44 protein-coding genes, 2 tRNA genes and 2 pseudogenes (1 of these 48 running past the window's edge) are annotated in these 57,671 nt (G+C 71.5%); 19 read left to right on the top strand and 29 right to left on the bottom strand.

From position 1 onward, the window contains the following. Positions 1-858, bottom strand: the 5' portion of a protein-coding gene (locus M4J07_RS10470) for an acetylxylan esterase (RefSeq protein WP_255970144.1). The gene continues 141 nt to the left of window position 1, outside the view; 858 of the gene's 999 nt are visible here — the first part of the coding sequence; the start codon lies at positions 856-858; the stop codon falls past the left edge of the window. A gap of 184 nt (positions 859-1,042) precedes the next feature. Between M4J07_RS10470 and M4J07_RS10465 the strand changes: the two genes are divergently transcribed. From M4J07_RS10465 to M4J07_RS10440, 6 genes are all read left to right on the top strand, one after another. Next, positions 1,043-2,029 carry an ABC transporter permease gene (locus M4J07_RS10465; protein ID WP_255970141.1) on the top strand — a complete coding sequence of 329 codons (987 nt, stop codon included), beginning with the start codon at positions 1,043-1,045 and terminating at the stop codon, positions 2,027-2,029. 59 nt (positions 2,030-2,088) lie between these two features. Beyond that, positions 2,089-2,961, top strand: a complete 873-nt coding sequence (locus M4J07_RS10460) for a carbohydrate ABC transporter permease (protein WP_255970181.1) — start codon at positions 2,089-2,091, stop codon at positions 2,959-2,961. Between the two features lie 63 nt (positions 2,962-3,024). Then, entirely contained in the window at positions 3,025-4,680 is a 1,656-nt protein-coding gene (locus M4J07_RS10455) for an ABC transporter substrate-binding protein (protein WP_255970139.1), read from the top strand. 29 nt (positions 4,681-4,709) lie between these two features. Further along, on the top strand, positions 4,710-6,200 hold the full coding sequence (locus tag M4J07_RS10450) for a GH39 family glycosyl hydrolase (RefSeq protein ID WP_255970178.1): 1,491 nt from the start codon (positions 4,710-4,712) through the stop codon (positions 6,198-6,200). Continuing rightward, complete coding sequence (locus M4J07_RS10445; protein ID WP_255970137.1) at positions 6,197-6,883, top strand: hypothetical protein; 687 nt, start codon at positions 6,197-6,199, stop codon at positions 6,881-6,883. The genes M4J07_RS10450 and M4J07_RS10445 overlap by 4 nt, the downstream gene beginning before the upstream one ends. Next, entirely contained in the window at positions 6,880-8,922 is a 2,043-nt protein-coding gene (locus tag M4J07_RS10440) for a beta-galactosidase (RefSeq protein WP_255970135.1), read from the top strand. The genes M4J07_RS10445 and M4J07_RS10440 overlap by 4 nt, the downstream gene beginning before the upstream one ends. Before the next feature lie 12 nt (positions 8,923-8,934). Here the strand turns inward: M4J07_RS10440 and M4J07_RS10435 are convergent, their stop codons facing one another. Both M4J07_RS10435 and M4J07_RS10430 read right to left on the bottom strand, forming a co-directional pair. Beyond that, on the bottom strand, positions 8,935-9,384 hold the full coding sequence (locus M4J07_RS10435; RefSeq protein ID WP_255970175.1) for a GNAT family N-acetyltransferase: 450 nt from the start codon (positions 9,382-9,384) through the stop codon (positions 8,935-8,937). Between the two features lie 180 nt (positions 9,385-9,564). Then, a pseudogene (locus M4J07_RS10430) lies at positions 9,565-10,011 on the bottom strand (nuclear transport factor 2 family protein); the annotation flags it as partial. A gap of 135 nt (positions 10,012-10,146) precedes the next feature. On the opposite strand from M4J07_RS10430, the gene M4J07_RS10425 reads away from it, so the two are divergent. Further along, on the top strand, positions 10,147-11,037 hold the full coding sequence (locus M4J07_RS10425; protein ID WP_255970133.1) for a LysR family transcriptional regulator: 891 nt from the start codon (positions 10,147-10,149) through the stop codon (positions 11,035-11,037). 16 nt (positions 11,038-11,053) lie between these two features. On the opposite strand, the gene M4J07_RS10420 is transcribed toward M4J07_RS10425, so the two are convergent. Together M4J07_RS10420 and M4J07_RS10415 are read right to left on the bottom strand one after the other, a co-directional pair. After that, a complete protein-coding gene (locus tag M4J07_RS10420; RefSeq protein ID WP_255970130.1) occupies positions 11,054-13,021 on the bottom strand; it encodes an alpha-glucuronidase in 1,968 nt (655 codons plus the stop codon). Continuing rightward, a complete protein-coding gene (locus M4J07_RS10415) occupies positions 13,018-16,134 on the bottom strand; it encodes a glycoside hydrolase family 2 TIM barrel-domain containing protein (RefSeq protein WP_255970127.1) in 3,117 nt (1,038 codons plus the stop codon). Before M4J07_RS10415 ends, M4J07_RS10420 begins: the two co-directional genes overlap by 4 nt. Before the next feature lie 265 nt (positions 16,135-16,399). On the opposite strand from M4J07_RS10415, the gene M4J07_RS10410 reads away from it, so the two are divergent. Beyond that, positions 16,400-17,455, top strand: a complete 1,056-nt coding sequence (locus M4J07_RS10410) for a lipoate--protein ligase family protein (RefSeq protein WP_255970124.1) — start codon at positions 16,400-16,402, stop codon at positions 17,453-17,455. Between the two features lie 180 nt (positions 17,456-17,635). Here the strand turns inward: M4J07_RS10410 and M4J07_RS10405 are convergent, their stop codons facing one another. From M4J07_RS10405 to M4J07_RS10375, 7 genes are all read right to left on the bottom strand, one after another. After that, positions 17,636-18,319: a GntR family transcriptional regulator gene (locus M4J07_RS10405; protein WP_255970121.1), complete on the bottom strand. Its 684-nt coding sequence runs from the start codon at positions 18,317-18,319 to the stop codon at positions 17,636-17,638. A 68-nt stretch (positions 18,320-18,387) separates the two neighbouring features. Further along, a complete protein-coding gene (locus M4J07_RS10400; protein WP_255970118.1) occupies positions 18,388-19,389 on the bottom strand; it encodes a proline racemase family protein in 1,002 nt (333 codons plus the stop codon). Between the two features lie 89 nt (positions 19,390-19,478). After that, on the bottom strand, positions 19,479-20,384 hold the full coding sequence (locus M4J07_RS10395) for a dihydrodipicolinate synthase family protein (RefSeq protein WP_255970115.1): 906 nt from the start codon (positions 20,382-20,384) through the stop codon (positions 19,479-19,481). Beyond that, the gene (locus M4J07_RS10390; protein ID WP_255970111.1) at positions 20,381-21,850 is read right to left on the bottom strand and encodes an FAD/NAD(P)-dependent oxidoreductase; all 1,470 of its coding nucleotides are present in this window, start codon (positions 21,848-21,850) and stop codon (positions 20,381-20,383) included. The genes M4J07_RS10395 and M4J07_RS10390 overlap by 4 nt, the downstream gene beginning before the upstream one ends. Further along, on the bottom strand, positions 21,834-22,148 hold the full coding sequence (locus M4J07_RS10385; RefSeq protein WP_255970108.1) for a (2Fe-2S)-binding protein: 315 nt from the start codon (positions 22,146-22,148) through the stop codon (positions 21,834-21,836). The genes M4J07_RS10390 and M4J07_RS10385 overlap by 17 nt, the downstream gene beginning before the upstream one ends. After that, positions 22,145-23,320, bottom strand: a complete 1,176-nt coding sequence (locus M4J07_RS10380; protein ID WP_255970105.1) for an NAD(P)/FAD-dependent oxidoreductase — start codon at positions 23,318-23,320, stop codon at positions 22,145-22,147. The genes M4J07_RS10385 and M4J07_RS10380 overlap by 4 nt, the downstream gene beginning before the upstream one ends. Before the next feature lie 76 nt (positions 23,321-23,396). After that, complete coding sequence (locus M4J07_RS10375; RefSeq protein WP_255970102.1) at positions 23,397-24,278, bottom strand: hypothetical protein; 882 nt, start codon at positions 24,276-24,278, stop codon at positions 23,397-23,399. A gap of 449 nt (positions 24,279-24,727) precedes the next feature. Between M4J07_RS10375 and M4J07_RS10370 the strand changes: the two genes are divergently transcribed. The 3 genes from M4J07_RS10370 (at position 24,728) to M4J07_RS10360 (ending at position 27,736) form a co-directional block, all read left to right on the top strand. Further along, complete coding sequence (locus tag M4J07_RS10370) at positions 24,728-25,186, top strand: hypothetical protein (RefSeq protein WP_255970099.1); 459 nt, start codon at positions 24,728-24,730, stop codon at positions 25,184-25,186. Between the two features lie 66 nt (positions 25,187-25,252). Beyond that, positions 25,253-26,587: a beta-xylosidase gene (locus tag M4J07_RS10365; RefSeq protein ID WP_255970096.1), complete on the top strand. Its 1,335-nt coding sequence runs from the start codon at positions 25,253-25,255 to the stop codon at positions 26,585-26,587. 147 nt (positions 26,588-26,734) lie between these two features. Continuing rightward, positions 26,735-27,736 (top strand): COG1470 family protein, encoded by a 1,002-nt coding sequence (locus tag M4J07_RS10360; protein ID WP_255970093.1) that lies wholly within the window; start codon positions 26,735-26,737, stop codon positions 27,734-27,736. Here the strand turns inward: M4J07_RS10360 and M4J07_RS10355 are convergent. Further along, positions 27,717-28,568: a YwqG family protein gene (locus M4J07_RS10355; RefSeq protein ID WP_255970090.1), complete on the bottom strand. Its 852-nt coding sequence runs from the start codon at positions 28,566-28,568 to the stop codon at positions 27,717-27,719. The genes M4J07_RS10360 and M4J07_RS10355 overlap by 20 nt on opposite strands. A gap of 204 nt (positions 28,569-28,772) precedes the next feature. On the opposite strand from M4J07_RS10355, the gene M4J07_RS10350 reads away from it, so the two are divergent. Both M4J07_RS10350 and M4J07_RS10345 read left to right on the top strand, forming a co-directional pair. Continuing rightward, on the top strand, positions 28,773-30,233 hold the full coding sequence (locus M4J07_RS10350) for a glycoside hydrolase family 30 protein (RefSeq protein WP_255970087.1): 1,461 nt from the start codon (positions 28,773-28,775) through the stop codon (positions 30,231-30,233). A gap of 110 nt (positions 30,234-30,343) precedes the next feature. Continuing rightward, positions 30,344-31,210: an SIS domain-containing protein gene (locus M4J07_RS10345; protein ID WP_255970084.1), complete on the top strand. Its 867-nt coding sequence runs from the start codon at positions 30,344-30,346 to the stop codon at positions 31,208-31,210. An 81-nt stretch (positions 31,211-31,291) separates the two neighbouring features. Here M4J07_RS10345 and M4J07_RS10340 read toward each other — a convergent pair. The 3 genes from M4J07_RS10340 to oxc all read right to left on the bottom strand — a co-directional run bounded on the left by M4J07_RS10340 (position 31,292) and on the right by oxc (position 33,439). Further along, positions 31,292-31,379, bottom strand: a tRNA-Leu gene (locus M4J07_RS10340). Positions 31,380-31,537: 158 nt separating this feature from the next. After that, positions 31,538-31,622: transfer RNA gene (locus M4J07_RS10335), tRNA-Leu, on the bottom strand. Between the two features lie 98 nt (positions 31,623-31,720). Continuing rightward, positions 31,721-33,439, bottom strand: coding sequence for an oxalyl-CoA decarboxylase (gene oxc / locus M4J07_RS10330; RefSeq protein ID WP_255970081.1), 1,719 nt, complete (start codon positions 33,437-33,439; stop codon positions 31,721-31,723). Positions 33,440-33,706: 267 nt separating this feature from the next. Here oxc and M4J07_RS10325 point away from each other — a divergent pair, with 267 nt between their 5' ends. Beyond that, positions 33,707-35,254, top strand: coding sequence for a FadD7 family fatty acid--CoA ligase (locus tag M4J07_RS10325; protein ID WP_255970078.1), 1,548 nt, complete (start codon positions 33,707-33,709; stop codon positions 35,252-35,254). 2 nt (positions 35,255-35,256) lie between these two features. On the opposite strand, the gene M4J07_RS10320 is transcribed toward M4J07_RS10325, so the two are convergent. The 7 genes from M4J07_RS10320 to M4J07_RS10290 all read right to left on the bottom strand — a co-directional run bounded on the left by M4J07_RS10320 (position 35,257) and on the right by M4J07_RS10290 (position 43,398). After that, positions 35,257-36,192: a LysR family transcriptional regulator gene (locus M4J07_RS10320; RefSeq protein WP_255970075.1), complete on the bottom strand. Its 936-nt coding sequence runs from the start codon at positions 36,190-36,192 to the stop codon at positions 35,257-35,259. Between the two features lie 73 nt (positions 36,193-36,265). Further along, a complete protein-coding gene (locus M4J07_RS10315) occupies positions 36,266-37,237 on the bottom strand; it encodes a 2-dehydropantoate 2-reductase (protein WP_255970072.1) in 972 nt (323 codons plus the stop codon). A gap of 122 nt (positions 37,238-37,359) precedes the next feature. After that, positions 37,360-37,620, bottom strand: a complete 261-nt coding sequence (locus tag M4J07_RS10310; RefSeq protein ID WP_255970069.1) for a formate dehydrogenase subunit delta — start codon at positions 37,618-37,620, stop codon at positions 37,360-37,362. A 1-nt stretch (position 37,621) separates the two neighbouring features. Further along, on the bottom strand, positions 37,622-40,396 hold the full coding sequence (fdhF, locus tag M4J07_RS10305) for a formate dehydrogenase subunit alpha (RefSeq protein WP_255970066.1): 2,775 nt from the start codon (positions 40,394-40,396) through the stop codon (positions 37,622-37,624). Continuing rightward, on the bottom strand, positions 40,393-41,991 hold the full coding sequence (locus M4J07_RS10300) for a formate dehydrogenase beta subunit (protein ID WP_255970063.1): 1,599 nt from the start codon (positions 41,989-41,991) through the stop codon (positions 40,393-40,395). Before M4J07_RS10300 ends, fdhF begins: the two co-directional genes overlap by 4 nt. A 2-nt stretch (positions 41,992-41,993) precedes the next feature. After that, positions 41,994-42,467, bottom strand: a complete 474-nt coding sequence (locus M4J07_RS10295) for an NAD(P)H-dependent oxidoreductase subunit E (protein ID WP_255970060.1) — start codon at positions 42,465-42,467, stop codon at positions 41,994-41,996. A 145-nt stretch (positions 42,468-42,612) separates the two neighbouring features. Next, positions 42,613-43,398 (bottom strand): acyl-CoA dehydrogenase family protein, encoded by a 786-nt coding sequence (locus tag M4J07_RS10290; protein WP_255970057.1) that lies wholly within the window; start codon positions 43,396-43,398, stop codon positions 42,613-42,615. Between the two features lie 235 nt (positions 43,399-43,633). Between M4J07_RS10290 and M4J07_RS10280 the strand changes: the two genes are divergently transcribed. After that, positions 43,634-44,329 carry a GntR family transcriptional regulator gene (locus M4J07_RS10280; RefSeq protein WP_305127514.1) on the top strand — a complete coding sequence of 232 codons (696 nt, stop codon included), beginning with the start codon at positions 43,634-43,636 and terminating at the stop codon, positions 44,327-44,329. Between the two features lie 230 nt (positions 44,330-44,559). Here the strand turns inward: M4J07_RS10280 and M4J07_RS10275 are convergent, their stop codons facing one another. The 3 genes from M4J07_RS10275 to sucC form a co-directional block, all read right to left on the bottom strand. Beyond that, complete coding sequence (locus M4J07_RS10275; RefSeq protein WP_255970054.1) at positions 44,560-46,101, bottom strand: aldehyde dehydrogenase family protein; 1,542 nt, start codon at positions 46,099-46,101, stop codon at positions 44,560-44,562. A 134-nt stretch (positions 46,102-46,235) separates the two neighbouring features. Next, the gene (gene sucD / locus M4J07_RS10270) at positions 46,236-47,120 is read right to left on the bottom strand and encodes a succinate--CoA ligase subunit alpha (RefSeq protein ID WP_255970051.1); all 885 of its coding nucleotides are present in this window, start codon (positions 47,118-47,120) and stop codon (positions 46,236-46,238) included. A gap of 11 nt (positions 47,121-47,131) precedes the next feature. Next, positions 47,132-48,265, bottom strand: a complete 1,134-nt coding sequence (gene sucC, locus M4J07_RS10265) for an ADP-forming succinate--CoA ligase subunit beta (protein ID WP_255970048.1) — start codon at positions 48,263-48,265, stop codon at positions 47,132-47,134. Positions 48,266-48,463: 198 nt separating this feature from the next. On the opposite strand from sucC, the gene frc reads away from it, so the two are divergent. The 4 genes from frc (at position 48,464) to M4J07_RS10245 (ending at position 54,733) form a co-directional block, all read left to right on the top strand. Then, positions 48,464-49,693: a formyl-CoA transferase gene (frc, locus tag M4J07_RS10260; RefSeq protein WP_255970045.1), complete on the top strand. Its 1,230-nt coding sequence runs from the start codon at positions 48,464-48,466 to the stop codon at positions 49,691-49,693. 3 nt (positions 49,694-49,696) lie between these two features. Continuing rightward, positions 49,697-51,850, top strand: a complete 2,154-nt coding sequence (locus M4J07_RS10255; RefSeq protein ID WP_255970042.1) for an acetate--CoA ligase family protein — start codon at positions 49,697-49,699, stop codon at positions 51,848-51,850. A gap of 122 nt (positions 51,851-51,972) precedes the next feature. Beyond that, the gene (locus tag M4J07_RS10250; RefSeq protein ID WP_255970039.1) at positions 51,973-53,358 is read left to right on the top strand and encodes an OFA family MFS transporter; all 1,386 of its coding nucleotides are present in this window, start codon (positions 51,973-51,975) and stop codon (positions 53,356-53,358) included. Position 53,359: 1 nt separating this feature from the next. Next, a complete protein-coding gene (locus M4J07_RS10245) occupies positions 53,360-54,733 on the top strand; it encodes an OFA family MFS transporter (protein WP_255970036.1) in 1,374 nt (457 codons plus the stop codon). A 101-nt stretch (positions 54,734-54,834) separates the two neighbouring features. Here M4J07_RS10245 and M4J07_RS10240 read toward each other — a convergent pair whose 3' ends face one another. The 3 genes and pseudogenes from M4J07_RS10240 to M4J07_RS10230 all read right to left on the bottom strand — a co-directional run. Beyond that, the gene (locus tag M4J07_RS10240) at positions 54,835-56,004 is read right to left on the bottom strand and encodes a sugar phosphate isomerase/epimerase family protein (protein ID WP_255970033.1); all 1,170 of its coding nucleotides are present in this window, start codon (positions 56,002-56,004) and stop codon (positions 54,835-54,837) included. A gap of 120 nt (positions 56,005-56,124) precedes the next feature. Beyond that, entirely contained in the window at positions 56,125-57,519 is a 1,395-nt protein-coding gene (locus M4J07_RS10235) for a nucleotide pyrophosphatase/phosphodiesterase family protein (RefSeq protein WP_255970030.1), read from the bottom strand. Further along, positions 57,516-57,671: pseudogene (locus M4J07_RS10230) on the bottom strand (metabolite traffic protein EboE); the annotation flags it as partial. The pseudogene M4J07_RS10230 and the gene M4J07_RS10235, both read right to left, overlap by 4 nt.

The raw sequence follows: 57,671 nt of genomic DNA, 5'->3' as shown, positions 1-57,671 counted from the left end.
GTGGTACGCGGCGTACGCGCCGCTCGGCGGGCACACCGTGTCGCGCAGGCCGACGCCCAGGTGCAGCGGCGCGCGGGCCCGGCGGGCGAACGAGATGCCCTCGACGTACGAGAGCGTCCGGTAGGCGGCGTCCTCCGCGCCCCGGTGCACGGCGAGGTAGGCGGCGATCTCTCCGTAGGGCCCGTCGTCCGTGAGGTCGAGGGCGCGCCGGATGCCGCACAGCAGCGGCGCCGTGATCAGCGCGGCCGCGAGATCCGGGACGAGTCCGGCGACCGCGAGGGCCACTCCCCCGCCCTGGCTGTTGCCGACGGCGGCGACCCGCGCCGGATCGGTGCCCGGCAGGGCGCGCAGCGCGGCGACCGCGCCCACCGCGTCGGTGATCAGGCGCCGGTAGTGGAAGTCGTGCGGGTCGAGCAGCCCGCGCACGGCGGGCCCGGGGCCGCCGGCGGCGTGCGCGTGCGGATCGGGGGTCGCGCCGCCGTTGCCGTACTGGTCGCCCTGCCCGCGATTGTCCATGAGCAGATGCGCGTATCCGGCGTTCACCCAGGTGAGGCGCTCGTGCGGCATACCGCGGCCACGCCCGTACCCGGCGAACTCCACCACGCCCGGCAGGAGTTCGGGGGTGTCCGCGGGCCGGGTGTACCAGGCGTGGACGGGGTCGCCGCCGAAGCCGCGGAAGGTGACGTCCCAGCTCTCGACGAGGGTCAGGCCGGTCTCGATCCGCTCGGCGCCGATCAGTGGTTCGGGGTGCGCCGCGGACTTCAGCGTGGTCTGCCAGAAGGCGTCGAAGTCGGCGGGTTCGTCCGGCTCGGGGCGGTGGCGCTCCAGCTGGTCGAGCGGGAGGTCGAAGGCGGGCACGGGCACCTCACAGCGCGTCGGGGGTGCAACTCCCGTGGCGGCAGCCCCCATTGACAGGGGTCGGGAGCGGCTTTAGGTTGCGGCGACGTTACCGGAAGATTCCTGAAAGTTCTCGGTCCGCCTTTCCCTGCCCTTGAGCGCCACAGCGCGCTCCCGAGCATGCCCGTGTGACGAAAGGCCCTGCATGAGTACGTCCACCACGACGGGCAGCCCGCCCCGAACCGAACCCGCCCAGGACCCGCCACCGCCGCACAGCACCCCGTCGGGCAAGCGCACCTGGCGCCAAGCAGTGCGCCGCGACTGGCAGTTGTACTCCCTGGCGGTCCTGCCGATCCTGTTCTTCCTCGTGTTCCGCTATCTGCCGATGATCGGCAACGTCATCGCCTTCCGCCGCTTCGAGCCGGGCGGCTCGATCCTCGGCGAGGAGTGGGTGGGCCTTCGCTACGTGGACATGTTCCTCAGCGACCCCGCCTTCTGGCAGGTCTTCCGGAACACGCTCTGGATGGGTCTGCTGACCCTGCTGTTCTGCTTCCCCGTGCCGATCGTCCTGGCGCTGCTGCTCAACGAGGTCCGCCGCACCGCGTTGAAACGTTTCGTTCAGTCGGTCTCGTATCTGCCGCACTTCCTGTCGATCGTGATCGTCGCCGGCATCACGATGCAGATGCTGGCCACGGACGGCCCGGTCAACCACGCCCTGACGACGTTCGGGCACGACCCGATCCGGTTCATCCAGGAGCCCGAGTGGTTCCGGACGATCTACGTCGGTTCCGAGGTCTGGCAGACGGCCGGCTGGGGCACGATCCTCTATCTCGCCGCGCTGAGCACCATCGACGACGACCTGTACGAGGCCGCCCGCATCGACGGCGCGAACCGCTGGCAGCAGACCTGGCACGTGACGCTGCCCGGCATCCGCCCGACCATGATGACGCTGCTGATCCTGAACACCGGCACATTCATGGCGGTCGGCTTCGAGAAGATCATGCTGCTCTACAACCCGCTGACGTACCCGACGGCCGACGTCATCTCGACGTATCTGTACCGCACGGGCATCGAGTCGAACTCCTTCAGCTACGCCGCGGCGATCGGCCTGTTCGAGGCGGTCATCGGCCTCGTACTGATCACGTCGGCGAACCAGATGTCGCGCAAGACGGTGGGGACGAGCCTGTGGTGAACGCACGCGTACCGGCGAACCGTGCCTCGGTGAAACGTGCCGCGGTGAGCCGTGCCTCGGTGAACCGGCCGACCCGCGGCTACCGCGTCTTCCAGGGCGTCAACGGCATCGTCCTGACCCTGGTCGTGGCCGTCACCCTGTACCCCTTCCTCAACATCATCGCCCGCTCCTTCAGCGGTGAGCGGCAGATCAGGGCGGGCGAGGTCACGCTGTGGCCGAAGGACTTCAACCTCACCACGTACCGGATCGTCTTCGGCGACGGCACGTTCTGGCGCTCGTACGGGAACACCGTGCTCTACACGGTCGTCTCCACCGTCGTCGCCATGACGCTGACGACGGTCTACGCGTACGTCCTGTCGAAGAAGGACCTGCGCGGGCGCGGGGCGCTCATCGGGATCGCCGTGTTCACGATGTTCTTCTCCGGCGGCCTGATCCCCAACTACGTACTGATCACCAGCCTCGGCCTGAAGAACTCGATCTGGGCGATCGCCCTGCCGAACGCGATCAGCGTCTTCAACCTCCTCGTGATGAAGGCGTTCTTCGAGAACATGCCGGGCGAGCTGGAGGAGGCCGCCCAGATCGACGGGCTGAGCACGTACGGGATCCTGTGGCGGATCGTGCTGCCGCTGTCGAAGGCCGTCATCGCGACGATGCTGCTCTTCTACACGGTGTCGTTCTGGAACTCGTGGTTCTCGGCGTTCCTCTACATGGACCGGACCGAGCTGATGCCGGCCACGGTCTATCTGCGCAACCTCATCGCGGGCGCCACGACCGGCGGCAACGCGGGGGCCGGGACCGATCAGCTGTCGCAGGCCGCCGCGAACATCCAGTCGGTGACCATCGTGCTCACGGCGCTGCCGATCCTCGCCGTCTACCCGTTCGTGCAGCGGTACTTCGTCTCGGGCGTGATGCTCGGCGCGGTCAAGGGCTGACCCCACTCGCCCGTCTTTCCCACCTCACCACCCCCACCGGCCTTACTCAGCAAGGGAGTTCACGTGACGAACCATGGTCAGCTGTCGAGAAGGTCGCTCCTGGCCGCGGCGGGATTCGCGGGTCTCTCGGCCCTCACCGGCTGCGGCAGCGGTGACGACGGCGGCGACTCCAAGGACCTGTCGAAGAAGCAGGACGGAGCGATGAAGAACTACCGCGCCGGTGAGCAGTTCAAGGCCACCAAGGCGCTGTCGATCTCCCTGCTGCACAACAACAACCCGGTGTATCCGACGAAGAAGGACTGGCTCTTCTGGCAGGAGCTCACCAAGCGCACCGGTGTCACGCTGAAGCCCGTCGACGTGCCCCTGAGCGACTACGAGAAGAAGCGCAGCCTGCTGATCGGTTCGGGTGACGCGCCGTTCCTGATCCCGAAGACGTACCACCCCTCCGAGGTCGCGTTCGTGTCGTCGGGCGCGATCCTGCCGGTCAGCGAGTACGTGCACCTGATGCCGAACTTCCGCGACAAGGTCAAGAAGTGGAATCTGGAGCCGGAGCTGGACTCCATCCGCCAGTCCGACGGCAAGTACTACCTGCTGCCGGGGCTGCACGAGAAGCCCAAGTCCGGCTACTCGATGGCCTTCCGCACCGACGTCCTGGAGAAGATCGGCGCCTCCCTGCCGACCACCTGGGACGAGGTGTACGACACCTTGAAGACGCTCAAGGACGAGTACCCCGACCGCTATCCGCTCACGGACCGCTGGAGCACGAACACGGTCTACCCCGCGGCCGCACTGGTCAGCTACCTCGGCCAGGCCCACGGCATCCACGCCGGCTGGACCTACGAGAACGTCACCTTCGACCGGAAGGCGAGGAAGTTCGTCTACACCGGCACGACCGACCAGTTCCGCCAGGTCGTCGAGTACCTGCGGAAGCTGGTCGCCGAGAAGCTCCTGGACCCGGAGAGCTTCACGCAGACCGATGACGACGCGGTGAAGAAGCTCCTCGGCGAGAAGTCGTTCGCGATCAGCGCGAATCCGCAGGAGCTCGTGCAGAACTACCGCTTCAACCTGGAGAAGCAGGTCAAGGGCGCGAAGATCGAGATGATCCCGGTGCCGGTGGGCCCCGCCGGTCCGGTGGTCCTGGACGGTATCCGCCTGGAGAACGGGGTGATGGTCTCCAGCAAGGCGCTCAAGAGCGACAACTTCGTCGCGATGATGCAGTTCCTGGACTGGCTCTGGTACTCGGACGAGGGACAGGCCTTCTGCAAGTGGGGCGTCGAGGGCGTCACGTACACCAAGTCCGGCGACTCGTACGCGCTGAAGTCCGGCATCTCCCTGATGGGTTCCGACCCCAAGGCGCCGAAGGACCTGCAGAAGGACTTCGGCTTCTTCAACGGCGTGTTCACCTACGGCGGCAGCTGGGAGCTGGTGTCGTCGTCGTTCAGCCCGGACGAGAAGAAGTTCCAGGACGCCATGGCCGAGCGGAAGCAGCTGCCGATCGCTCCGCCGCACCCGCTGGAGTCGGCGGAGCAGGAGCAGGTGACGCTCTGGGAGACGCCTCTCAAGGACCACATGAACCAGAACATGCTGAAGTTCGTGCTCGGCAAGCGTCCGATGTCCCAGTGGGAGGCGTACGTCGCCGAGGCGAAGGCGAAGAACAGCGACCGCCTCGCCGATCTGCACACCAAGGCCTACGAGCGCTACCGGAAGGACAACGGGTGACCTCCCCCTCCTCCTCCACCTCTGCCGCCGTGATCCACGTCCCGGCCGAGCCGGTCGGCCGCCTCGGCGACGCCTGGCGCGCGTGTGTGGGCACGGGCCGCTTCGACCTGGCCCTGCGCCGCGACTACCAGGACTCCCTCGCCCTGATCCAGCGTGACATCGGGTTCCGGCACATCCGCGGGCACGGCCTGCTCAGCGACAACGTGGGCGTGTACCGGCCGTACGAGTGGCAGGGCGAGCGACGCGTGCACCACGCGTTCACGTACGTCGACCAGATCGTGGACGCCTACCTGGAGATCGGCATCCGCCCGTTCCTCGAACTCGGCTTCATGCCACGGGAGTTGGCGTCGGGCGAGCAGACCGTCTTCTGGTGGGGCGGCAACGTGACGCCGCCGTCCTCGCACCGGGAGTGGGCGGACCTGGTGCGGGCGACCGTGGCGCACCTGGTCGACCGGTACGGCCTGGACGAGGTGCGGACCTGGCCGATCGAGGTGTGGAACGAGCCGGACCTGCCGATCTTCTGGCAGGACGCGGACCAGGCGGCCTACCACCGGCTGTACGAGACGACGGCACTCGCCGTGAAGGACGTCGACGCGTCGCTCCAGGTGGGCGGGCCCGGGGTCTCGCCGGGTGCGGACGACGGATGGCTGGCACGGTTCGCCGAGTTCGTGGCGGAGCGGGACCTGCCGGTCGACTTCGTGTCCCGGCACGCGTACACCTCGGGCCCCGCCCAGCGCGTGCCGTTCGGCTCCTATCAGACGCTCGCGCCGGCCGAGCGGCTCCTGGAGCAGTTCGCGGCGCCACGACAGGAGCTGAAGGGCACGGGCCTCGGCGAACTCCCGCTGCACATCACGGAGTTCAACTCGTCGTACTGCCCGGACAACCCCATCCACGACACGGCGTACAACGCGGCCTACCTGGCGCCGGTCGTGGCCGCGGGCGGCGATCTCGTGGACTCCTTCTCGTACTGGACGTTCAGCGACATGTTCGAGGAGGCCGGGGTGCCGACGGCGCTGTTCCACGGCGGCTTCGGGCTGCTGACGCACCGCCAGGTCAAGAAGCCCACCTACCACCTGTACGCGTTCATGGCCCGCCTCGGCGACGAGGTGCTCGCGCGCGGCGACGACCACCTCGTCACGCGGCACCCCGACGGCCGGATCGCGGTCCTGGCGTGGGCGGCGGCCGGCGCGGACGGCCACACGGTGCGCCTGTCGGTGCCGGCCGACGGGGACGAGGTCTTCGTGCACCGCTCGCACGTGGACGAGGACCGCGGCAACGCGTACACGGCATGGCGTCGGATGGGCAGCCCGCGCTCGCCCCGTCCGCGTCAGCTGGACCTGCTGCACGAGGCCGCCGAACCCGGCCGCTCCCACCTCCGGCTCCCCGTAAGGGAGTCGCGGGCGACCCTCGACATCACCCTGCGGCCCGACGAGGTGACGCTGGTGGAGGTCGAGCCGGTCGTGGAGGAGTCGCCGCCCTGGTGGGACGAGGGGCGCCTGCTCGGCGGCGGACCCTGGTGAGCACCGGCACCGCCGCGGCGCACTTCGGCGCGGGCCCGCTGTCGCGGGCCTGCGCCCTGGTCCACACCCTCCTGACGGTCGAGGTGCTGCTCCTCCTGACGGTGGCTCCCGGCGGTCTCGGCCTGCTCCTGCTCGGTGGCGCCCCGGGCACGCTGCCGCTGGCAGCACTGTGCCTGGTGCCGCTCGGCCCCGCCCTCGCCGCCTCGCTGTACGCGTTGCACCACCGCAGTCACGACCTGACGGAGCTGCGTCCGGCCCGCGCGTACCTGCGCGGTCTGCGCCTCAACTCGGCGGCTGCGCTGCGCCTTTGGGTCCCGCTGCTGGCCTGGCTGACGGTCATCGCCTACACCCTCACCCACTTCGCGGCCACGGGACTGCCCGGCTGGTGGGCGGGGCTGCTCGCACTGACCGGGGTGGGCGCCGTGCTGTGGGGTGCCAATTCCCTGGTGCTGCTCGCCCTCTTCCGCTTCCGCACGGCGGACACGGCGCGCCTCGCCGCCTACTTCATGCTCCGCCGGGGCGGGGCGACGGTCGGGGCGCTGAGCGCCCTGGTCGTCGCGGGCGCCGTGACGCTCTGGTTCACGGAGGTCCTCGCCCTGCTGCTCGCCCCGCCGCTGCTGCTCTCCCTGCTGCGCACCAGCCGCCCGATGATCACCGAGACCACGGAGGAGTTCACCGCATGAGCGGCGCACCCGGCACCCCGAAGATCCCGTACGGCGGGGACTACAACCCGGAGCAGTGGCCCGCGGAGGTGGCGGACGCGGACCACCGGCTGTTCACGAAGGCCGGGATCGACACGCTCACGGTGGGCGTGTTCGCGTGGTCGCTGCTCCAACCCGCCGAGGACGTCCACGACTTCGGGGTCCTGGACCGGATCCTGGACCGTGCGGCGGCGGAGGGCCGCCGGGTCGTCCTCGCCACGGCCACGGCCGCGCTCCCGCCGTGGCTGGCCCGGGCGTACCCGGACGTCAACCGGACGGACTTCGAGGGCCGCCGGCACGGGTACGGGCAGCGTCACAACTTCTGCCCGAGCTCCGCCGCGTACCGGCGCCTGTCCACCGAGCTGGCGGGGCGCCTCGCGGAGCGCTACGCGGCGCACCCGGCGCTGCTCGCCTGGCACATCAACAACGAGTACGGCGGCGCCTGTTACTGCGGGATGTGCGCCGACGCGTTCCGGGACTGGCTGCGCGACAAGTACGGCACGCTCGACGTCCTCAACGACGCCTGGTGGACGACCTTCTGGTCGCACCGCTACACGGACTGGGCCGAGATCGAGCCGCCGAGCGCGCTCACCGAGCACTGGCGCGGGCCCGACCACACCGCGTTCCAGGGGATCACGCTCGACTACCACCGGTTCATGACGGACGCGCTCCTCGGCTGCTTCCTCGCCGAGAAGGAGGCGATCCGCGCCCACAGCGCCGGCACACCGGTGACCACCAACTTCATGGGCATGTTCCGGCCACTGGACTACCACCGCTGGGCGCCGCACCTCGACTTCGCGTCGTGGGACAGCTATCCGCCGCTGGACGCGCCGCCGACCGTGCCCGCGCTCGCCCACGACCTGATGCGCGGCCTCAAGGACGGCGCGCCGTTCTGGCTGATGGAGCAGACGCCGTCGACGACGGCGTGCCGCGACGTGAACCCGCTGCGCAGGCCGGGCGAGCTGCGGCTGGCGAGCTGGCAGGCGGTGGCGCACGGCGCGGACGCCGTCCTGTACTTCCAGATGCGGGCGTCGCGGGGCGCGTGCGAGAAGTACCACGGGGCGGTCATCGGCCACGCGGGCCGCGACGACACCCGCGTCTTTCGCGAAGTGGCCGCCCTGGGCGCGGAGTTGGCGGAGCTGGGAGCAGCGACGCTCGGCGCCCGCACCCCGGCCAGGACCGCGCTGCTCTTCGACTGGGACAGCTGGTGGGCGCTGGAGATCTCGGACGGCCCGTCGCGGCTCGTGAAGTACCAGGACGTCGTGCACGCCTACTACCGGGCCGCGCGGGCGGCGGGCGCGGACGTCGACGTCGTCCCGGTGACCGCGGACCTGTCGGCGTACGACGTGGTGCTCGCGCCGGTGCTGCATCTGGTGAAGGGTGACCTCGCGGAGCGCCTGGAGGCGGTGGCGGAGCGGGGCGGCACCGTCGTGACGACGTTCCTGTCGGGGCGTGGCGACGAGCACGACCGGGCGTTCCTCACGGACGTCCCCGGCCCGCTCGGCCCGCTGACCGGCGTCCGCGTCGACGAGTGGGACTCCCGCCCGGCGGACGTCACCAACCCGGTCCGGCTCGGCGACGGGGAGTCGGGCAGGGAAGCCGCGGGCCGCCTCGTCTTCGAGATCGTCACGCCCATGGGCGTCGCGGAACCGGTCGGCACCTACACGTCCGACTTCTACGCGGGCTCCCCCGCCGTCACCCGTAACCGGTTCGGCCGGCGCGGCGGCGAGGGCTGGTACGTGGCGACCCATCTGGACGACGCGGGCACCGAGTGGGTGGTGCGCCGCGTCCTGGACCGGCACGGCCTGGTCGGACCGTACGCGGAGCACGCCGGCGTCGAGACAGCGCACCGGATCGCCCCGGACGGCCGGACCCTCCTCTTCCTCCTCAACCACACCGCGGAAGCGGTGGAGTTGACGGCGCACGCCACCGGCACGGACCTGCTCACCGGCAAGCGGACCGACCGCGGCGACCCGCTCGCGCTCGATCCGCTGGGGGTGGCGGTACTGCGCCTGGAGTGAGACGCGGCCCCCTCACAGCGCCCGGTGCATCACGTGCAGTCCCACGTATCCGTGCACCGGGTGCCGGAAGCCCTCGGGGAGGGTGCCCAGCACCTGGAGGCCGAGCGAGCGCCACAGGGCGACGGCCCTCGTGTTGGTCTCCACGACGGCGTTGAACTGCATGGCCCGGAAGCCGTCGGCCCGCGCCTGGGCGAGGACGTGCTCACCGAGCGCCCGTCCCACGCCCTGCCCGGAGTGCGCCGGGTCCACCATGAAGCTGGCACTGGCGATGTGCGACGCACCGCCGCGGTGGTTGCGGACGCTGTTGGCGGTGCCGAGGATCTCGCCGCCGGTGCCCACGGCGACGAAGGTGTGTCCCGGGGGCTGGGGGAACCACATGACCCGGGCCTGCTCCTCGGTGGTCCCGCGATCCCAGGAGAAGGTCTCCCCGGCGCGCACGATGCCCTCCATGAACGCCCACATCGCGGGCCAGTCCTCCTCGGTCGCCGCACGGACGCGCGGCGAACCGGTGGTGGCGCCGCCGGTATCGCTGGAGTCGCTGGAGTCGCTGGCGTCTCTGGCATCGCTGGTGTCACCGGCATCGCCGGCGAAGATCGCGACGGGGTCGCCGGTGTACCAGGCGTTGTCGATCCGCATCCGCCGGATCAGCCAGCGGTCTCCGTCGCGGACCAGCTCCACCGCGTAGGGGTTCTTCAGCAGGGCGAAGGTCCCGCGGTCGGCGGTGAGCAGGTGCTGGGCCTCCACCAGCGCGGTCAGGTGCGCGGTGTCGCCGTCGACGGAGATGCGCGGGTTGGTGACCTGATGGGTGGTGTCCACCCGGCCGGTGAACAGGCCGAGGATGGTGGTGACGATCGTGTCCCGGCCGACCATCAGGGGCGGCCGCCCGCCCCACTTCGCCGCCGCCGGAGCGAAGTCCAGCTCGGCGTCGACGGTGAACGAGGAGGCGAACAGATCCGGGTCCTTGAGGTCCTGCCCCAGGCCGAACCGGTACAGCGCGTCGAGGATCTCCGCCCGGTCCCGTAGTTCCGCGACGACTTTGTCGACGGCGGGGGCCGGGGCGGACACGGCGTGGTCATCAGTGACGTACATAAGGACTCCCGTGCAGGTCAGATGCGTTGTCGAGCTGTATCGACCTTCGCCGGACGAGACGGCCGATCAACACCGGTCTGTGCGATGATCGTGAAGTCCGGGTTCACGATGCGCGGTTCATGATGCGGGGGCGCGATGCTGGAGCGGCACGAACTGGACGCCTTCCTGACACTGGCGGAGGAGCTGCACTTCGGCCGGACCGCCGAGCGTCTGCACCTCTCCACCACCCGGGTCAGCCAGACCATCGCCAGGCTGGAGCGCCGGGTCGGCGTGCCGCTGTTCAACCGCACCAGCCGCCGCGTGGAGCTGACGGTGGTCGGCCGGCGGCTGGCGGAGGAGGTCCGGCCGGCCTGGTCCCTGATCGCTGCCGCGTTCAACCGGGCGGTCGACGCGGGCCGCGGCTTCACCGGCACGCTGGACGTCGCCTTCGTCGGTGCCGCGGGCGGTCAACTGCTCTCCGGGGCAGCCGAGTTGTTCCGCGGCCGGGAACCCGCCTGCGAGGTCAGGATCCGCGAGGCCCAGATGGCCGACGTGTTTCCCTGGCTCCGGGAGGGCGAGGTCGACATCGCGCTGGCCGAGGTCCCCGTGGACGAACCCGACGTCGTCTCGGGTCCCGTACTGGTGCGTGAGGCGCGCATGCTGGCCGTCCCGTCGGACCATCCCTTCGCCCGGCGCACGTCCCTGTCCCTGGAGGACCTGGCCCGGGTGCGGGTCTTCGAGCTGCCCGCCACGGTGCCGGAGTCCCTGCGCCTCCACCGCACGCCGCGCACCACGCCGTCCGGCCGACCGATCGAGCGCGGCCCCGCGACCGCGACGTTCAACGAGATGCTCACCCTCATCGGCGCGGGCCAGGGCACCTTCGTCGTCGGGGCGCAGGTCCGGCGCTACTACGCGCGCCCCGACGTCGCCTACGTCCCCATCGACGACGCACCGCCGCTGGAGTGGGCCCTCCTGTGGCGGGCGGACGCGGCGACCGCCCGCGTCCGCGCCTTCGGCGAGGCCGCCCTGCACCTGCTCGGGAGCTGACCGGGCGCCCTGCCCCTCAGTGGATGCGGCGCCCGTGCGCGTCCGGCACCCCGGAGGCGCGCAGGAAGTAGCTGTTGATCTGGTCGCGCCACTCGCGCGCGCAGCGTTCCTGCTCCGCGTACCGCTCGCTGACGCGTTCGTGCACGTCGGGACGGACCAGTCCGGCGAGCGACGCCCACACCTCGCGGGCCTCCACCACCTCCGCCACGCCCTCGAAGTGGGTGTCGTAGATGTGCTGGATCACGGTCGTGCCGCTGTGCAGCACGTGCCCGTACGGCACGTGGTGGAAGAAGAGCAGCAGGTCGTCGGGGCAGGTGTCGGCGTTCTCGTACGTCTCCCGCCACGGCTTGGCGTACTGCGCCGCGTAGCCGGTGCCGGTGGCCGCGCTGCGGTCGACGCCGATGCCCTCGCGGTCCGCGAAGTGGTACGTCCCCCAGGGGCTGTACTCGTAGCCGTCGACGCTCGGCCCGTAGTGGTGTCCCGGCTGCACCATGAAGCCGACGCCGAGGGGCGCGGTGTACTTCTCGTACGTCGCCCAGGACCCGGCCAGGACCGCGCGCAGTCCGGCGCGGAGCCGCTCGGGCTCGGCGGAGCGGTGCGGGGTGAACGTCAACTCCAGCCAGTCGCCGAGGAGTTGATCGGGGTCCGCGTCGGGGTCCCAGGCCAGGCGGCCGAACGCGTACAGGTTGAACTGGGCGAGCGGGTGGCCGGTCCAGTACGGGTCGTCGCCGGCGTTCGACACGGCGACGAGGCTGTCCGCGATGCCGCCGACGGACGGCCCTTCGGCGCCCTCCGGCCGGAAGCGCAGCACCTGCGACCACATGGGGGCGAGCGCGCACACGTGCCGCTGCTGCCCGGTGTACTCCTGGGTGACCTGCAGTTCGACGGCGACCCGGGTGTGCGGCAGGGCGCCGATGACCGGGGAGACGGGCTCGCGGACCTGGAAGTCCATCGGCCCGTGCTTGACCTGGAGGACCGCGTTGTCCCCGAACTGCCCGTCGAGCGGGGCGAAGTGGTCGTACGCGGCGCGGGCCCGGTCCGTGGTGCGGTCGCGCCAGTCCTGGGTGTGGTCGTAGACGAAGGCCCGCCAGTGGACGGTGCCTCCGTGCGGGGCGAGGGCGTCGGCGAGCAGATCGGCGCCGTCGGCGTGGCTGCGGCCGTACGCGAACGGTCCCGGCTGCCCTTCGGAGTCGGCCTTGACGACGAAGCCGCCGAAGTCGGGGACGTGCGCGTACACGTGGTCGGCTGCGGCCCGCCACCACTGCCGGACGTCCTCGTCGAGCGGGTCGGCGGTGTCGAGGCCACCGAGGAGGACGGGTGCGGCGAAGCTGACGGAGAGGTGGGTGCGAATGCCATAGACCCGCAACTCGTCGGCGATGGCCGCGACTTCGGGGATGCGGTCGGTGAGGAGGCGGGACTCGGCCGGGTGGACGTTCACGTTGTTCACGCTGAGCGCGTTGATGCCGCAGGCCGCGAGGAGCCGCCCGTAGGCGCGTATCCGGGCGAGGTCGCCGCGGGCCTTTCCGTCCTGCCAGAAGAGGGAGCCGCCCGCGTAGCCGCGCTCTACCTGGCCCATGACGGGGTGGACGTCGATGTTGTCCCAGTGGTTCAGCATGCGCTCGGCGACGGCGGGGCGGTGGGTGCGCGCGGGCGCCTCGACGAAGGCGTCCTCGCCGAGCCGGACCACCTCGAAGAAGCCGTACAGCAGGCCGGCGGGGGCGGCGGCCGTGACGGTGGTCCGCCCGGCCGTCCGCTCCAGGGTGAAGCCCTCGGGCCCTTCGTCGCCGGTGCCGTCGAGGCACAGCACCAGGTCGGCGGGCCCGTCCGCCGCGCCGCCGAACCGCGCGCGGGCGTCGGCGACCTCGGCCCGCACGGTGTCGACGAGCGGTCCCTCGCCCCGCACCTGGACGCGTCGGGAGCCGACCGCGCGGAACGCCTCGGCGGGGAGCCAGGCCGGGTCGGTCCCGGCCGATGGGCCGCTCACGACTCCGCCACGTCGAGCGCGCTGATACCGAACGCGCCCTGGACGTCACCGGGTTGGGCGCTGGTCATGGTCAGGCGCAGGCGGCTGCCGCGTACGGCGTCGAAGGTGAGGACGGTCGGCTCGCCGGACGCGGCGGCCCAGTCGATGTCGACGTCCGGCACGGGGACGTACCGTGCGCCGTCCCAGACCGCGACGTCCACGGAGCGCGGCAGGGAGTGTTTGGTGTCGACGGTGAAGGAGGCCTCGACGCGGCCGAAGGACCGCTCGTCCGCCCACTCCACGGAGACCCAGTCGGTGGGCCGCGCGCCGTTGAAGGCGGGCAGCAGGGCGGTGGCGGACTTCTGGAAGGCGTTCGACCACTGGGTGGCCGCGTCGCCGTCGAGCATCGCGGCGGGCAGGGTGGTCGGCGCGCCCGAGTAACTGGCGTCGGCCGACGGGTACTTCGGGGTTCCGGGGCCGGGGTCGGGCGCGAAGGGCTCGGTGGGCGTGACGGGTGCGCCCGCCGGTCCGGTCACCCGCACGGACGCCTTGCCCGGCTTCAGGCCGGCGGAGCGGGCGGTGACGGTGAGCGTGCCGGGCTTCGTGCCCGCGCGGACGATCGCGAGGGCAAGTCCGTGGAAGGTGGTGCGGGTGGCGGCCTGGTAGCGCTCGGCGCTCTCCTGCTGCCCGTTGTCCACGCCGGCCAACCGGCCGCCGGTCACGTCGAATTCGAGGAGGTGCGCGGCGTCGGGCACGACGACGCCCTCGGCGTCGACGACCTCGGCGGTCACGAACACCAGGGACCTCCCGTCCGCGCCGGTCGACCTGCGGTCGGCGGTCAGCCGCACCGCGTGGGGCCGGCCCGCCGTGCGCAGCACGTCCGTCGCCACGATCTTGCCGCCGCGCCGGGCCACGGCCTTCAGCTCACCGGCGGCGAACGGCACCTTCCACGTCAGGTGCAGCTTGCCGGCGCTGCCGTTCGGTGAGGTGTAGCTGCCCGGGTAGGGGCCGCCGGTGACGGTCCTGTCGTCGTGCGTGGCCTCCGTGGTCTCCAGGTAGGTCCGCCCGTCGACGGTCTTCTTCTCGTCGAAGGACCGCACGCCCAGGGAGCGGCCGTCGAGGAACAGCTCGACGTCGGCGACGTTCGCGTACGCCCACACCTCGACCTCCGCCCCGTCCTCGTGCGTCGTCCAGTCCATGGGCAGCAGGTGCACCATCGGCTCGTCCGACCACTGGCTGCGGAAGAGGTGGTACATGTCCTTCGGGAACCCGGCCGTGTCGACCGCGCCGAAGAACGACGCCTTCACCGGGAACACGTCGTAGGGCGTCGGCTCGCCGATGTAGTCGATGCCGGACCAGAGGAACTCGCCGGTGAAGAAGCGCCGGTCGCGGTCCTTCTTCAGGCCGTACTCTCCGCTCATCGTCCAGGAGGCGAGATTGTTGTCGTAGCTGGACGTGGCCCGCCTGCCGGGCGTGTGGTTCTCGCCGGTGTTGAGGTGTCCGGGCTCCTGGTAGGTGCCGCGGGTCGACGTCTCGGACGACGACTCGGACTCGAAGAGGAACAGGTGCGGATAGCGGGCGTGCAGGGCGTCGACGGAGGCGGCGGTGTTGTAGTTGAGGCCGAGGCCGTCGAGGCCCGCGAGGATCTGGTCGGCGGGCGAGCCGGCGGCGGGCAGCGAGCGGTACTTGTCGGAGCCGATGACGACGGGCCGGGTCGGGTCGAGCGCCCTGACGTCACCGATGAGGCGCTGCGCCATGGCGATGCCCTCGGTGCGGGTGGAGTCGGGGATCTCGTTGCCGATCGACCACATGAGGACGGCGGGCGAGTTGCGGGCGGCGCGCACCATCTCGGCGATGTCCGCGTCGGAGTGGGCGTCGAAGAAGCGCCCGTAGTCGTAGCGGTTCTTGCCGGTGCGCCAGCAGTCGAAGGCCTCCACCAGCATGACGATGCCGAGGTCCTCGCACGCCTCGATCACCTCGGGCGCGGGCGGGTTGTGGGAGGTGCGCAGGGCGTTCACGCCCATGCTCTTCATGATGGTCAGCTGGCGGCGCACGGCGTCGGGCTGGACGGCGGCGCCGAGCGCGCCGAGGTCGTGATGCAGGTCGACGCCCTTGAGCTTGGCGTAGCGGCCGTTGAGGGTGAATCCGGTGTCCGGGTCGAAGGCGGCGTGCCGGATGCCGAAGCGGGTGCGGTACGTGTCGACGGTGCGGCCGTCCACGCGCAGGTCGGTGACGAGCGTGTAGCGATGCCCCGGCGTCTCGACGGACCACAACTGCGGTTTCCGGACGGTCAGTTGGTCGTGGGCGGTCTTCGACTCGGCACCGACCCCCGTGAGGACGGACTCGGTGCGGGCGACACGGCGCCCCTTGGGGTCGCGGACGGTGGAGACGACGGTGACGTCCCGCGCGGCCCCCGACGCGTTCACGACGGCGGTGCGGACGTCGACCGTGGCGTACCCCCGGTCGACGGTGGCCGCGAGGTCGGGCGTGGTCACGAAGGTGCCCCAGCGCTCGACGTGCACCGGTTCGGTGACGACTAGGCGGACGTTGCGGTAGATGCCGCTGCCCGAGTACCAGCGGCTGCTGGGCAGCCGGTTGCGGACCTCGACCGCGAGGACGTCGGCGGTACGGCCGTCGCTGTGCACCAGGTCGGTGACGTCGAGGGCGAAGCCCGTGTAGCCGTAGGGGTGGTTGCCGACGAGCTCGCCGTTGAGGTAGACGTTCGCGTCCATGTACACGCCGTCGAACTCGACGGAGATCCGCTTGCCCGCGTATGCGCTCGGCACCGTGAACGTGGTGCGGTACCAGCCGAGTCCGCCCGGCAGGAAGCCGGTGCCGCTGGTGGTGTTGTGCTCGGGGGTGGGGGTCTGCTCGATGCTCCAGTCGTGCGGCACGGCGACCCGGCGCCAGTCCCCGTCGTCGTACCCGGGCTGCTCGGCGTCGGTGTAGGCGCCGGTCGGGTCGGTGATGCCGTCGGGGCTGACCAGGGCGAAGCGCCAGCCGTCGGTGAGGGGGACGGTGTGCCGGCCGGTGCTCCCGGCGCGGTCGGCGGCGCGGGCCGCGGGGGCGGCGAGCGCTCCGGCCACGGGGGCGGCCGCGCCCGCGGCCAGCACGGATCTACGGGTGACGGACATGGACGGTCCCCTCGGAGCGGCGCGGCAGTGTCAACACGTTCCACCAGAAGGCAACTTGACGGAACAGGAGGATTCTTCCGGTCCGCCACCAGCATTCGTCAAGGCCCTTACCGAACTCGGCTCGTGGGGCGCCCGGTCTCCCTGAGGCGTTCCGTCGTCGCGTGGGTGATCAGGGCGTGCCGGGACGCCACGGGCACCCGGAATGTCCGGCTTCCGGTTAGCGTTGTCGGAAGATACGGACAACAGCGGTGGAAGGCGGCACACGGTGCACGGCGAGTACAAGATTCCCGGCGGCAAGCTGGTCGTCGTCGATGTGGACGTGGTGGACGGGGTCCTGCGGGACGTGCGGGTCGCGGGCGACTTCTTCCTCGAACCGGACGACGCGCTCCCGGCGATCAACGCCGCGCTCGAAGGCGCCCCGGCCGACGCGGACACGGCCGCCCTGACCGCCCGGATCGACGCCGCGCTGCCGGCCGGCACCACCATGCTAGGCCTCACCACCGAGGGCGTCGCCACGGCGGTGCGCCGCGCGCTCGCCCAGGCCACGGACTGGCGCGACTACGACTGGCAGCTCATCCACGACGCGCCCCAGTCCCCCGTGCTGCACATGGCGCTCGACGAGGTGATGACGGAGCAGGTCGCACTCGGGCACCGGCCGCCGACGCTGCGCGTGTGGGAGTGGGACCGGCCCGCGGTGATCATCGGCAGCTTCCAGTCGCTGCGCAACGAGGTCGACCCCGAGGGCGTCGAGCGGCACGGCGTCACCGTCGTGCGCCGGATCTCGGGCGGCGGCGCGATGTTCGCGGAGCCGAGGTCCACGATCACGTACTCCCTCGCGGTCCCCGAGTCGCTGGTCTCCGGACTCTCCTTCCAGGACTCGTACGCCTATCTCGACGACTGGGTGCTCGGCGCCCTCGGCGACATGGGGATCAAGGCGTGGTACCAGCCGCTGAACGACATCGCCACGGACGTCGGCAAGGTCGCGGGCGCCGCGCAGAAGCGGGTCGCGGCCGGGCAGGGCGCGGTGCTGCACCACGTGACGATGTCGTACGACATCGATGCCGACAAGATGGTGGAGGTGCTCCGCATCGGTCGCGAGAAGCTCTCCGACAAGGGCACCAAGAGCGCCAAGAAGCGCGTGGACCCGCTGCGCCGGCAGACCGGTCTGCCCCGCGAGGAGGTCATCGCCCGCATGATCGAATCGTTCCGGGGCCGGTACGGGCTGAGCGAGGACAAGGTGACCGAGGCGGAGATGGCTGCCGCCGAGGAGCTGGTGCGTACGAAGTTCGGCACCGATGCGTGGACGGCTCGGGTGCCGTGACCCGTCCGGTGCGCCTGGCCGTGTGAGGGTGGCGCGGGGGCGTCTGCTCGGTCTCTGTGGCGGCGCGGCTGCCGGTAGTGGTGGGTTGCTCGCGCAGTTCCCCGCGCCCCTTTCGGGGCGCTGATGCCGTCTGCCTCGTCGGGGCCGTGAGTCGTGGGTTGCTCGCGCGGTTCCTCGCGCCTACGGGTGGTCGGGGGACGCCCAGAGGCCCCTCACGTGGGAGAGGTGGCGGGTCATGACTGTGTGGGTGGCCTGCGCGTCGCGGGACAGCAGGGCGTCGAGCAGTTCCAGGTGCTCCTCCGCGGACGCGGTGAGGCGGCCCGCGCGGACCAGGGCGTCCAGGCCGTAGAGGCGGGCGCGTTTGCGCAGGTCGCCGACGACCGCGACGAGGTGGTCGTTCCCGGCGAGGGCGAGCAGTCCCAGGTGGAAGCGGATGTCCGCCTCGACGTACGCGATGAGGTCGCCGGCCGCCGCCGCGTCGACGATCTCCCGGGCGACGGGGCGCAGCGCCGCCAGGTCCGCCGGGTCCGCGGTGGTCGCGAGGCCGACGGTGGTGGGGATCTCGATGAGGGCGCGGACGTGCGTGTACTCGTCGAGCTGTTGCGCGGAGACCGCGGTGACCCGGAACCCCTTGTTGGGCACGGCGTCGACCAGACCCTCCTTGGCGAGGTCGAGCATCGCCTCGCGCACCGGGGTGGCCGAGACCCCGAACCGGCCGGCGAGACCGGGCGCGGAGTAGACCTCGCCCTCGCGCAACTCCCCCGCGATCAGCGCGGCCCGCAGCGCGTCGGCGACCCGCTCGCGGTGGCTGCGCTTCTCGGCGCCGACACGGGGCAGGGCGGGAGCGGGACGGTGGGCGGTCATCGGGACTCCCGTGTTTGTCTCATCGGTTCTCGGTGGTTCTCAGCCGTTCTCAGCGGATCTCGGCGGTCTCAGAGGACGAATCCCGTGGGGAACGGGTCGGTGGGGTCGAGCAGGTACTGGGCGGTGCCGGTGATCCAGGCGCGGCCGGTGAAGCTGGGCAGCACGGCGGGGGTCCCGGCGACGTCGGTGGTGCCGAGGAGGCGTCCGGTGAACCGGGTTCCGATGAAGGACTCGTTCACGAACTCGGTGTGCAGCGGGAGTTCGCCGCGCACGTGCAGTTGCGCCATCCGCGCGCTGGTGCCCGTGCCGCAGGGCGAGCGGTCGAACCAGCCGGGGTGGATGGCCATGGCGTGCCGCGAGTGCCGGGCGTCGGATCCCGGCGCGTACAGGTGGACGTGGTGGCAGCCCCGGATCGACGGGTCCTCCGGGTGGACCGGCTCCGCCTCGGCGTTGACGGCGTCCATGAGGGCCAGCCCGGCCTGGAGGATGTCGTCCTTGCGGGCCCGGTCGAAGGGCAGCTCGAACTGGTCGAGCGGCAGGATCGCGTAGAAGTTGCCGCCGTAGGCCAGGTCGTACGTGACCGTGCGGCCGTCGGCGAGGATGGCCTTGCGGTCGAGGGCGACGGAGAACGACGGCACGTTCCGCAGCGTGACGTGGCGTGCGGCGCCCTTCGTGACGGCGACCTCGGCGACGACGAGTCCGGCCGGGGTGTCGAGGCGGATCGTGGTGACCGGCTCGACGACCTCGACCATGCCGGTCTCCACGAGGACGGTGGCGACGCCGATGGTGCCGTGCCCGCACATCGGCAGGTAGCCGGAGACCTCGATGAAGACGACGCCCCAGTCGCAGTCGGGGCGGGTCGGCGGCTGCAGGATCGCACCGCTCATGGCGGCGTGCCCGCGCGGCTCGTTCATCAGCAACTGCTTGATGTCGTCCCGGTGTTCCCGGAGGTGGAGGCGCCGTTCGTTCATCGTCGCGCCGGGCAGGGTGCCGACGCCGCCGGTGACGACGCGGGTCGGCATGCCCTCGGTGTGCGAGTCGACGGCGTGCAGGACGAGGGTGCTGCGCATGGCCGGGCCTTCCTTGGGTGACGGGCGTCGTCGGTGGCGTACGGCGTCGCTGGCGGGCGACGGGGTGGCGGGCTGCGGGGCGGCGGAGGTCAGGCGAGGCCTTCGGCGACGGCCTTCTGGGTCGCGGCGCGGACGGCCGCCGCCTGCTCGGGCAGGAGCGGGACGCGCGGCGGACGGCAGGGGCCGCCGTACCGTCCGACGGCGTCCATGGACTCCTTGATGGCCTGGACGAACTCGACCTTCGAGTCCCAGCGGTAGAGCGCGTGCAAGGTGCGGTAGAGCGGCATCGCGGTGGTCAGGTCGCCCCGGGCGGCCGCGCGGTACAGGGCCGCACCGGCCTTCGGCAGGGCGTTGGGGAATCCGGCGATCCAGCCCTTCGCCCCGGCCGCGGCGAGTTCGAGCACGACGTCGTCGGCGCCCGCCAACAGGTCGAGTTCCGGCGCGAGTTCGGCGATGCGGTAGGCGCGGCGGACGTCGCCGGAGAACTCCTTGACGCCCCGGATGAACCCTTCGCCGTGCAGCTTCGCGAGGAGCTCGGGGACCAGGTCGACCTTGGTGTCGATCGGGTTGTTGTACGCCACGACCGGCAGCCCGGCCCGGGCGACCTCCTCGTAGTGGGCGAGGACCGAACGCTCGTCGGCACGATAGGAGTTGGGCGGCAGCAGCATCACCGCGCGGCAGCCGGCGTCCTTGGCCCGCTCGGCCCAGCGCCGGGACTCCGCGGAGCCGTACGCGGCGACGCCCGGCATCACCCGGTCCCCGCCGACCGCGGCCACGGCGGTCTCGACGACCGCGGTCCGCTCGTCCGGGGTGAGCACCTGGTACTCGCCGAGCGAGCCGTTGGGCACGACGCCGTCGCAGCCGCTCTCGACGAGCCAGGCGCAGTGCTCGGCGTACCGGTCGAGGTCGACGGTCAGGTCGGCGCGGAACGGCAGCGCGGTGGCGACCAGGACGCCGTGCCAGGGGTGGCGGGGGCCGGACTCGGGGTGCGTCATGCGTTCTCCTCCTCGGGTCGTACGGGCTGCGGGTCTTCCGTGGGGTCTTCCGTGGCTCCGGCAAGGACGCCGAGCGGTAAGGGCCGGGCGAACGGCCGCCGTGACACGGGGAGTTCGCACCCCAGGAGTCCGGCCACCGCCGGTCCGCACATACGACCCTGGCACCAGCCCATGCCTGCGCGGGTGAGCAGCTTCACGGTGCGCAGGTCACCGGCGCCGAGTTCGCCGACGGCCGCACGGACGTCGGCCGCGGGCACCTCCTCGCAGCGGCACACGACGGTGTCGTCGGTGACCTGGTCGGTCCAGTGCGCGGGCGGCCGGTACACGGCGTCGACGGCGGAGGCGAAGCGCCGGAGCCGGGACCGTGCCGCGGCGGCGGACCGCCACGAACTCCGGTCGGGCGTACGGGAATCGAGGCGGGCCGCGGCGGACAGTCCGGCGATCCGCCCCTCGGCGAGGGCGAGGTCGGCGCCGCCGATGCCGGTCGTCTCGCCGGCCGCCCAGACGCCGGGCACATCGGTACGCTGCTCGTCGTCGACCCGGACCCGGCGTCCGTCGACCGCGCAGCCGAGGGTCTCGGCGAGGTCGGTGTGCGGCAGCATGCCGTGGCCGACGGCGAGGGTGTCGCACGGGACGCGGTGCCCGGTGCCGGTCCTGACCCGCCCGTCGGGGTCGAGTGCGGCGACGGTGACGGCGTCGAGGCGGTCGGTGCCGTGGGCGGCGACGACGGTGTGCCGGCTCCTGACGGGTACGCGGTGGCGCAGCAGCTCGGCGGCGTACCGGGCGCCTTCCGCGAGTTTGCCGGGGTGCGCGGCGAGAGCGGGGGCGCTGCGCGCGACGTCCCGGGCCCCCGCCGCCTCCACGAGCGCGGCGACGCGTGCCCCGGCCGCCGCGAGTCCGGCGGCGACGGGCATCAGGAGCGGTCCGGTGCCGGCGACGACGGCGGTGCGGCCCGGCAGCACGAGGCCACCCTTGAGCATGGCCTGGGCGCCACCCGCCGTGACCACGCCGGGCAGGGTCCAACCGGGGAACGGCAGCACCGTCTCGTAGCCGCCGGTGGCGATGACCAGCCCGTCGGCGCGCACGGTGGCGGGCTCTTCTTGCGCGGGACCGCGCAGGGCGTGCACGACGAAGGTCCCGTCCGGGTCCAGGTCCGGGTCCGTGTCCTTCTCCCTTTCCACGGTCCACACATGATGGTCGGGCAGGTGAGTGATGCGGCCTGCCGCGACGTGCCGTGCGAGGCCGTCGCGCAGCCGTTCCCAGGTGCTCCACCGGTGGTGCAGTGCCCGCGCCCGGCGCGCCCCGAGCCCTTCGGCGGGCTGCCGGTGGAACTGGCCGCCCGCCTGCGGTGCCGCGTCGACGAGGGTGACGGTCAGGCCCTGCCGCGCGGCAGCGAGGGCGGCGGCGAGTCCGGCGGGGCCCGCGCCGACGACGGCGAGCCGGGGCCGCTCACCGTGCGCCGTCATGCCCGGTGCCTTCCTGGGTGGTGATCACGTCGCCGGGTTCGGCACGGACGAGGCAGGCGCGCTGGTTCGGGCGGCCGTTGACGGTGACCAGGCAGTCGAAGCAGACGCCGATGCCGCAGAGGACGCCGCGCGCCGTGCCGCCGTGCCGGGTGGTGCGCCAGGAGGTGATGCCCGCCGCCCAGAGCGCGGCGGCGACCGTGCGGCCGGGCAGCACGTCGAGGCCACGGCCATCGAAGGTGACGGTGAAGGCGGGCTCGGGCCGGGCCCGCGTCAGCCGCAGGGGCGTTCGGTCTCTCACGCGGTGTCCTCCTGGCGGCGCTCGAAGCGGTCGGGGCGGAACGGTGCGAGGTCGAGGTCCGGGGTCCGCCCGGCGAGGGCCTGGGCGATGAGGCGTCCGGTCCCGGTGGACAGGCCGATGCCCGCACCCTCGTGGCCGCAGGCGTGGAAGAGGCCGGGGACCCGGGCGTCAGGACCGATCGCGGGCAGGTGGTCCGGCATGTAAGGGCGGAACCCCAAGTAGCCGCGCATGGCGCGCACTTGGGCAAGGAAGGGGAAGAGCCGGGTCGCGCCGGCGGCGAGGGCGCGGGCCACCGGGAGTGAGAACTCCCGGTCGAAGCCGACCCGCTCGCGGCTCGCCCCGATCAGGACAGGACCGGCCGCCGTCCCCTCCACCACGGGTGAGGTCTGCAGGGCCGCCGAGTCGCTGGCCACGTCGGCGACGTAGTCCGCCGCGTACACCTTGTGGTGCACCATGCGGGGCAGCGGTTCGGTGACCAGGACGAAGCCGCGGCGCGGCAGGACGGGGAGCTCCACCCCGGCCAGCGCGGCCAGTTCGCCGCCCCAGGTGCCCGCCGCGTTCACCACGGCCGGGGCGTGGATCTCCGCCCCGTCCGTGCGGACGCCGCGCACGGCACCGGCCGCCGTGCGCAGGACGCCGGTGACGGTCGAACCGGTGCGCAGCCGGGCGCCCCCGGTGCGGGCGATCCGGATCAGGTGGGCGGCGGCGAGCGTCGGCATGACCTGCGCGTCCTGCGGGTAGTGGACGCCGCCCGGCAGGCCGGGGGCGAGGTGGGGCTCCAGGTCGTACAGGGCGTGGGCGTCGACCGGGTCGGCGGTGACGCCCGCGGCCCGCTGGCCGACGGCGAGGTCCGCCAGGGCGGTGAGCCCGTCCGGCGTCGAGGCGACGACGACACCGCCCTTCGCCTCGTACTCGATCGCGGCGGCGACCCCGGCTTCGGCGGCGAGCGCCGACCACAACCGGCCGGATAGCAGGGCGAGTTCGAGCTCGGGGCCGGGTTCCTTGTCGGAGACCAGGAGGTTGCCCTCACCGGATCCGGTCGTGCCGCCGGCCACCGGACCACGGTCCACCAGCACGACGTCCAGACCCTCCCGGGTGGCGTAGAGGGCGCTCGCCGCCCCCACCATCCCGGCCCCGACTACCACGACATCACAGGTCAGCGGCTTGGCCACGTCAGTACTATGTCACACGCCACTGTACGGGCCAAGGGGTCGGACGGGATGCAACTCCCTTACGAAATGCGGGACTTCAGGCGCAGGCCACGGGCTCCGTCACCCCGGGCCAGCGCTCCACCCGGCCGTCGGTGCGCACGTACGCCGCGGCCCCGTCGGCCGCCAGCCACAGCTCCCGGCCGTGGTGGCGGTAGCCCGTGTCGACGGCGTCGGCCGGCATCGGCACGTCCTCGGCGTACGACGAGCGCAGCGTCTTCAGGCCGGTCAACTGCCCCTCGGGGTCGCGGAGGTACTGCCGCCCCTGGCCGCGCCGGTCCTTCGCGCTGTCGAGGTGCAGGAACTCGACCGTCTGCCAGTCGCAGTGCTCGGGCCCCATCGAACTGTCGATCTTCGTCGTGGACACGGGGCGGCCCCGCCGGTCCTCCCACACCTTGATGTCGAGCCGCTCGCGATCCGCCCGGCGGAACTCCGACGGATCGCAGCTCGCCCGCGTCTCGCCACGCCAACCGGCCTTGTCCGCACGGCCCTTGGCGACGATCACGGCGGCCCGGGTGCGACCGCCGACGTCGTAGGAGAACAGCACCCGGGTGCCGGTGCGGCGTTCCACGCGGTAGTCGCGGTCCGGCATGTCGTGCCAGAACTGGTCGCCGACCTGTGCGGCCAGCGCCTCCTCCGGTGAGTCCGTCGGGTCGTCGTCGTAGTCGGAGCCCGATCCGGCACTACTGGGCTTCCCCTGGCACTCCAGCGTCAGCAGGGCGGCCCCACCGCCCTCCAGCGGGCTGTCCTCGCCGACCCAGGACGGCGTCTTCGCCTTGAGCGGCCCCGCGTACGGGGACGCGGGCGCCCCCGCCCCCTTCGACTCCTTGAGCACGAGCCCTTCGGGCACCTCGCTCCCGCAGCCGGCCACCGCCAGCAAGGCCACGAGCCCCGCCACGACCTGCCCCGCACCGATCCGCATACCCGCAACCACCCTCCGCGCGCAGCCGCTGCGCGCTCCGTCCCCTGGACGCGGGGTGGCCCGGAAACGTTCGGCCGGCCGTCCGCCCGGCGGACAGTTTCCTCGGAAGTTCCTCCGAATATCTCTTGCGCCTCCACGCTTCCTGCGCATCAATGGACGGCGCACCACAGTTTGACGGGCCGTCAGAAACTCTCCGCGCCGCGTGCCGCACCCCGCTCGCGAGCGGTCCGCCGCACCTCCCCCACTCGCGCCACAGGCAACCCTGCGGCGTGCCCGCACGAGCAGGCCCGCGCCCACCCGGCGCGCGCGGCACCACGGGAACAGCACGGGAAGGGACTTCGATGAGACCCACGGGCTCCACGAGATCGGCGAGATCGGCGAGATCCGCGAGATCGGTGAGATCTGCGAGATCCACCGGATCCGCGCAAGGGGCGCCGCACCGACGCGCCATGACGTGCGCGGCCCTGGCCGCGGGCACCCTCGCCGCCGCGGGGCTGGCGTTCGCTCCGTCCGCCGCGGCCGTCACCCCGCAGTCGGCCACTGTCATCGCGGACTGCGGCCTCTACGGCAGCGGCGAGGCCACGCTCACCGCCGCCCAGGCCGGCACCGCCGCGACCATGACCCTCAGCTCCTCGGAGATCACCACACCGGTCGGCGTGGCCGAGGACACCATCGCCGCCACCCTCACCCTGACGAAGGCGGGCGGCGGCACCACCGTCTTCAGCGGCACCAGGAACCCGGCCATGAGCGCGGGCAGCGGCGTCCAGGTCGGCCCGCTCGACGGCGTCGTGGCCCCCGGCGACACCCTGGAGGCGTACGGCGGCTCGCTGCGCATGGTGATCTTCGGCATCGCCGTCACCTGCACCTTCGAAGGCCCGCAGGCACCCGGCCCGTTCGTCTTCGACTGACGGCTCACCTCCCCCCACACGCACTGCCCGGAACCCGCACACGTATGAGGAGAGGACAGGACACGCATGGATTCCACCGGACGAAGACGGCGTCGCCACTGGGCGGCCCTGCTCGGGGCCGCCGCGCTCGTGGCCACCGGCGCGAGCGCCACCACCGCGGCGGCGACCGCTGCCGCGGCCGACGCCGTGGACTTCGCCACGCACTGCATCCCGCCCGCCATCGCGGGCATCCCGCCGATCGACGGCACCACCACCGCGCAGATAGCGGTGGACAACGCCGCCCCGAAGGTCGGGGACACGGTCACCGTCACGTACACGGTGGTCAAACCGGCCGCGAGCAACCCCGTCGACCTGGCACTGCCCGCCGACATCATGACGCCCACCGGGAAGGTCGTGCTGTCCGGTGCGCAGAGCGGGGAGCTGACGGTCGCCGGGCCCAAGAAGAACGACCCGGTGCCCGGCAAGGGCGCCTTCCCGTCGTTCTCCATGACGGGCACGTTCACGGTGACCGCGCCCGGCGCGATCAAGCTCTCGCCCGGCGACTACAACATCCACACCAGCTACATCATGGAGCTGGACACCCCCTGTACGGTGACGAACCCGCCCGCCCCGGTCTCCGAGACGGTGACCGCGACGGACGGCGGCGGCACGACCAACCCCCGCACCGTCCAGCTGGGTTCGGCCTCCGGCAAGCCGGGTGACGCGGTCACCGTCACCGGCGCCAAGTTCACCCCGGGCGCCACCGTCACGCTGGCCGGCCGCAACGGGGCCGCGGAGACCGCCGACAAGGCGAGCGCCACCGCCGACGCGCAGGGCTCCTTCACCGGGTCCCTGACCGTCACCGACAAGGCGACGACCGGTGTCGTCGCGTACGAAGGGAGTTCCTGGAGCACCGAGAAGGGCGCGGGTCCCGCGGCGTACGTCGTCATCGACGACACCCCGCTGCCCGCGGACAGCCAGAAGGTCAACACGTCCGTGAAGGCGGGCACGCTGTCGATGGGGCAGGCCGGAGACACCGTCGACCTGGCGGGCGTCGACTTCGGCAAGGGCGGCTTCTCGCGCGGCAATCTGCAGACGGTGACGGTCAAGGACTTCCGCGGCGGGCCCGCGGGCTGGTCCCTGACCGGCAAGGTCACCGACTTCGCCGGCCCCGGCGGGGCGAGCGTCAGCGGGGACAAGCTCGGCTGGACCCCGGTCTGCGTCACCAAGGAAGGCAGCCCGAGCACCTGCAAGGCCGGTTCCCCCGGGTCGGTCGGCAGCGCGGGTGCGACGCTCGCCTCCGCGCCCGACGGCGCCCTGACCGGCGGCGAGTTCACGGTCGACGCGCGGCTCTCGCTGAACGTGCCGGCGTACACCCCGCCCGGCGCGTACTCGGCGGTCCTCACGCTCACGCTGAGCTGAGCTGATCAGGACCACCCGTCGAGCACCACGGTCCGGGCGCGCACCCGCCCGGACCACCTCACTCTCCGCCGCGCTGTCCGCCGCGCCGTCCGTCTCGCCGTCCGTCACCTTCTCCGTCACGCCTGCCCGCCCCGGGGGTCCGCACCCATGCGCAAGCCGTCGTACGCCACCGCCCTGCTCGTCCTGCTCCTGAGCTCCCTGAACCTGCTGGGCGGCACACCCGCCCACGCCGCCGACAACGGCAGCTGGTCCGTCTTCCCCTACGCCACCGAGCTCGCCCAGCGCCCCTACTTCTACCTCTCCGCCGACCCCGGCGACGCGCTGCGCGACAAGGTCGTCGTCGCCAACAAGACCGCGCAGCCGCTGACCTTCCGCCTGTACGCCGCCGACGCCTACAACACCGCCAGGGACGGCGGGTTCGCCGTGCGCACCCGCACCGAGCGGCAGCGCGGCGTCGGCGTCTGGGCCCGCCCCGCCCGCACCCGCGTCACCGTGCCCGGCCACGGCAAGGTCACCGTGCCGGTGACGATCCGGGTGCCGCGGAGTGCCGAGCCCGGCGACCATCCCGGCGCGATCGTCGCCCTCGACGAACGGGTCGCCGCGTCGGACGGCTCGCTCGCCCTCGGCGTACGGCAGGCCGTCGCCGCCCGGGTCTATCTGCGGGTCAGCGGTCCCACCATGCCCGCCATCGCCGTCGAGGACGTCCGCGTGGACCAGCACCGTCCGGTGGTGCCCGGCACGGGCGACAGCACGGCCGTCATCTCGTACACGCTGCACAACCGCGGCAACGTCACCCTCGACCCGGCGGTCCGGCTGCGCGCGGACGGTCTGTTCGGCCGCACCCTCGTGTCGCGGGGACTGACCGGTCTGCCGTCGGAGCTGCTGCCGCGCCAGCGGGTGCGGCTGACCGCGCGCTGGTCGGGGGCGCCGCAGTTCGACTGGGGCGACGTCACGCTGACGGCGAGCGCCCGCCAGACCCGCGAGTCGGCGAGCACCTCCTTCGTGGCGATGCCGTGGCTGGTCGTGGCGGTCCTCGCCGTGGTGCTGGTGGTGGGCGCGGTGCTGCTGCGGGTCCGCCGGCTACGCGGACGCGACAGGGTCGGGGCGGTGGACGCGCCGCGGGTGGTGGTCAGGAGCACTGCCAGGTGAACATGGCCCGGTCGAAGCGGCGTGCGGCGAGGTCCTCGGGGCGGATGAGCCAGTAGAGGGATCCGCCGTCGCCCCACATCATGCCGGCGTCGTCGTCCGAGTCGAACTGGGCGAGGGGAAGCCAGCGCAGCGCCTCCTCGTTGATCCGCGGATCGTTCCACGGCGGACAGCCGAGCGCTCCGTGGGCCACCTCCGTCTCCACCTCGTCCTGCACCGGGTCGGCGTGCCCGCCGATCCGGTGCCGGCTCTCCCCCAGGTCCCACAGCGCTTCCTTGAAGTCCTCGTCCCACAGCGGATGCTCGTCGTCCATCGGCCCGAACTCCCGGTACACGAGCGGATGCCACAGGTACGGCGCCGTGGTCTCGGCCCACGCCACGAGCGGCACCTCGGCGTAGGCGGTGAGCCCCGGCGGCACCGGCCGCTCGGCGACGGCCGCGTCCGCCGGCACGTACACCACCCGGGCGCCCGCCCTGCTCTCCGGCCGGTCCGCGTACACCTGCGCCGCCCCGTCGTCGGCCTGTCCGTCGAAGTAGAAGAAGGCGAGCGTGCCGTCCGCCGGCAGGTCGATGTCCAGGCTCCCGTGCGGCAGTTCGCCCAGGTCGACGGAGGCGATGAAGGAGAGCGGGCCGTGCCCCTCCCAGACGGGCCACTCCTGCCCCGCCGGCAGCCCCGGCAGCCCGCCGAGGCGCCCCACCACGCGCCCGGCCCCCGAACCGTCCGCGCTCCCCAGCCCGATCCCCGGTCTGAAGAGGCCGATCCACCGCTCGGCGATGTCGGCAGGCAGCTGGGCGCGGGCCAGCTCGTGCAGCGCGTCCTCGTTGTTCGACGTCATGTCCCCGATCATGCACGGCACCACTGACAGTCGGCCGTGGAGACCGGGGACCCCTCTCCCTCCGCAATTTGTTAAGTGCCTTGACAGACTGGCCGGCGGTCGCGACCGTACCTGGAGCACGACCGGCTCGGCCCGCCCCGTCCTGCCCCAACACCCTTACAGGGGCGGCTACTTACCCATGTCTGGATTCACGGGAGTACACGGATGCCGTCGCAGCACAGACCTCAGCGCCGCCGTCTCGGCCTGCTCGCCGCCACCCTGGCCCTGACCTCCGCCGCCCTCGCCCTGCCGGGCACCCCGGCCGGCGCCGACACCGCCCCGGGCCGGATCGACTTCTCGCAACGCCACCAGCGCATCGACGGGTTCGGCGTCTCCGAGGCGTTCCAGCGCGCGGCCGTCATCCACGGTCTGAACGGTCTGTCCGCCGAGAAGGGCGACGAGATCGTCAAGCTCCTCTTCTCGCGCGGGGACGGCGCGGGCCTGAGCATGCTGCGCCTCGGCGTCGGCTCGTCCACGGACGAGGTCTACGACCACATGCGGACCATCGCCCCGACCGCGCCCGCGAGCCCCGACGAACCTCTGGCGTACGAGTGGGACGGCAACGACGGCGGTCAGGTCTGGCTCGCCAAGGAGGCCAGGAAGTACGGGGTGAGGCGGTTCATCGCGGACGCGTGGAGCGCCCCCGGCTACATGAAGACGACCGGTTCCGACGCGAACGGCGGCACGCTGTGCGGCGTCGTCGGCACGGACTGCGCGAGCGGCGACTGGCGCAGCGCGTACGGCAGGTACCTCGCCCAGTACGTGAAGTTCTACAAGAAGGAAGGCATCCGGATCACGGACCTGAACTTCACCAACGAGCCGGACTGGCAGGCGACGTACGCCTCGATGCTCTTCACCCCGGAGCAGGCGGCGGACGCGGTGAAGTCGATCGGTCCTGTACTGCGTGCCGAGGCCCCCGGCACGCAGCTGTACTGCTGCGACAGTTTCGGCTGGGACCAGGGCAAGGCGTACGCCGCGGCCATCGCGGCGGACCCGGCGGCGGAGAAGGAGGTGTCCGCGTACAGCGCCCACGGCTACGCGTCCGCCCCCACCAGCCCGCTGACCGACAGCCCGAAGCCCGCGTGGATGACGGAGTGGGCGGGCAGCGGGGTGTGGCCGAGCAAGTGGGACGACGGCACGAACGCGGCCGGCCTGTACGTGGCCGAGCACATCCACGACGCCCTCGCCCGGGCCGACTCCTCCGCCTATCTCTTCTGGCTGGGCGCCTCGATCGGCAACACCGGCGCGCTCGTCCGGATGGACGGCGACAGCTACGAACCGTCCACGCGGCTGCGGGCGATCGGGGCGTTCAGCAAGTTCATCCGCCCCGGCGCGGTCCGCGTCGACGCCACGTCCGGCGACGAGGCGGTGCTCACCTCGGCCTACCGCAACACGGACGGCAGCGACGTCGCCGTCCTCATCAACACCGGCTCCGAGGCCACGACCGCCGATCTGTCCCTGAAGGCGGCGAAGGGCCACCGGCCCACCGCGTACCTGACGGACGGCGACCACGGGACGACGGCGACGCCCGGCCTCGCCCGCGTCTTCGCCGGCCACCTGACGGCGAAGCTGCCCGCCCGCTCGGTGGTCACGGTCGTCCTGGACCAGGGCCGGGCGCACGACTGACGCCCTGGCCGTCCCGGCCGTCCCCGGGCTCCACCGGCCCCCTGGCGTCGAGTACCGTCGTCGCACGAACACGCAGGTGAGCCACGTGTGCTGAGCAGCCCGGGGGGGCCATGAGCAGGACGAGCGCGAGACGTACGCCCGAGATACCGACGGCGCGAGACGGGGCGGACCTGGGCCTCGCGGGCCAGCCCGACTGCTGGACCCGCGCCGCCGAACTCGCCGTCAGCCCCCGGGCGCCGCTGCCCCGACGCGGCGAGCGCGTCGCCGTCGTCGGGTCGGGCCCCTCGTACGCGATGGCGCAGGCCTACGCGGCGCTGCGCGAGGCGTCGGGGCACGGCGAGACGGACGCGTTCAGCGCGTCGGCGTTCCTCCACGGCCGCGAGTACGACCGCATCGTGGCCCTCACCCGCACGGGCACGACGCCCGTGATGCTGCGGCTGCTCGGCAAGGTGCACGGCAGCGTGCCCAGCGTCGCGATCACCGCGTCGCCCGACTCCCCCGGCATCGCCGACCACACGCTGCGCCTCGACTTCGCCGACGAGCCGCAGGCGGCGGTGGCCACCCTCTTCCCCACCACGGCCCTCGCCCTGCTCCGCGCCCATCTGGGCGAGAATCTGGACGACGCCACGGACGACGCCTACGAGGCGATCAAGGAGACCCTGCCCCCTGCGCTGCTCACGGCACGCCGGTTCACGTTCCTCGGCACCGGCTGGACGTACGGCATCGCCGAGGCAGCGGCCCAGCTGATGCGCGACAACGCGGACACCTGGGCCCAGGCCTACCCGGAACCCGAGTACCGCCTCGGCCCCTCCGTCCCGGACCAGGTGACCTGGGTCTTCGGCGACGTCCCCGACCGCTTGTCCCAGGCGATCCGCGACACCGGCGGCACGCTGATCGCATCGGCCCGCGATCCACTCGCGGAGCTGGTGCGGGTGCAGCGACTGGCGACGGCGGGGCCGGCGCGGGGGACGGCCTGAGCGCGGGCCGCGGGCTCACTGGCGGGCATGCCCGCCCAGCAAAAAAGTGCCGATCGAGAGAGATCTCGATCGGCACTTCGCTGGTGTCCGAGGGGGGACTTGAACCCCCACGCCCGATAAAGGGCACTAGCACCTCAAGCTAGCGCGTCTGCCATTCCGCCACCCGGACAGGGTGTGCACCGCTTCTCCGCGGGTGTTCCCCGCAGCGGTAAAGCCAACAATACCAAGCTTTCGGAGCGCCTCTCACCTGCATAAACCTCGTGCGGGCGGATAAACAGAAGTGCCGGTCGGGATCATTCCCGACCGGCACCGTCCGATCACGCTCTGTGTCCGAGGGGGGACTTGAACCCCCACGCCCGATAAAGGGCACTAGCACCTCAAGCTAGCGCGTCTGCCATTCCGCCACCCGGACCGGGTGCTGTCGCCCGTGGGTGTTCCCCGCGGCGACACGCACAACAATACCAAGGTTTGGGGGTGCCCTTCACCTGCGTATCCGCCCGCTCGGCGGCGTCAGCTCTTGGCGGGGCCGATGTTGCCGACACCCTTCGGGTTCAGGTGGGCGATGTGGCCACTCTCCGTGCCCGCCGACGGGTCGATCACGCAGTCGATCAGCGCCGGGCCGCCGGACTCCAGGGCCTCGGTGAGGGCCGCGGTCACCTCGGCGGGGGTGGTCGCGCGGTAGCCCTTGCCGCCGAATGCCTCGATCATCAGGTCGTGGCGGGCGGCGCTCATCAGCGTGGTCGGGGCCGGGTCGTCGGAGCGGCCGCTGGCCTCGTCGCCCCGGTACACCCCGCCGTTGTTCATGATCACGGTGACGACCGGGAGGTTGTAGCGGCAGATCGTCTCCAGTTCCATGCCGGAGAAGCCGAAGGCGCTGTCGCCCTCCACCGCCACCACCGGCTGCCCGGTCTCGACGGCGGCGGCGATCGCGTAGCCCATGCCGATGCCCATGACGCCCCACGTGCCGCTGTCCAGGCGGTGCCGCGGGACGGACATGTCGATCACGTTGCGTGCCATGTCGAGGGCGTTCGCGCCCTCGTTGACCAGGTACGTCTCCGGGCGCGGGCGCAGCACGTCGCGTACCGCCCGGAGCGCGCCCATGAACTGCATGGGGTGCGGGTCGGCCTCCAGGCGCTTGGCCATCTTCGCCACGTTCTGGGAGGAACGGGCTGCCAGCTCTTCCTTCCAGGCCGCGGGCGTCGCGATCTGGCCGGGCTTGGCGCGCTCCGATATCGCGTCGAGCACCGATTCGATGTCGCCGACGAGCGGGGCGGCGATCGGCTGGTTGCTGTCGATCTCCCTGGGCTCGATGTCGACCTGGATGAACTTGGCGTCGGGGTTCCAGCCGCGCTCGCCGTGGTTGAGCAGCCAGTTCAGCCGGGCGCCGACCAGCATGACCACGTCGGCCCGCTTGAGGGCGAGGGAGCGGGCCGTCGCCGCGGACTGCGGGTGGTCGTCGGGGAGCAGGCCCTTGGCCATGGACATCGGTACGTAGGGAATGCCGGTCGACTCGACGAAGTCGCGGATCTTGGTGTCGGCCTGCGCGTAGGCCGCGCCCTTGCCGAGGACGACGAGCGGGCGCTCGGCCGAGGCGAGCAGCTCGATCGCGCGGTCCACCGACTCGGGGGCGGGCAGCTGGCGCGGGGCCGGGTCGACCAGGCGGCTCAGCGTCTTCGCGCCCTCCTCCTTGTCCATGATCGAGCCGAGCACGGCGGCGGGGATGTCGAGGTAGACGCCGCCGGGGCGGCCGGAGATCGCGGTGCGCAGGGCGCGGGCGATGCCGCGGCCGATGTCCTCGACACGGCTGACCCGGTAGGCGGCCTTCACGAACGGCTGGGCCGCGGCGAGCTGGTCCATCTCCTCGTAGTCGCCCTGCTTGAGGTCGACGAGGTGGCGCTCGCTCGAGCCGGAGATCTGGACCATGGGGAAGCAGTTGGTGGTGGCGTTGGCGAGCGCCACCAGGCCGTTGAGGAAGCCGGGGGCGGAGACGGTGAGACAGATGCCCGGCTGTTTGGTGAGGTAGCCGGCGATCGCGGCGGCGTGTCCGGCGTTGGACTCGTGGCGGAAGCCCACGTAGCGGATGCCCTCGGCCTGCGCGAGGCGGGCGAGGTCGGTGATGGGGATGCCGACCACGCCGTAGACGGTCTCGACCCCGTTCATCTTCAGCGCGTCGACGACGAGGTGGTACCCGTCGGTGGGCTCGGCCGGCGTGTTCGAGGCGGCGGTCATGGTCCGGATCCTCCTTGGGCAGGTCCTGCCGGAGCGGCTTCTGACCCCACCTTCGACAGCGGGTGGGCCCGCGTCCAAGACCCATCGGCTTCCAGCCGATAAACGGTGTCTATCGACCGGCCGGGAACGGCTGTGAGCTGCGCGGACGCGCTCCATAAGCGGGGGTTATCGGCTGTTCGTGACTGCGTATTGGACGCGGGGCGCGCGGCCTCGCAGGCTCGCTGGGTACTGCTTCGTGACGGGAGTTCGTGACGGGAGGAGGAGGGCATGGCCACGTCGGCCGCGGCGTCCGTGCGCGATGCCCACCGGTACCGGCCGCCCGCACTCACGGGTCTGGCCGGTCTGGTCGAGCGGCAGGCCCGGGAGCGTCCCGAGGCCCGCGCGCTGGTCGTCGGCCGGGACCGGCTGCCGCTCTCCTACCGTGATCTCGCGGCCCTGGCCGGGCGGACGGCGGACCGGTTGCGTGCGGCGGGGCTGCGGCGCGGCGACGTGGTCGCCCTGGTCTCCTCGAACACCGTCGAGTTCGTGGTCGCCCTGCTGGGCGCGGCCCGCGCGGGCCTGGTGACCGCCCCGCTCGATCCCGCCCTCCCGGCGTCCGAACTCGCGGCACGCACAGCGGAGTTGGGGGCGCGGGCCGTGCTGGCGGCGGAGGACGGGGTGGGCTGGACCGTGCGCGTGGCGCTGCGGCGTGGCGGGGCGGCGTCGGTCGGGCTGCGGTCCGGTGCGCTCGTCCCCGGCCCGCCGCCGGGTCTCGCCCCGCAGGACACCGTGGTGCTGTGTACGGCGGGCACGATGGGCCGGGCCCGGCTGGTGCCGCTGAGCCACGCGAACGTGGCCGCTTCGGTGCGGGGGATCTGCGCCACGTACGAGCTGGGGCCCCGGGACGCGACGGTGGCCGTGATGCCGTTCTTCCACGGGCACGGCCTGTTCGCGGCGCTCCTCGCGCCGCTGGCCACCGGCGGGTGCGTGCTGCTGCCCGCGTCCGGGCGCTTCCGCGCGGAGACGCTCTGGGACGATCTGCGGGCGGTCGGGGCGACCTGGTTCACCGCGGTGCCGAGCCTCCACGAGGCGCTGCTGGCCCGGTCCGAGACGCAGGATCCGGGGCCGCATCCGCCGCCGCTGCGGTTCGTCCGCAGTTGCGGCGGACCCCTGAACGCGGCTACGCAGCGCGCTCTGGAGCGGATGTTCGCGGCGCCGTTGCTGTCCGCGTACGGGACGACGGAGTCAACGCACCAGATCGCCGGCGAGCCGCTGCCGCAGCGCGGGCCGCTGAAGCAGGGCACGGTGGGCCGGGCGACCGGGGTGCGGCTGCGCGTCGTCGGCCCGGACGGGCGGGACCGGCCGGCCGGGGTGCGCGGTGAGGTGTGGGTGCAGGGGCCGACGGTCGCGCGCGGCCGTCTCGCCGAACCCGGCGGTGGGGCCCGGGTGTTCACCGCCGACGGCTGGCTGCGCACCGGCGATCTGGGGTCCCTGGACGAGGACGGGTACCTGTCGCTGGCCGGGCGGATCGGCACTCTCATCGAGCGCGGGGGCCGGACGGTCTCGCCCGAGTACGTGGAGGACGTGCTCGCCGGGTGCCCCTCCGTCGTCGAGGCGGCCGTGTTCGGGGTGGCCGACGGCGGGGGCGGGCAGCGGGTGGCGGCCGCCGTGGTGGTGCGGGGCGAGGAGTGCGCGGGCCCGGCGGAGATCCTGCGCTACTGCCGCGACCGGCTCGCCGCCTTCGCGGTGCCGGAGCGGATCGTGCTGGTCGGGGCGCTGCCGCGGACCGCGCAGGGCGGGCTCGACCGGATCGCGGTACGGGACCGGTACGCGTGAGATCAGCGGACCCGGTCGGGCACGGGCCGCGGCGGCTGGGCGAAGACCTCGTCGAGGCCAAGGCCGGTGGCCGCGCTGACGAAGGCGCGGGCCGCGATCGAGCCGGGCGTGCCCGCGTGGATGGCGACCGAGACCTGCGCCCCGGCCGCCGGGTCGACCAGCGGCAGCGCCCGCGCCCGGCCGACGACGGGCATCGCCCGCAGCCAGGTGTGCGGGACGATGCTCGCCCAGTCGCCGCCGCCCACGTGGGCGTACAGGGAGGCGATCGAGTCGGTCTCGACCTGCGGGGTGACCTCCAGGCCCTTGTCGGCGAAGACCTTGTCGACGATCTGCCGGATCCGCATGTCGGGGGTGAGCAGCGCGAGGGGGAGCTGCGCCGCGTCCGCCCAGCTGACGCTGCCCTGGACCGAGGTGAACTGTTCGTCGGGGACCAGCAGCATGTACCGCTCCTCGTAGAGCGGGACGATCTGCAGGCCCTCCTGGTCGCAGGGGTCGAAGTGGGCGATGGCGACGTCGAGTTCGAAGTCGCGCAGCTGGCGGTGGAGTTCCCTCGTGGACAGGCGCGAGCGGACCTGCACCTTGGCCAGCGGGTGCGCGGAGCAGAAGGCGGCGACCGGGAGGGCGAGCGTGGTGGACGCCGTGGGGTCGGTGCCCAGGCGCAGCGTCCCGGTGATGCCCGACTGCACGGCGGCCACCTCGGCCTTGAACGCCTCCTGTTCGGCGAGGATCCGCTTGGCCCAGACGACCAGCCGCTCCCCCTCGGCGGTCAGGCCCTGGTAGGTGTGGCCACGGTTGATCAGCGTGACGTTGAGTTCGCGCTCCAGTTTGGCGATGGCCGCGGAGAGCGCCGGCTGGGAGACGTAGCAGGACTCCGCGGCGCGCGCGAAGTGTCGTTCGCGCGCCACCGCCACGAAGTACTCCAGCTGCCGGAACAGCATGTACGGCTCCCTTCCGGGGCTGTCACGTGATCGTTCGAAGCCTCGCCCACCGGCTCCCGTACGACAAGACCCGCTACGCGGCCACGGTGCGGGCCAGCAGGTCGGTCGCGGCGTGCACCGTGCGCAGCGTCGGTGCCTCGGCGCCGGTGATGTCGGCCATCTCCACGACGGCCGTGACGATGGCGTCCAGTTCCAGCTGCTTGCCCGCTTCGAGGTCCTGGAGCATGGACGTCTTGTGGTGGCCGACGCCCTCGGCGCCGCGCAGCCGCTTCTCGATGGAGATGTCGGGCCGGGAGCCGACGCGGGCCGCGACGTCGAGGATCTCCTCCATGACGCGGGTGACCATGGTGCGGGTCGACGGGTGGCGGCAGATGTCGACCATGGTGGCCCGGGTGAGGGCGCTGATCGGGTTGAAGGCCGCGTTGCCCATCAGCTTGATCCAGATGTCGTCGCGGAGGTTCTCCTCGACGGGACACTTCAGACCGCCCGCGATCATGGCTTCGCTGAGGGCCGTGCACCGGTCGGAGAGTTCCCCGCCCGGCTCGCCGATGGAGAACCGGGTGCCTTCCAGATGCCGGATGACGCCCGGGGACTCGATGACGGTGGCCGGGTAGACGACGCAGCCGATGGCGCGCTGCGGGGGCAGCACCTCGCTGGTGGCGCCGCCCGGGTCGACGGCTTCGATGCGGCGGCCCTCGTAGGGGCCCTTCAGCTGGTGGAAGTACCACCAGGGGATGCCGTTCTGTCCGGCGACGACCGCGGTGTGCTCGCCGAGCAGCGGGGTGATCAGTGCGCCGCTGGTGGGGTACGAGTGGGCCTTCAGGCCGAGGAAGACGTAGTCGACCGGGCCGATCTCGTTCGGGTCGTCGGTGGCGTGCGGGTGGGCGGTGAAGTCGCCGCGGGCGCTGAGCACCCGGACGCCGTTCTCCTGGATGGCCCGCAGGTGGTCGCGGCGGGCGATGAGGTGGACCTCGGCGCCGCCGCGGTGCAGGGCGGCTCCGACATAGGCGCCGATGGCTCCGGCGCCGACAACTGCGATCTTCATCGTGACTCCTCCGGGAATTCGAGGGTGTGGGGAGTTACTCGAGGACATGAGGTCGTGCGGGTGAAACGGGTGGGGCGACGCGGTTGCACGGCCGCGTCGCCCCACCGTCTGCGGGAAGCGCCTCAGCGCATGAGTTTCACCGCGGCCAGGACGAGCGGGTCGAATCCGTCCGCGCCGCCGGCACCGTCGGCACCGTCGGCACCGTCGGCACCGTCGGCGCCGTCGTCCACGGAGGCGAGGAGCCGCTCGCGCATCCGCGGGTCCCAGAACCTGGTGAGGTGGCCGGCGATGGCCTCGGCGGCCAGGTCGGCCGGCAGGTGGGCGTGGTGCTTGGCGATGTCGTTGGCCATCCGGCGTTCGGCCGGCACGGCGGTGTGGGCCATGTCAGTCCCCCGCCGTGACGCGGGCGCGCCGCACCTGGACGGCGGTCACCTTGTACTCGGGGCAGTTGGTGGCCCAGTCCGAGTTCTCGGTGGTCACCACGTTCGCCCCGGTGACCGGGTGGTGGAACGTCGTGTAGACGACGCCGGTCGGCATCCGGTCGGAGATCTGCGCCTTGAGCGTGGTGGTGCCGACGCGGCTGGCGAGGGTGACGGTGTCGCCGTCGGTGATGCCGCGTTCCTCGGCGTCGTGCGGATGCAGTTCGAGGATGTCCTCGGGGTGCCAGGCGACGTTGCCGGTGCGCCGGGTCTGCGCGCCGACGTTGTACTGGCTGAGGATGCGGCCGGTGGTGAGGACCAGCGGGTAGCGGCGGGTGCTGCGTTCGTTGGTCGGGACGTACGAGGTGACGACGAACCGGCCCTTGCCGCGGGTGAATTCGTCCACGTGCATGGTCGGGGTGCCTTCGGGGGCCTCTTCGTTGCACGGCCACTGGACGCTGCCGAGCTTGTCGATGAGGTCGAAGGAGACGCCCTCGAAGGTCGGGGTGACCTGGGCGATCTCGTCCATGATCTGCGACGGGTGGTCGTAGGCCATGGGGTACCCCATGGCGGTGGCGATCTCGCAGACGATCTGCCACTCGTGCTTGCCCGCCTTGGGGGCCATCACCTGGCGGACCAGGTTGATGCGCCGCTCGGCGTTGGTGAACGTGCCGTCCTTCTCCAGGAAGGAGGCGCCGGGCAGGAAGACGTGGGCGAACTTGGCGGTCTCGTTGAGGAACAGGTCCTGGACGACGACCAGTTCCATGGCTTCGAGGGCCGCCGTCACGTGCTTCAGGTTCGGGTCCGACTGGGCGATGTCCTCGCCGTGCACGAACAGGCCGCGGAACGTGCCGTCGATGGCCGCGTCGAACATGTTGGGGATGCGCAGGCCCGGCTCGGCGAGGATCGTGCCGCCCCACAGTTCCTCGAAGACGCCGCGCACCGCGTCGTCCGACACATGCCGGTAGCCGGGCAGTTCGTGCGGGAAGGAGCCCATGTCGCAGGAGCCCTGGACGTTGTTCTGCCCGCGCAGCGGGTTCACGCCGACGCCGTCGCGGCCGATGTTGCCGCAGGCCATCGCCAGGTTGGCCATGCCCATGACCATGGTGGAACCCTGGCTGTGCTCGGTGACGCCGAGGCCGTAGTAGATGGCTCCGTTGGGTGCGGACGCGTAGAGGCGGGCGGCGGCGCGCAGCTCGGCGGCGGGGACGCCGGTGACCTCCTCGGTGGCCTCGGGGCTGTTCTCCGGGCGGGCCACGAACTCGGCCCAGTCCTCGTAGCCCTCGCAGCGCTGCGCGACGAAGCCCTTGTCGACGAGGCCCTCGGTGACGACGACGTGCGCCATCGCGTTGACCACGGCCACGTTGGTGGAGGGCCGCAGCTGGAGGTGGTGGCTGGCCTCGATGTGCGGGGAACGGACCAGGTCGATGCGGCGCGGGTCGACCACGATGAGCCGGGCGCCCTCGCGCAGCCTGCGCTTCATCCGGGAGGCGAACACCGGGTGGCCGTCGGTGGGATTGGCGCCGATGACCATGATGACGTCGGCCTCGGCGACCGAGCGGAAGTCCTGGGTGCCGGCCGATTCGCCGAAGGTCTGCTTCAGCCCGTAGCCGGTGGGCGAGTGGCAGACGCGGGCGCAGGTGTCGACGTTGTTGTTGCCGAACGCGGCGCGGACCATCTTCTGGACGACGTAGACCTCTTCATTGGTGCAACGGGAAGAGGAGATCGCGCCGATGGAGCCCTTGCCGTGACGGTCCTGGATCTCGCGCATGCGGCGGGCGACCGTGCCGATCGCCTCGTCCCACTCGACCTCGCGCCAGGGATCGGTGATGGACTCCCGCACCATGGGCTTGAGTTGACGGTCGGGGTGCGTCGCGTAACCGAAGGCGAAGCGGCCCTTCACGCAGGAGTGGCCCTCGTTGGCCCCGCCGTCCTTGTACGGGACCATGCGCACGAGTTCGTCGCCGCGCAGCTCGGCCTTGAAGGAGCAGCCGACGCCGCAGTACGCGCAGGTGGTGACGACGGAGCGGGTCGGCATGCCGAGGTCGACGACCGAGCGCTCCTGGAGGGTCGAGGTCGGGCAGGCCTGGACGCAGGCGCCGCAGGAGACGCACTCGGAGTCCATGAACGACTCGCCCGCGCCCGCCGCCACCTTGGACTCGAAGCCGCGCCCCTCGATGGTCAGCGCGAACGTGCCCTGCACCTCGCCGCAGGCCCGTACGCAGCGCGAGCAGGCGATGCACTTGGACGGGTCGAAGTCGAAGTAGGGGTTGGAGGTGTCCTTCTCGGCGTCGAGGTGGTTCTCGCCCTCGTAGCCGTAGCGGACCTGGCGCAGGCCCACCACACCGGCCATGTCCTGCAGTTCGCAGTCGCCGTTGGCGGGGCAGGTCAGACAGTCCAGGGGGTGGTCGGAGATGTAGAGCTCCATGACGCCCTGGCGCAGCTTCTCCACCTTGGGGGTCTGGGTGCGCACCGACATGCCCTCGCTGCACGGGGTGGTGCAGGAGGCCGGGGTGCCGCGGCGGCCGTCGATCTCCACGACGCACAGCCGGCACGAGCCGAACGCGTCCAGGCTGTCGGTGGCGCACAGCTTCGGGATGTCGACGCCGGCCTCGGCGGCGGCGCGCATCACCGACGTGCCCTCGGGCACGGTCACCGGCATGCCGTCGATCTCCACGGAGACGGTCGCCGGGCCCGGCCGTTCCGGTGTTCCGAAGTCGGGTTCCTTGAGGAGCGTCATGCCGTGCCCTCCGTCCTGTGTACGGGCGTGATGTCGAGCAGCTTGCGGCCGCCCAGGAAGTCGTCGGGGAAGTGGGCGAGGGCGCTGCGCACCGGCATGGGGGTCAGTCCGCCCATCGCGCACAGCGAGCCGTCGGTCATCAGGTCGCAGAGGTCTTCGAGCAGGGCCAGGTTCTCGTCCCGGTGGGTGCCGGCGACGATGCGGTCGATCACTTCGACGCCGCGGACGGCGCCGACCCGGCAGGGGGTGCACTTGCCGCAGGACTCCTCGGCGCAGAACTCCATGGCGAACCGGGCCTGTGCGGCCATGTCCACGGAGTCGTCGAAGACCACGACGCCGCCGTGCCCGAGCATCGCGCCGGCCTCGGCGAACGCCTCGTAGTCCATCGGCAGGTCGAACTGTTCCACCGGCAGGTACGCGCCGAGCGGTCCGCCGACCTGGGCGGTGCGGACGGGGCGGCCGCTGAGGGTGCCGCCGCCGTAGTCCTCGATCAATTCGCGCAGGGTGATGCCGAAGGCGGTCTCGACGATGCCGCCGCGCTTGATGTTGCCGCCGAGCTGGAAGACCTGGGTGCCGCGGGAGCGGCCGACGCCGAGGTCCTGGTAGGCCTTGGGCCCGTCGGCGAGGACGACGGGGACGGTGGTGAGGGTGAGGACGTTGTTGACGACGGTCGGTTTGCCGAAGAGGCCCTCGATCGCGGGGATCGGCGGCTTCGCGCGGACCATGCCGCGCTTGCCCTCCAGGCTGTCCAGCATGGAGGTCTCCTCGCCGCAGATGTACGCGCCCGCGCCGACCCGGACCCTCAGGTCGAAGTCGAGCGTCGAGCCCAGGACGCCCTTGCCGAGCCAGCCCTGGCCGTGGGCGATCTCGATGGCCGCGTTCATGGTGGCGATGGCGTCGGGGTACTCGGAGCGCAGGTAGATGTAGCCCTCGCTCGCGCCGACGGCGTGTGCGGCGATCGCCATGCCCTCGATGAGCAGGAACGGGTCGCCCTCCATGACCATGCGGTCGGCGAAGGTGCCGCTGTCGCCCTCGTCGGCGTTGCAGCAGATGAACTTGAGGTCAGCCCCCTCGCCCTGGCACTCGAGGACGGTCTTCCACTTGATGCCGGCCGGGAATCCGGCGCCGCCGCGGCCGCGCAGTCCGGACTCGGTGACCTGGGCGACGACGTCGGCGGGGTCGAGCGCGAGGGCGGCGCGCAGGCCGCGCAGGCCGCCGTGGGCGACGTAGTCCTCGGGCGAGAGCGGGTCGATGACGCCGACGCGGGCGAAGGTGACCCTGTTCTGCCGTGCCAGCCAGGGGAGTTGGTCGACGCGGCCGAGGCGCAGCGGATGGTCGCCGCCGGTGAGCAGACCGGCGGCGAGCAGTCCTGGTACGTCGTCGGCGGTCACCGGGCCGTAGCCGATGCGGCCCTGCTCGGTGACGACCTCGACGAGCGGTTCGAGCCAGAGTGCGCCGCGCGATCCGTTGCGCACCACTTCGATGGCGAACTCGCCCTGCTCACTGGCCTGTTGGAGTGCGGCGGCGACCTCGTCGGCACCGACCGAGCGGGCCGCCGAGTCGCGCGGGACGTACACGATGGTCGGGTTCTGCATCGTCACACCGTTCCGTTGAGGAGCGCGCCGAGCCGTTCGGGGCTGACCCGGCCGTGCAGCCGGCCGTCGACCTCCACCGACGGGCCGAGGGCGCAGTTGCCGAGGCAGAAGACCTGTTCGACGGTGACCGCGCCGTCGGCGGAGGTCTCCCCGACCGGGGTTCCGGCCTCGCGTGCGTAGCTGACCAGGCGGTTCGCGCCGAGCGCCTGGCAGGCTTCGGCCCGGCAGATGCGGACCGTGCTGCGACCCGCGGGTTCGCGGCGGAAGTCGTGGTAGAAGGTCACCACTCCGTGGACGTCGGCGCGGGAGAGGTTGAACTCGTCGGCGAGGACCGGGATGGCCTCCTGCGGTACGCAGCCCAACTCGGCCTGCACCGCGTGGAGTACGGGCAGCAGCGCGCCGCGTTCGGCGCGGTGTGCGGCCGCGGCTCTCCTGACCACGCTCTCGACCGACACGTCCGTACCGCTGGTCGTCATGATCGCTTCGCCTCCGTCATGCGGGTCTCCGGCGAGAGGCGCTGGAGACTGTGGCACTACCCCATACAGGTTTCTGTATACAGAAGCCGAAAGTAAAGGGCCTGGACGGGATCCGGGCCCCAACACCCGCGTTCCTGCAGCTCGTTCACGACGCGGCGAGCGAGACTCCGGCCTCGGGTGCGCGACCCGCGTCCCCGGCCGCCTCGTCCGCGCCGCAGGCCGCCCGCAGTTCGATGAGCCACGGCAGCACCGTGCGCAGCAGGATGTCGAGCCCGCCGCCGTCCTCGCCGAGCAGCGCCTCCGCGGGGACGAACGCGGGGTCCGCGAGCACCGTGGAGGTGGCACTGCCGGGCGGGCCGGAGCGGCCGGGGCGCGCCGGGACGAACAGGTCGGGGGCGTGCGCCGGGACCGCCCACAGACTCAGCCCGTCACGCGCCGCGACCGGCCGCGACGACCAGAGGTAGAGGTCGGCCTCCCCCGCCGCCACGACCTGGTGCTTGCGGGCGCACAGGGCCACGACCCCGCCGCCCTGTTCGGCGGTGCCGTGCGGCGACAGGAGCGAGGTGCCGACGCCCGGCTCCCCGGCGTCGTCCTCGGCCAGCGCGAGGCTGCACAGGTGTCGGCCGGCGGCGATCTCGCCGCGCAGCCAGGGATCGCCGTACTCCTCGACGACAGCCACGGCGGCGTAGTGCGCCTGCAGCACGGCGGCGGTCGCCGGACAGGCCCGGGCGGTGCGTTCGACCACGGCGGCGGCCTCCGTCAACCCCCGTCCGCCGCCGCCGAGTTCGGTGGCGACGGTGAGCCCGAGGAGCCCGGCGGTGCCGAGCGCCGTCACGGCGTGGCGCGGGAAGGCGCCCCGCGCTCGGGTCACTTCCGCGCGCGGCGCGACGACGTCGGACAGGACGTGCGTGAGAGCGGTGCGGTACGACACGGGGCGACCCCCTCGTGAGCGGCATCTGATGCGGTACGTTGATTGCATACAGTATTTCGGATGCACTTCCTGGCGCCAGGGGTACGACGGAGCCCTTTGGATTTCCTTTACGAGGCCCGCTCCGGGCACACCCGCCACGGCGAGACACCCCCGGCCCGCGACTGTCTACTGCATACTAAAGTCGGTATCCCGAGATCTGACGGAACGTCAGAACCCTATGAGGGAGGGGCTCTTCATGCCCGAGACGCCCATGGCCATGGCCGCCCGCGGCCCGATCTCCCGGCCGGTCCCGCTCCGCCAGGCCGTCTACGACGCCCTGATCGAGATGATCATCAATGGCACCCTCACCCCCGGCCAGCACCTGGTCGAGGCCGACCTCGCCGAGCACCTCGGGGTGAGCCGGCAGCCGGTGCGCGAGGCACTGCAACGCCTGCAGGCGGCCGGATGGGTCGACCTGCGCCCCGCCCAGGGCGCGTACGTGCACGCGCCGACCGTCGAGGAGTGCACCCAACTCCTCGGCGTGCGGGCTGTGTTGGAGACCTACTCGGCGCGCGGCGCGGCCCAGCACGCGTCGGCGCAGGACGTCGCCCGGCTCTGGGAGCTGCAGGAGGCGGGCATCGCCGCGCTCGCCGCCGACGACGCCCGGGCGATCGTCGAGGCCAACGCCGCACTGCACACCCACATCACGCACCTCTCGCGCAACGCGGTCCTCGCCGAGCTGATCCCGCAGGTCGACCAGCGGGTGCGCTGGTACTACACGCCGATCGCCAAGCCCCGCGGCAAGGACGCCTGGAGCGAGCACGCACTGATCATCGAGGCCATCGCCGAGGGCGACCCGGACCGCTCCGAGGCGCTGATGCGCCAACACACCCAGCGCACCACGGACTTCTACTGCCGGCAGATCGCCGCCGCCATCGGCCTGAGCGACTGACGGCGGCGGGCCGCCCCGACTGCTGTGACAGCTCTTGCCGCTGCCAGACCCATCCTGTACACAGTATCCAGTCGACGCGATCCGGCCGTGGCCCAAAACCGTCAGTCGTCGATCTTGAATCCCCCGAAGCGTGTACGCAGGCGACCACGGCGTCGCCCCGCGGCACGGCGACGGGGTCCGCAGCGGCGGGGAGCGCCCCCTGCGTCGCACGGACCCCGTCGCAGCCGCTGTCAGACCTCCGGTGTCGTCGTGTAGGCGGGGAAGTTGCCGGGCAGCCGTTCCCCCGCCGGTCCCTGGGTGACCGCGCGGACGAGCAGCTCGCCGCCCACGAACGCGCCGCGCCACGAGGCGCCGAACCCGCCGAACAGCTCCTCGCGGTCACCCCGCGAACGCGGCCCGCCCTGACCGACCTTGAAGGCCCGGATCTGCGGGGCCAGCCGGGCGAACGTCGCCTCGTCGTCCGTCGACAACGACGCCACCAGCGCACCGTTCGAGGCGTTCATCGCCGCGAGCAGCTCCGCCTCCGTGTCCACCAGCACGATCGTGTCCACCGGCCCGAACGGCTCCGCGTGGTGCAGCGGCGACGACGCCGGCGGCCCGAGCAGCGTGACGGGATGGACGTACGCGCTCGTGTCCTGCCCCGGCAGGAACCGGTCGGGGTCGGGCGCGGAGCGGTGCAGCGGGACGGCGCCCCGGCCGATGGCCTCGCTCACCTGGTCGGTGAGCTCCTTCGCCTTCGCCGCGTTGATCAGCGGCCCGAAGTCCAGCTGAGGATACGGGTCCTGAGGATCGTCCACGGCGAGCGGGTGGCCGATCCGCAGGCTGCGGACGGCCGGCAGATAGGCGTCGAGGAAGGCGTCGAAGGAGTCGCGCTGCACGACGAACCGCGGGTAGGCGGTGCAGCGCTGCTTGCCGTAGTCGAACAGCTTCGGGACCGTCGCCGTCAGCTTGTCCCAGTCGCTGAAGTTCCAGAAGCCCCAGGTGTTCAGCCCCTCCTGCTCCAGGATGTGCCGCTTGCCCAGGTCCGCGACCGCCGTCGCCACCGCGGCGCCGGTGTCCCGCCCGCCCACGAAGGACACGCAGCCGATCTCCGGCGCCCGCACCAGCGCCTGCGACAGCTCTCCCCCGCTGCCGCTGACCAGTGTGAACGGCAGTCCTTCGCGGGCCGCGAGCGCACTGGCCAGGGTCAGGCAGGCGACCCCGCCGTCCGTCGGGGTCTTGGCGATCACGGCGTTGCCGGCGAGGGCCTGCACCAGCATCGCGTGCACCAGCACGCTCATCGGGTAGTTCCAGCTCGCGATGTTCGACACCGGGCCGTCCAGCGGTGCCCGGTCGCCCAGCATGTCGTCGATGTTGTCGACGTACCAGCGCACGCCGTCGATCGCCCGGTCCACGTCCGCCGTCGCCAGCCGCCAGGGCTTGCCGATCTCCCAGACGAGCAACAGGGCGAGCAGTTCGCGGTGCTGGGTGAGGGCGTCGAGGGTGGCGGCGACGCGGGCGCGGCGCTCGGGCAGGGCGATGTGGCGCCACGCGCGGTGCTGGTCGAGGGCGGCGCGCACGGCGCCGTGCGCGGTGTCGGCGTCGAGCCGCGGCGGACCCGCGATCGGGCTGCCGTCGACCGGGCTGGTCGCGGGCAGGGCACGGCCGTCGGCGTGCCAGGTGCCGTTCCAGAGGTTGAGGACGCGATCCTCCCGGAACGCCTCGGGGGCGACGGTGAGACAGCGCTGCCAGGCGTCGTCCCAGGACGTACCGGACTTGAGGGTGGTGACCATGGTTCTCTCCGCTCTCGGTGCACAGTCGGGGGCGGTGCTTGCATGATTTCCCTGGTGGACGGGAGGTGCCCAGGAGACACCTCCCGTACGCGAACTCCCTTACAGATATGGGGAGTTGATGACTATGACAAGCGTCACTGATCGGCCGCGAGCCGGTCGAGAACCAGCCGGGCCGTCTCCGTCGGCGTGGACCCGACGCGGACGCCGACGGCCTCCAGGGCCGCCTTCTTCGCCTGCGCCGTGCCCGACGAACCGGAGACGATGGCGCCGGCGTGGCCCATGGTCTTGCCCTCGGGCGCGGTGAACCCGGCGATGTAGGCGACGACGGGCTTGCTGACGTGGTCGCGGATGTGGGCGGCGGCGCGCTCCTCGGCATCGCCGCCGATCTCGCCGATCAGGACGACGAGTTCGGTCTCGGGGTCGTTCTCGAAGGCTTCCAGGCAGTCGATGTGCGTGGTCCCGATGACGGGGTCGCCGCCGATGCCGACGCACGAGGTGAAGCCGATGTCCCGCAGCTCGTACATGAGTTGGTAGGTGAGGGTGCCCGACTTGGAGACGAGGCCGATCCGGCCCTGCTTGGTGATGTCGGCGGGGATGATGCCCGCGTTGGACTGGCCGGGCGAGATCAGTCCCGGGCAGTTGGGGCCGACGATCCGGGTGCCCTTGCGCCGCGCGTACGCGGTGAAGGCGACGGAGTCGTGGACCGGGATGCCCTCGGTGATGACGACGGCGAGCGGGATGCCCGCGTCGGCCGCCTCGACGACGGCCGCCTTGGCGAACGCGGGCGGCACGAAGACGACGGTGACGTCGGCGCCGGTGGCCCGCATGCCGTCGGCGACGCTGCCGAAGACCGGGACGGCCCGGTCGTCGAAGTCGACGCTGGTGCCGGCCTTGCGGGGGTTGACGCCGCCGACCACGTTCGTGCCCGCGGCGATCATGCGGCGGGTGTGCTTGGTGCCCTCGGCCCCGGTCATGCCCTGGACGAGGACCTTGCTCTCCTTGGTGAGATAGATGGCCATGTCCGGGCTCCTCAGGCGGTCGCGGTGGCGAGGTCGGCGGCGCGGCGCGCGGCGCCGTCCATGGTGGTGGCCTGCTCGATCAGTGGATGCGCGGCCGCGTCGAGGATGGCCCGCCCGCGCTCGGCGTTGTTCCCGTCGAGCCGGACCACGAGCGGCTTGGTCAGCCGCACGCTGTCCAGGGCCTTGACGATGCCGTCGGCGACCGCGTCGCAGGCGGTGATGCCGCCGAAGACGTTGACGAAGACGGACCGGACGGCCGGGTCGGAGAGGATGACGTTCAGCCCGTCGGCCATCGTCCCGGCGGAGGCACCGCCCCCGATGTCGAGGAAGTTGGCGGGCCTGGCGCCGCAGCCGGCGACCACGTCGAGGGTGGACATCACCAGTCCCGCGCCGTTGCCGATGATGCCCACCTCGCCGTCGAGCTTGACGTAGTTGAGTCCCTTGGCCGCCGCCTCGGCCTCCAGCGGATCCGTGTGCTCGACGTCCGCCGCACCCCAACGGGTTTGGCGGAAGCGGGCGTTGTCGTCGAGGGTGACCTTTCCGTCGAGCGCGAGGATCTGCCCCTGCCGGGTGCGCACGAGCGGGTTCACCTCGACGAGGACGGCGTCCTCGCGGGTCAGCACCTCCCACAGGCGGACGAGGACGTCGACGGTCTGCGGCGGCAGTCCGGCCGCCTCGGCGATCAGTGCGGCCTTGGCGGTCGTGACGCCCTTGGCCGGATCGATGGCGACCCGGGCCACGGCCTCGGGCCGGGTGGCGGCGACCTCCTCGATGTCCATGCCGCCCTCGGCGGAGGCGATGGCGAGAAAGGTGCCGGCCGCCCGGTCGAGCACGTACGAGACGTAGAACTCGCTCTCGATGTCGACGGGTTGGGCCACCATCACCGTGTGGACGGTGTGGCCCTTGATGTCCATGCCGAGGATCTGACGCGCCGTTATCTCGGTGGCTGCCGGGTCGGCGGCGAGCTTGACGCCCCCGGCCTTTCCGCGACCGCCGGTCTTCACCTGTGCCTTGACGACGACCTTGCCGCCGAGCCTGCGCGCGATCTCCCTGGCTTCCTTCGCCGAGGCGGTGACCTCGGCCTGCGGCACCAAGATGCCGTGTTCCGCGAAGAGTTCCCTTGCCTGGTGTTCGTACAGGTCCATTCTCGGCTCCTGAAAGAAGTGCCGCACGCCCCCTGGACACCACCATCGGATGCGGGATACCAAGTTCATACAGTATTCGAGCACTGTATGCAATGTACGAACGACCGGCCAGGCATGGTGGGCCGCGGTCCGCCGCGCCCTCTCCCGACGCGTACGTCCCGAACCATGAACCCGTACAAGTAGTGAGGTGAGTCGGCAGTGACGAAGGCTCTTGAAGGTGTGCGTGTCCTGGACATGACCCATGTCCAGTCGGGTCCGTCCGCCACGCAGCTATTGGCGTGGCTGGGCGCGGACGTGATCAAGCTGGAGGCGCCGTCAGGGGACATCACGCGCAAGCAACTGCGCGACCTCCCCGACGTCGACTCCCTCTACTTCACGATGCTCAACTGCAACAAGCGGAGCATCACCCTCAACACCAAGTCCGAGCGCGGCAAGGAGATCCTGACCGAGCTGATCCGCCGCTCGGACATCCTCGTCGAGAACTTCGGCCCCGGCGCGATCGACCGGATGGGGTTCACCTGGGACCACATCCAGTCCATCAACCCGCGGATCATCTACGCCTCCATCAAGGGCTTCGGCGACGGCCCCTACACCAACTTCAAGGCGTACGAGGTCGTCGCCCAGGCCATGGGCGGCTCGATGTCGACCACCGGCTTCGAGGACGGGCCACCGCTCGCCACGGGCGCCCAGATCGGTGACTCCGGCACCGGCGTCCACACCGTCGCCGGCATCCTCGCCGCCCTCTTCCAGCGCGAGAACACCGGCCGCGGCCAGCGGGTCAACGTCGCCATGCAGCACGCCGTCCTCAACCTGTGCCGCGTCAAGCTCCGCGACCAGCAGCGGCTGGCCCACGGCCCCCTCGCCGAGTACCCCAACGACGACTTCGGGACCGAGGTCCCCCGCTCCGGCAACGCCTCCGGCGGCGGCCAGCCCGGCTGGGCCGTGCAGTGCGCGCCCGGCGGGCCCAACGACTACGTGTACGTCATCGTCCAGCCCATCGGCTGGCAGCCCATCACCGACCTGATAGGCCGCCCCGAGCTCGCCGACGACCCCGAGTGGGCCACCCCCGAGGCGCGGCTGCCCAAGCTCAACAAGATGTTCCAGCTCATCGAGGAGTGGACCTCCACCCTCCCCAAGTGGGAGGTCCTGGAGAAGCTCAACGCCCACAACATCCCCTGCGGCCCCATCCTCTCCACCGAGGAGATCATCGAGGACGCCTCCCTGATCGCCAACGAGATGGTCGTCGACGTCCCGCATCCCCAGCGCGGCACCTTCAAGACCGTCGGCTCCCCCCTCAAACTCTCCGACTCCCCCGTCGAGATCACCAGCTCGCCCCTCCTCGGCGAGCACAACGAAGAGGTCTTCGTCGGTGAACTCGGGCTGGGCGACGAGGAGTTGCGCCTTCTGAAGTCGAACGGAGTGATCTGATTGATGGCACAAGACCGGACCGCGACGGTGCGGGCCCTGCTCGATGCCGTACGCACCGAGGGGCGCACCGCGCTCACCGCGCCCGAGGGCAAGGTGATCGCCGACGCGTACGGGATCGCCGTCCCGGGCGAGGAGCTCGCGCCCGACGCCGACGCGGCCGTGGCAGCGGCGGCACGCTTCGGCAAGCCCGTGGTACTGAAGATCGTCTCCCCCGACATCCTGCACAAGACGGATGCCGGCGGCGTGATCGTCGGGGTGCAGGGCGACGCCGACGTACGAGCCGCGTTCGACCGGATCATCGCGAACGCCCGGGCCTACGCGCCCGACGCCCGCATCGAGGGCATACAGGTGCAGGAGCTGCTGCCCACCGGCGCGGACTCCCAGGAAGTGATCGTCGGAGCGGTCACCGATCCGACCTTCGGCAAGGTTGTCGCCTTCGGGCTCGGCGGCGTCCTGGTGGAGGTCCTCAAGGACGTCACCTTCCGACTCGCGCCGCTCGACGCCGACGAGTCCCTCAGCATGCTCGACTCCATCAAGGCCGCCGAGGTGCTGCGCGGGGTGCGCGGTGCCCGCGGCGTGGACCGGGCGGCGCTCTCCGAGCAGATCCAGCGGGTCTCCCAACTGGTCGCGGACTTCCCGGAGATCGCGGAGATCGATCTCAACCCGGTCATCGCGACGCCCGAGGGCGCCGTCGCCGCCGACATCCGCGTGATCCTCGCCGACGGTGCGCCCAAGCAGCGCCGCACCTACTCCCGCGAGGAGATCCTCACCACCATGAAGCGGCTGATGCAGCCGCGCTCGGTGGCCGTGATCGGCGCCTCCAACGAGCAGGGCAAGATCGGCAATTCGGTCATGCGCAACCTCATCGACGGCGGCTTCTCCGGAGAGATCCACCCGGTGAACCCCAAGGCCGATGACATTCTGGGCCGCAAGGCGTACAAGAGTGTCACGGACGTGCCCGGTGAGGTGGATGTGGCGATCTTCGCGATCCCCGCCAAGTTCGTGGCCTCGGCCCTGGACGAGGTGGGACGCAAGGGCATCCCCAACGCCGTACTGATCCCCTCCGGGTTCGCGGAGACCGGTGAACAGGCCCTCCAGGACGAGATCGTGGCGATCGGCGAGCGGCACGGGGTACGGCTGCTCGGGCCGAACATCTACGGCTACTACTCGACGTGGCAGGACCTGTGCGCCACGTTCTGCACGCCGTACGACGTGAAGGGCGGCGTGGCACTCACCTCGCAGTCCGGCGGCATCGGGATGGCGATCCTGGGCTTCGCGCGGACGACGAAGACGGGTGTCTCGGCGATCGTCGGGCTCGGCAACAAGTCGGACCTGGACGAGGACGACCTGCTCACCTGGTTCGGCGAGGACCCCAACACGCAGTGCATCGCGATGCACCTGGAGGACCTCAAGGACGGGCGGGCCTTCGTGGAGGCCGCGCGCGCGACGGTGCCAAAGAAGCCGGTCGTCGTCCTGAAGGCGGGCCGTACCGCCGCGGGCGCCAAGGCCGCCGGGTCGCACACGGGCGCGCTGGCCGGTGACGACGCCGTGTACGACGACATCCTCAAGCAGGCCGGCGTCATCCGGGCCCCCGGCCTGAACGACATGCTGGAGTACGCGCGGGCGCTGCCCGTGCTGCCGACCCCCCAGGGCGACAACATCGTGATCATCACGGGTGCGGGCGGCTCCGGTGTGCTGCTCTCGGACGCGGTGACCGACAACGGCCTGGAACTGATGGAGATCCCGGCCGACCTGGACGCCGCCTTCCGGAAGTTCATCCCGCCCTTCGGGGCCGCGGGCAACCCCGTCGACATCACGGGCGGCGAGCCCCCGTCGACGTACGAGGCGACGATCCGCCTCGGCCTGGAGGACCCGCGCATCCACTCGCTGGTGCTCGGCTACTGGCACACCATCGTCACGCCTCCCATGGTCTTCGCGGAGGTGACGGCCCGCGTGGTCCAGGAGTTCAGGGAGCGCGGCATCGAGAAGCCCGTGGTCGCTTCGCTGGCCGGGGACGTCGAGGTCGAGGAGGCGTGCCAGTACCTCTTCGAGCGGGGTGTGGTCGCGTACCCGTACACGACCGAGAAGCCCGTCGCCGTGCTGGGGGCGAAGTACAAGTGGGCCCGTGCGGCGGGTCTGTTGGGGGGCGGCCGATGAGGTGACCTCAGGGTGGTCCGGCCGGCGGTGCGCGCCGGCCGGGCCCAGGACCCGTGCGCACACGAAAGCAATTTGGACAGGGGGCGCTGGCCAGATCTTTCGACGCAAGGGGTACGTCAGTCATGACCACCACGGATCTCCCCAGTTCAGTCCCGTACAGGGAACTGACCGACAGGAACGGACGCGTCTATCGCGTCGGTGAATCCGACATCGACATCATGGGCCGCAAGCGGAAGTGGATGGTCATCCTTCCGTGGGTCGGCATGATGGGCATCAGCTCGGCGGAGTATGCGTTCGCGTCCGCCGAGGACGCACTGCACGACGCGCACCACTGGTCCTCGGGAAGCATCTACTGGATGCTGACCGTCTGGGTGTTCTTCCAGGCTGCGGTGGCCTTCCCGGCCGGCCGGCTGCGGGAGAGCGGCAAGCTGCCGGCCCGCTACGCGATGGTCATCGGAGCGTGCGGAACGCTCTGCGGCTATCTCTCGCTGGCCTACGCACCGCACGTCACGCTCGCCTTCCTCGGCTTCGGCGTGTTCAGCGGTATGGGCGCGGGCATGGTGTACGCCACCTGCGTCAACATGGTCGGCAAGTGGTATCCGGAGCGCAAGGGAGGCAAGACCGGCTTCGTCAACGGCGGTTTCGCCTACGGCTCGGTGCCCTTCGTCTTCCTGTTCACGACCGTGATGGACGTGTCCAACTACGAGGTCATCCTCGTCTCGGTCGGTGTCTTCCTGGCCGCCATGGTCGCCGTGGCCGGGTACTTCTTCCGCGACCCGCCGAAGAACTGGTGGCCGGCCCAGATCGACCCGCTCAACCCGCCGGACGACCCGCGCGCACGGCGTGCACTGCAGAAGAACCCGCCGGCCGTGCACCAGTACAGCCCCGGCGAGGCCTGGCGGACCGGCCGGGTGGCGCTGATGTGGTTCTGTCTCGCCTGCACCTCGGGCGTGAACATCTTCGGCATCTCGTTCCAGGTCGACATCGGTGAGCACGCCGGCTTCGCCGGTGGGATCGTGGCCACCGCCATGTCGCTCAAGGCCGTGGTCAACGGCACCGGACGCGGCGTGATCGGCTGGCTGTCCGATCTCTACGGCCGCAAGCAGTGTCTGCTCGCGGTCTGTGTGATCCTCGGCCTCGCACAGTTCGGCATCCTCTGGTCGGCCGAGCAGAAGATCCTGCCCCTGTTCCTGATCTTCTCCGCGATCTCCGGCTTCGGAGGCGGCGCCATCTTCCCGATGTTCGCCGCGATGACCGCTGACTACTTCGGCGAGAACAACAACGCGACCAACTACGGAATGGTCTACAGCTCGAAGCTGGTCTCCGGACTCGGCGCGGGCATGGGTTCCCTGGTCGTCGGCGCCTGGGGCCTCAGTGGTGCGTTCATCCTGGCCGGCTGCATCTCGTTCTTCGCCGGAATCGTCGCTCTCTTCCTGTCCCCTCCGGGCAGGCCGAAATCCGGCGCGATCAAACCCAACCCGCAACCGCTCGGTGAGGAGATGGCCTGATATGACGGCGGAGCCCATCGCCGCAGGAAGCAGTGCGCCGGCCACCGGCGCGAAGTACCGAGAGATCACCGACGAGCACGGCCGCGTCTATCGCGTAGGCGAGACGGACCGCGACATCCTCGGCCACTCCCGCAAGTTCATGGTGTACCTGCCGTGGATAGCGATGATGGCCATCAGCGTCTCCGAATACGCGTACGGCTCGGCGGAGGACACCCTGTCCCACGCACACGGCTGGACGCAGTCCAACACCTTCTGGATCCTGAGCATCTGGGTCTTCTTCCAGGCAGGTATCGCGTTCCCCGCGGGCTGGCTACGAGAGAAAGGCATCCTGTCCGCCCGGCGTGCCATGTACATCGGCTCGTTCATGTGTCTCATCGGATTCCTGGCCCTGTCCCATCTGAGCAACGTCTGGCTGGCGATCCTCGGTTTCGGTGTGATCGGCGGCCTGGGCTCCGGCTTCGTCTACTCGACCTGCATCAACATGGTCGGCAAGTGGTTCCCGGAACGTAAGGGCGGCAAGACGGGATTCGTCAACGGCGGCTTCGCCTACGGATCCCTGCCGTTCATCTTCATCTTCAACTACGCCTTCGACACGGGGAACTACCACCGTGTGCTCGACATGATCGGGGCCTACGTCCTGGTCGTGGTGCTGGCGTGCGCGTTCTTCTTCAAGGACCCGCCGAAGAACTGGTGGCCCGCGGAGGTCGATCCGATCGCCAGGGCGGGCGCGGGCAAGGGCGCGGCGAGCCTCGCCAAGAACCCGCCGGCGGTGCGCCAGTTCACGCCGAAGGAGGCGATCAGGACCGGCATGCTGCCCCTGATGTGGCTGAGCCTCGTGCTCACCGCCGGGGTGTCGATCTTCGGCATCTCCTTCCAGGTCGACTTCGCCAAGGAAGTGGGCTTCGGGCCCCTGGTCGCGGCGTCCTCGATGGGCGTCATGGCCGTCATCAACGGCGTGGGACGCGGAGTCGTCGGCTGGCTGTCCGACATCTGGGGCCGCAAGCTGAGCCTGGTCTTCGTGATCGTGGTGCTGGGCCTCGCCCAGTTCGGCGTGATCTGGGCGGGCAAGATCCACAGCGAGTGGCTGTTCCTCGCCTTCGCGTTCCTGTCCGGATTCGGCGGCGGCGCGTTCTACCCGATGTTCGCGGCGCTGACCCCGGACTACTTCGGCGAGAACTACAACGCCACCAACTATGGCCTGGTGTACAGCGGCAAGCTGGTCAGCGGCCTGTTCGGCGGTGGCCTCGGCTCGATGGTGGTCGCCGCGTGGGGCTACAACGGGGCGTACGCCCTGGCGGGCGGCATCTCGATGCTGGCGGCGGTCGTGGCGCTCCTGCTGCGGCAGCCGGGTCGGGAGGCGGCCGCGGCCACGTAGTGCGGCCGGTGCGTCAGACATGCTGAGAGGGGCCCGGTCGTGGAGACCGGGCCCCTCTCATGTGCGGTTCACGTGTTGCGGTGCGTCCGTGCTTCAGGCGGTCAGTGCTTCTTGCGCAGGGCCGCCATGTTGTTGTAGCCGATCTTCGCGTACTTCAGGGACTGGCCGAGGTCGGTGTCGCTGGGCGCGTTGTCCTGCTCGACCATCGGGTTGTGGTAGTTCTTCTCGCCGACGCGGCTGAAGAACGTCGTGTAGTCGATGACGCCCTCGCCGAACGGCACCATGTCGTAGCCCATGCCGTTGGTGTCGTTGCGGGTGCCGTCCTTGGCGTGGAACAGCGGGTAGCGCTTGTTGTGCGCGCGGACCAGCGCGGCCGGGTCGAAGACGTTCTCCCGCGTGGAGCCGTCGTGCGCGGTGTACGTGTGGAACTTGTACTGCGCGACGTGCGCCCAGAAGATGTCCATCTCCAGCCACACGGTGCGCGGGTCGGTGCCCTTGAGGAAATACTCCAGCTTGCGGATGCCGGAGCTGCGGGTGGGCCTGCCCTGCGCGTCCAGCGGACCGCCGTCGAGCAGGAAGCCGTACGCCGCGTCGTGGTTGTGGGTGTAGAGCTTGAGGCCCGCGCGGCGGGCGATCTCGCCCAGCGCGTTCCACTTGTCGGCGGCGACGTCCCAGTCCGCCTTGTACGAGCTGCCGGTGGGGTCGCCGCCGGTGCCCATGTGGTCCATGCCGAGGATGTTGGCGATCTCGAGGTGCTTCTTGAACGTGTCGAGGTCCGCCTGGCTGAGCGGCCACGACGACGGGATGAAGCCGTGGTTGCCCTGGGCGCGCAGCCCGTACGCGTCGAGCCACGAGCGCAGCAGCTTGGCGCCCTCGACCGATTCGAGGTTGGCGCCGCCGGGGGCGTTCGCGTGCTGGCCGTAACCGGCGAACTCGACCTGCTTGTACCCGTAGCGGGCCAGCTCCTTGAACACCTCGCGGAAGCCGGAGGGCAGGTCGGTGGAGAGCGGGTCGCGGCCGGTCGCGTCGCGCACGGTGTACAGGATGATGCCGCGCTTGCCGGCGGGGACGAGCTCGTGGCCCCGGCCGTGGCCGTGGCCGCCGCCGCTCTCGACCTGCGACTGGGCGAAGGAGGGGGCCGCGCCGAACACGGGCGCGGCGATCGCCCCGGCGGCGACGGCCGAGCAGGTGCTGAGGAATCGGCGGCGGTCGATGCCCAGACGGTGTCTGAGGGCCTCGTCGGCGGCGGGGGTGTCGTGGAAGTCGGTCACGGGTGCGTTTCCCTTCGGTGTGGCGGGTGCCGAGGTGCCGGTGCGGTGGCCGAACCCGCTGTTCAGAGCGGTGCGGGCCGCATTGTCAGTGGCGCGTGCTTCACTCTCTGTAACTGCTTCTCAGGAGGTCCGGCCGAGGCCGGCCAGTCCGAGGAGCAGCGATTTCACGTCGGTCGCGGCGACGCGACCGGGGAACGCATGGGGGGTGGAGCTGATGATGAGCGGACCGTCGTCCTGGCTCATGGGGAGGCGGCCGTGGCTGCCGCGGATGGGTGCGGGGTCGAGGGGCACGACCGCCATGCGGTAGCGCATGCCGAGCTTCTTGCGGGCGAGCGCTGCCCCGGCCTTGACCTTGACGTAGGGGTCCTGGGGGTCCATGAAGAGCTCGACCGGGTCGTAGCCGGGTTTGCGGTGGATCTCGACGAGCTGCGCGAAGTCGGGCGCGCGGGCGTCGTCGAGCCAGTAGTAGTACGTGAACCAGGCGTCGGGTTCCGCGACGGCGACGAGCTCGCCGGAGCGCGGATGGTCGAGGTGGTGGGCCTTCTTGCCCTCGTCGTCGAGGAGTTGCTCCAGGCCGGGCAGTCCGTCGAGGGCGGCGCGGGTGGCGTCGAGGTCCTCGGGGCGGCGCACGTAGACGTGGGCGATCTGATGGTCGGCGACGGCGAAGGCACGGGAGGCCATCGGGTCGAGGTACTCCATGCCGTCCTGGGTGTGCACCTCCAGGAGCCCGGCCCGGCGCAGCGCGCGGTTGATGTCGACGGGCCGGTCGGCGCGGGTGATGCCGTACTCGGACAGGGCGACGACGGTGCGGCCCTCGGCGCGGGCGTCGTCGAGGAGCGGGGCGAGGGCCCGGTCGAGTTCGGTGGCGGCCCGGTGGGAGCGGGGGTCGTCGGGGCCGAAGCGCTGCAGGTCGTAGTCGAGGTGCGGGAGGTAGCACAGGGTCAGGTCGGGGTGCCGGGTGCTCTGGACGTGGCGGGTGGCGTCGATGATCCACTGGCTGGACACCAGGTCGGCGCCGGGGCCCCAGAAGTGGAAGAGGGGGAACGTGCCGAGTTTCTCGGTGAGTTCGTCGTGCAGGGCCGGGGGCCGGGTGTAGCAGTCGGGTTCCTTGCGGCCGTCGGCGTAGTAGACGGGACGGGGGGTGATGGTGATGTCGGTGTCGGCGCCCATGGCGTACCACCAGCAGATGTTGGCGACCGTGTAGCCGGGGTGGGCGCGGCGGGCGGCGTCCCAGAGCTTGTCGCCGGCGACGAGGCCGTTGTGCTGGCGCCAGAGCAGGACGTCGCCGAGTTCGCGGAAGTACCAGCCGTTGCCGACGATGCCGTGCTCGGACGGCATGGTGCCGGTCAGGAACGTGGACTGGGCGGCGCAGGTGACGGCGGGCAGCACCGTCTCCAGGGGCGCACGGGAGCCGGCCTGTCCGAGGGACTTGAGGTGCGGCATGTGGTCGAGGAGGCGGGGGGTGAGGCCGACGACGTCCAGGACGAGGAGCGGAGTGGGGCGGGTGTCCGTCATGGCAGCTCCTTGAGTCCGAGGTCGGTCAGCAGGTCGCGGGCGAGGGTGAGTTCGGCGGCGATGCCGTCGGCGAGCTGGGTGCGGGCGCGGGGCCGCAGCTCGGGCGGGAGGGCCTGCCAGGTGTACGTCTCGACCTCCAGGTGCCGGGTGAG

The sequence above is a fragment of the Streptomyces longispororuber genome (genome assembly GCF_024448165.1).
GTDB classification, from domain to species: domain Bacteria; phylum Actinomycetota; class Actinomycetes; order Streptomycetales; family Streptomycetaceae; genus Streptomyces; species Streptomyces longispororuber_A.
Note: the sequence above shows the minus strand (reverse complement) of the source record. Positions and strands in the feature narration are given on the sequence as shown.

What these genes read in the sequence shown, in the direction of transcription:
- M4J07_RS10255 (WP_255970042.1), top strand. Translation starts at nt 49,697, where the DNA reads ATGGCACAAGACCGGACCGCGACGGTGCGGGCCCTGCTCGATGCCGTA.
- M4J07_RS10235 (WP_255970030.1), bottom strand. Translation starts at nt 57,519, where the DNA reads ATGACGGACACCCGCCCCACTCCGCTCCTCGTCCTGGACGTCGTCGGC.
- M4J07_RS10425 (WP_255970133.1), top strand. Translation starts at nt 10,147, where the DNA reads ATGCTGGAGCGGCACGAACTGGACGCCTTCCTGACACTGGCGGAGGAG.
- M4J07_RS10435 (WP_255970175.1), bottom strand. Translation starts at nt 9,384, where the DNA reads ATGTGGGCGTTCATGGAGGGCATCGTGCGCGCCGGGGAGACCTTCTCC.
- oxc (WP_255970081.1), bottom strand. Translation starts at nt 33,439, where the DNA reads ATGACCGCCGCCTCGAACACGCCGGCCGAGCCCACCGACGGGTACCAC.
- M4J07_RS10275 (WP_255970054.1), bottom strand. Translation starts at nt 46,101, where the DNA reads ATGGTCACCACCCTCAAGTCCGGTACGTCCTGGGACGACGCCTGGCAG.
- M4J07_RS10365 (WP_255970096.1), top strand. Translation starts at nt 25,253, where the DNA reads ATGGATTCCACCGGACGAAGACGGCGTCGCCACTGGGCGGCCCTGCTC.
- M4J07_RS10400 (WP_255970118.1), bottom strand. Translation starts at nt 19,389, where the DNA reads ATGCGCAGCACCCTCGTCCTGCACGCCGTCGACTCGCACACCGAGGGC.
- M4J07_RS10350 (WP_255970087.1), top strand. Translation starts at nt 28,773, where the DNA reads ATGCCGTCGCAGCACAGACCTCAGCGCCGCCGTCTCGGCCTGCTCGCC.
- M4J07_RS10405 (WP_255970121.1), bottom strand. Translation starts at nt 18,319, where the DNA reads ATGACCGCCCACCGTCCCGCTCCCGCCCTGCCCCGTGTCGGCGCCGAG.
- M4J07_RS10355 (WP_255970090.1), bottom strand. Translation starts at nt 28,568, where the DNA reads ATGACGTCGAACAACGAGGACGCGCTGCACGAGCTGGCCCGCGCCCAG.
- M4J07_RS10360 (WP_255970093.1), top strand. Translation starts at nt 26,735, where the DNA reads ATGCGCAAGCCGTCGTACGCCACCGCCCTGCTCGTCCTGCTCCTGAGC.
- sucD (WP_255970051.1), bottom strand. Translation starts at nt 47,120, where the DNA reads ATGGCCATCTATCTCACCAAGGAGAGCAAGGTCCTCGTCCAGGGCATG.
- M4J07_RS10315 (WP_255970072.1), bottom strand. Translation starts at nt 37,237, where the DNA reads ATGAAGATCGCAGTTGTCGGCGCCGGAGCCATCGGCGCCTATGTCGGA.
- M4J07_RS10465 (WP_255970141.1), top strand. Translation starts at nt 1,043, where the DNA reads ATGAGTACGTCCACCACGACGGGCAGCCCGCCCCGAACCGAACCCGCC.
- M4J07_RS10310 (WP_255970069.1), bottom strand. Translation starts at nt 37,620, where the DNA reads ATGGCCCACACCGCCGTGCCGGCCGAACGCCGGATGGCCAACGACATC.
- M4J07_RS10370 (WP_255970099.1), top strand. Translation starts at nt 24,728, where the DNA reads ATGACGTGCGCGGCCCTGGCCGCGGGCACCCTCGCCGCCGCGGGGCTG.
- M4J07_RS10395 (WP_255970115.1), bottom strand. Translation starts at nt 20,384, where the DNA reads ATGACGCACCCCGAGTCCGGCCCCCGCCACCCCTGGCACGGCGTCCTG.
- M4J07_RS10415 (WP_255970127.1), bottom strand. Translation starts at nt 16,134, where the DNA reads ATGTCCGTCACCCGTAGATCCGTGCTGGCCGCGGGCGCGGCCGCCCCC.
- sucC (WP_255970048.1), bottom strand. Translation starts at nt 48,265, where the DNA reads ATGGACCTGTACGAACACCAGGCAAGGGAACTCTTCGCGGAACACGGC.
- M4J07_RS10375 (WP_255970102.1), bottom strand. Translation starts at nt 24,278, where the DNA reads ATGCGGATCGGTGCGGGGCAGGTCGTGGCGGGGCTCGTGGCCTTGCTG.
- fdhF (WP_255970066.1), bottom strand. Translation starts at nt 40,396, where the DNA reads ATGACGCTCCTCAAGGAACCCGACTTCGGAACACCGGAACGGCCGGGC.
- M4J07_RS10280 (WP_305127514.1), top strand. Translation starts at nt 43,634, where the DNA reads ATGCCCGAGACGCCCATGGCCATGGCCGCCCGCGGCCCGATCTCCCGG.
- M4J07_RS10440 (WP_255970135.1), top strand. Translation starts at nt 6,880, where the DNA reads ATGAGCGGCGCACCCGGCACCCCGAAGATCCCGTACGGCGGGGACTAC.
- M4J07_RS10245 (WP_255970036.1), top strand. Translation starts at nt 53,360, where the DNA reads ATGACGGCGGAGCCCATCGCCGCAGGAAGCAGTGCGCCGGCCACCGGC.
- M4J07_RS10300 (WP_255970063.1), bottom strand. Translation starts at nt 41,991, where the DNA reads ATGCAGAACCCGACCATCGTGTACGTCCCGCGCGACTCGGCGGCCCGC.
- M4J07_RS10325 (WP_255970078.1), top strand. Translation starts at nt 33,707, where the DNA reads ATGGCCACGTCGGCCGCGGCGTCCGTGCGCGATGCCCACCGGTACCGG.
- M4J07_RS10390 (WP_255970111.1), bottom strand. Translation starts at nt 21,850, where the DNA reads ATGACGGCGCACGGTGAGCGGCCCCGGCTCGCCGTCGTCGGCGCGGGC.
- M4J07_RS10295 (WP_255970060.1), bottom strand. Translation starts at nt 42,467, where the DNA reads ATGACGACCAGCGGTACGGACGTGTCGGTCGAGAGCGTGGTCAGGAGA.
- M4J07_RS10250 (WP_255970039.1), top strand. Translation starts at nt 51,973, where the DNA reads ATGACCACCACGGATCTCCCCAGTTCAGTCCCGTACAGGGAACTGACC.
- M4J07_RS10320 (WP_255970075.1), bottom strand. Translation starts at nt 36,192, where the DNA reads ATGCTGTTCCGGCAGCTGGAGTACTTCGTGGCGGTGGCGCGCGAACGA.
- M4J07_RS10345 (WP_255970084.1), top strand. Translation starts at nt 30,344, where the DNA reads ATGAGCAGGACGAGCGCGAGACGTACGCCCGAGATACCGACGGCGCGA.